The following is a 46,467-nucleotide window of genomic DNA, read 5'->3' on the forward strand; positions in this document are numbered from 1 at the left end:
ATTTGGGCCGAAGGCCGTCATGTGGTTTTTGATGTAGAGGTGAAAGGAGCCTTAAAACTTAAGCAATATTTTGGCGATGATGCCTTGGCTGTTTTTGTAAAGGTGCCTTCTATGGAAGAACTTAAAAAAAGGTTAACAGGTAGAGGTACAGAATCTGCAGAAAGTCTGTCGCAGCGTTTTTATAGAGCTGAATTTGAAATGACTTTCGAAAACAAATTTGATGTTACTTTGGTCAATGAAAACTTAGAAGAATCTTGTGCTAACGCTGAGGTTTTAGTTTCAGACTTTCTAAACAAATAGAATTTTGCGCATCGGTCTATTTTTTGGTTCATTCAACCCCATTCATATCGGTCATTTGGTAATAGCCGATGTTATGGCCGATCAAACTGATCTCGGTCAGGTGTGGTTTGTTGTAAGCCCGCAAAACCCTTTCAAAAGCTCAAAAACACTACTTCACGAATTCGACCGATTGAAGATGGTAGAGCTGGCTGTTTCTGAGAATTTTAAATTCAGGGCCTCCGATGTAGAATTCCACATGCCCAAACCTAGCTATACAGCCGACACCTTGGCTTATCTTTCTGATAAACACCCCGAACACGAGTTTGTGTTGATTATTGGTGAAGACAATTTGGTGCATTTTCACAAGTGGAAAAACTACGCAGCTATTTTAGATAATTACGGACTTTATGTTTACCCACGTCCGCAAGTTGACCGTTCTAAAATCAAAGTAGCTCACAAAAACATTAAGTATGTGGAATCGCCAATGTTAGATATTTCAGCCACATTTATTCGCGATGCCATTCGTAATGAACATTCAGTTCAATACCTTCTTCCAGAAAACGTAGCCGATTATATTCGTTTCAAGAAATTCTATCAATAGTTCTTATCCACTTGGCTGAATTTATTTTCAAGCTGAGGCGACTAATTGGCTTTTCTTCACGTCTATTAACAAAGTAGATAACGTGCCTAAGAAAAAGAGGTACTTTATTTGTAGGTCAACACAAAACTCAAACCATGTTAAAACAACAATTTTTTATAGCCTTCTTGCTGCTATTTTCATTTTCTTCATTGGCGCAGGGAATCAAGGGAACTATTAAAGACGATAATGGAGAAGCACTTCCCTTTGCCTCCATTTATGTGAAAGAAGTTGGTTCAGGTACCTCATCAAACCTTGACGGCTTCTATGAATACCGACTCCCCGCTGGAAATTATCAAGTTACTTATCAGTTTATGGGCTATGCTACCGTAATCAAGAATATAAAGGTCGGTTCTGGTTTCGAAACAGTGAATATTGTCATGAAACCGCAGGTTATCAATTTGGCTTCTGTTACGGTAGAAGCCAAAGCGGAAGATCCTTCGTATACGATTATGCGCAAGGCCATTGCCAAAGCGGAATATCACTTGTTGCAAAACGACAGTTATTCAGCAGAGGTGTATATGAAAGGAACAGGCCAAATTACCAAAGTGCCTTGGCTTTTGAGAAAAACTTTTGAGAAAGAAGGAATTGATACTTCGCAAGTGTACACGTCCGAATCGGTAAGTGAAATCTATTTTGAAAGGCCGAATACATTTAAGGAAAAGGTAATATCAGTAAGAACAACCGGTCAAGAAAGCGATAACGCCAACCCCAATGCCTACATCAACAGCAGTTTTTATTTACCAGATGTGGTAAATGCAGTTTCTCCTTTGAGCCCACGTGCCTTCTCTTATTACAAGTTTAAATATGAAGGCAGCTTTAGAGAAAGAGGCTATGAAATCAACAAAATTAGAGTAACCCCACGCTCCAAAGGCGATGACTTGTTCGAAGGAGTAATTTACATCAGAGAAGATTTCTGGAACATTCATTCCTTAGATTTAACCACCAGCTTAATGGGCTTTCAAATTAGAATCGAGCAGATTTTTGCGCCCATAAAAGGCGAAATCTGGATGCCCGTTACGCAGAAGTTTGAATTTTCGGGCTCCATTTTTGGCTTGGCCGGAAGTTATAATTACTTGGCTTCGGTCAGTGATTATACCGTAACCGAAAATGAAGATTTAGACCCTTCGGTAATTCTTATCGATGAGAAAATTGAGGCTGCTCCAGAAGAAATCAAAGCCATTAAATCGGGTAATGTAGAAGAGGGCGTAAATCAGGTATTCAAAGAAGATCAAGAAGTTTCGCGCAAGCAGTTTAAAAAACTGATGAAGGAATATGATAAGGAAGAGCGCAAAGAAGCGGGTGAGGTAGATGTAGTTTCTGATTACTATTTCAATATCGATTCCTTAGCCACCAAAAAGGATTCAGTTTATTGGGTAACCAGAAGACCCGTGCCCTTGACAAAAAAGGAAATTGTAGGTTATGAGCGCGAAGACAGCACTTACTACGCAGAAAAGGCCAAAGCTGAAGCAGATACTTTACGTTTGAAAAATGGAGAAAAATTTCAAGCTAAGGACATCTTATTTGGCAGCTATTACAAATTGGGCGATCGATTGAGGTTTGATTTTGCGGGTTTTGTACCAAGACTTCGCTTTAATACCGTGGAGGGATTGAACCTAGATTTCACAGGTACATTTTCATGGCGACAAGATACCACAACCCGTTTAAGAATTTCGCCTTTTGTACGCTATGGTTTTTCTGGAGAGCAGCTCTATGGTAAGGTAGAAAGCGTTTTTGGAATAGGTAAAAATGAACAGCGTGGTACTTTCAGGGTGCAAGGTGGAAATTACATTGAGCAATTTAACCCTACTGCGATTGATGATTTTAGCAATTCACTCTATAGCCTTTTGGCCGAAAAGAACTTTGCCAAGTACTACGAAAAAACTTACGCGAATGTCAGTTTTGCCAAGCGTTTCCGTTTCCGCTATACCGTAGGTGCTAAGCTAGAATGGGCCAGCAGAAGTGAGCTTTTCAATACCACCGATTACAGCATTATTGATGTAGAAAACCGAGAGTATAAAACCAATCAGCCCGCCAATAATGAAACCTTTGTGGGCGGTTTTGTAGACAGTAAAGCCTTAATATCCAGTTTCGCATTTACTGTAAAACCTTGGTTGAAATTCAGAAAATACAATGGACGATTGATTCCTTTAGAGAACTCTTCACCAACGTTTAGGCTTTCCTACAAAAAAGCATTCAATGATGTTTTAGGAAGCAACACACAGTTCGATCAATTGGAATTTGGTTTGAAAACTACTTTTGATTTAGGCGTAAGGGCAAAGATTGACATTGAAGGAGAAACTGGTAAATTCTTCAATACTTCTAATGTGCTCTTCACTGATTTTAAGCATTTCCAAGGTAACCGGCTTCCTTTTAGTCCCATGAGTGTTACAGGAGGGTACCGACTGCTCGACTATTACAAATACAGCACCTCTACTGAATACGCCTCTATTTTTACGCACATCAGATTTAGAAAATTTGTGTTTACGCAGTTGCCAATGCTCAGGTTAAGTGGGCTGAAAGAGAACTTGTTTGTGAACTATTTAGCCACACCAACTTCTGATAATTACACCGAATTGGGTTACACCATTGATAATATCTTTAGGGTATTGAGGGTTGAGTTTATTCAATCGTTTCAAGGTTGGAAAGCCAAAGACTTTGGTGTGCGAATAGGAGTAGCGGCTATTATTGGCAACAATAATGATTAGTAGATGATTTCACTGGAACCCTCCAAAAGCTTTTTGTCATTAAATTAATCAGGGAATGGCTGATTTAGGTATATCAACTTTTGGAGGGTTTTTCTATTATAGAATTGGTTGAGAGCAAAAATGTAAAAGGCATTATCTATGTAAAAAACCTTTTTCTAACCCACTAAACTTTGTAGTTTCGGCTCCATAAGAAAAAATCATGAAAGGATTATTAATAGCATTATTGTTGGCTGTAGGAGCAGGATCGGCTTTTGGTCAGTATCAGGAAAATGTACATTATACGGTGGTGTCTAAAACCGCTACCGCTGCCCCAACAGTAACCGAGTTTTTCTCTATGTATTGTGGTCACTGTTTTCAGTTTGAACCTATGATGCCACAGCTTAAGACAGGCTTGAAAATGGGTACAAAATTCGAAAAGTCTCATGTAGATTACATCCCGCGCGATAACCCAGCAATGCAAGCAGGAATTGTGCAAGCATTTGTAATTATGGAGAATATGGGTGCCAAGGGCGCAGAATTACTTCAGTACTTTTTCGATCAGATTCATGTTAAAATGAGAGCGGTTGACGACATGAGCACCGTGAAAAAGATGTTTGAAGAAAAGGGCGTGAGCAAGGCTGAAGTAGATAAATACTTTGCAGATAAAACCTTAGAAGCCAGAGCCAAGAAAATGGCCAAAGAGTGGGAAGCCAAAGGTATTGGTAGCGTGCCAGCCCTAGTGGTAAATGGAAAATACTTAGTGAATATGGGTAGTGTAAAAAGCCTTCCAGAATTACTGGCCGTTGTGAACTACTTGGTAGACAAAAAATAGGTTAAGTAGAAAGGCGTGCTTAACTGATTAACATCGGGTCTCTTTTGTGAAAAGGAGGCCCGATTTTATTTACTGTCCATCCACAAAAATCAGTTTGCACATTTCCGTATCATATTTCATCTTTCGAAAAACCCTACAACCATGAAGAAACTCCTTTTTCTATTATTCATTTCAATCCTTTATTCCTGTCAGCCCAAGGCTACCGATGAAGTAAGCCAGTGGGAGGCACAGGCAGAAAACGTAACCATTATTCGTGATGATTTTGGCGTGCCGCACATTTACGGTAAAACCGATGCCGATGCGGTTTTTGGCTTGCTTTACGCCCAGTGCGAAGATGATTTTGCACGTGTAGAACGTAACTACGTTTGGGCCACAGGTCGTTTGGCCGAAATGGAAGGTGAAGACGCTTTGTACAGCGATCTGCGCGCCAGACTATACATGACAGTGGAAGAGGCTAAAGCGGCTTATGACGCTTCTCCAAAATGGCTTCAAGAGCTTTGCGATGCTTATGCTGACGGAATTAATTATTACTTACATACCCACCCAGAAGTGCAGCCTAAAGTGCTTACGCGTTTCGAATCGTGGTTTCCGATGTTCTTTAGCGAAGGCTCCATTGGTGGCGATATCGAAAGTATTTCTACCCGCAGAGTGAAATCGTTTTACGAAAATGACCAGTCTTTGGCACTTACCGAATTTGGCGATGGCCTTACACATCCCGATCCTTATGAAGAACCAAAAGGATCGAACGGTTTTGCGATTGCTGGCGAACATACCGCTTCGGGCGATGCCATGCTATTGATCAATCCGCATACTTCTTTTTACTTCCGTCCCGAAGTACATGTAGTGAGCGAAGAAGGCTTGAATGCTTATGGCGCAGTAACCTGGGGACAGTTTTTTGTGTACCAAGGTTTCAATGACAGAATGGGTTGGATGCACACTTCCACTGCCGTTGATTTTATTGATGAATTTGTAGAAGAGGTTTCTGAAGTAGACGGAAAACTAAAGTACAAATACGGTGAAGAAATGCGAGATGTACAGGTTTCGGAAGTTACCTTGAAATATAAAGAGGGTAACGAAATGAAAGAAAGAACCTTCCCGATGTATCGTACCCATCATGGGCCAGTTACCCATAAGCTAGACGACAAATGGGTAGTGACTAAAATCAATTGGGACCCTGTGAACGCACTTACACAGAGTTATACCCGCACCAAACTTAAAACCAATGATGAGTTCAGAAAAATGATGGACATCAGAACCAACTCATCTAACAATACGGTCTATGCCGATGCCGATGGAAACATTGCTTATTATCACGGCAACTTCATTCCAAAAAGAGACCCTCAATTTGATTATTCTAAACCGGTAGACGGAAGTAACCCGGCCACCGACTGGCAAGGGAAACATACTGTTGACGAGGTAATTACAATTTTCAATCCTGCTAACGGTTGGATTCAGAATTGTAATTCTACACCTTTTACTGCCGCACTAGAGTTCAGCCCTAAAAAGGAAGATTACCCAGTGTATATGGCACCAGACGAGGAGAATTTCAGAGGTGTGCACGCAGTAAAAGTGTTGAAAGAAGCGAAAGATTTAACCTTAGACGGCTTAATCGAATTGGCTTATGATCCTTATTTACCTGCCTTTGAAAAATTGATTCCGGGTTTGGTAGAGGCCTATGACAAAAGCAGCAAAAAGAACACAGACCTTAAGCCTGCCATTGATGTGCTTCGTGCTTGGGACATGAAAACCTCGAAAGAATCAGTAGCCATGTCTATGGCGTATTACTATGGTTCGCTTTACAGCAGAATGGGCAAAAACCCAGAACGTTTAAGTGGAAATGAGCGTGTGGATTATTACGGAACAGGTTCTCCTTTTTCTGAAAGACTTGAGATTTTTGAAGCTTCTATAAAAGAGTTGGAAGATGATTTCGGAACGTGGAATACACCTTGGGGCGAAATCAATAGGTTCCAGCGTTTGAGTGGCGACATCGACTTGAAGTACGATGACAACAAAGAAAGTATTGCCATAGGTATGGCTTCCGCCCGATGGGGAGCTTTGGCCTCTTATGGCGCGAGTAAAAAGGCTGGTACGAATCGTATTTATGGCTCTTCGGGCAATAGCTTTGTGGCCGTGGTAGAGTTTGGCGACAAAGTAAAAGCCAAGAGCATATTGGCAGGTGGCCAAAGTGGCGATCCAGCCTCTCCGCATTTCTACGACCAAGCCCAGCGATATGCCGATGCCGAGTTTAAAGATGTAGCCTACTACAAAGAAGATGTAGAAGCCCGCGCTGCAGAAACCTACAAGCCAGGCAAAAGAAAATAGATTTGAATTTAGATGGATTAGAATAAAAGGAGTTAGAGGAATCTAGCTCCTTTTTTGTTGGTGGCTTTAGTGCCATTTCGCCCTTGTTGGAGTTTTTCCAACAAGCTGATGCGGCTTAAAATGGCCTCTTCTCACCCATAAAGGTAGAATATTTAGAGGCCATGCTTAGTACCTCTAGCTTCGTTCAAAACATCCTTGTAATTGAAATCCGAGTCTACTTTTAAAACACCTCGTAGTTTTTTGACACGTGGAGACAATTGCCCCTCTTCATATTCGACTTTTGAATGGATGATGTATTTAAAATAATTCTCCACCATTTCAGACAGACTTTCACCTTTATTGGCAGCGTGCTTCTTGGCCTGCTCTATTACTTCCTTGTTTAGTGTAAGTGTTAAATTGTTTTTCATAGTGCGTGTACTTATTTATCATTGTCAGAGGCCTGTTGGTGAAGAACACCAACAGGGGTGGGAGGATTAGTTCTTTTTCTTTTTACCCCAAGTTATTGATCCGCATCCGAAAAACAGTTCTTCGTAGTGGCTTTCTAGTCCTTCGTTAAGCAACATTGAATGAAAATTTTTTGAGTTACCGAACTTTGAAGTGTAGGTGCCCAGCATTTTGTAGTCTTGCGAGTTTCCTTGAAATAGATAGCCTACAACTGGAATAATCTTCGTCAAATAAAACATATAGAAGAATTTAAGAAAGCTATTATTAGGAACAGAGATTTCAACAAAAGAATACGATCCTTCAGGCTTCAGAATTTTATTCAATTCATGAGCAAGTTCAGTGAGTTGCTTTGTATTAAATGTTTTCAGACCAAATGATGAAACAACATGATCAGCCGAGTTTGACTCAATGTCATTTTTAAGAATATCCTGCTCTAGAATGTTTATTTGGGCACTGACACTCTTTTTATTCTTACAGGCAATGCTGTTCATGTTTGGAGAGATATCAACAGCATTTATTTCATGAACATTGAGCTTAGAATGTTTTATTGAAGGCCATAACTCTCCCATTCCACTCATTAAGTCATAAATAACCACAGGCTTTCCTGTAGGTTTAATTTTATTGATACAAGCTTTTCTCCAGCGTTCTGTAAACCCAAAAGACGATATGTAGTTGGTTAGTCCGTATGTCGAAGACATAGAGTCAAAAAGCTTACTTACGAATTCGGGGTTGTAAATTGATTCCTTCTGCATTTCAACGATTATCACCAACGCGCTGGCTAATATAGAAAAGCTTATTTCATTATTGGTTCTTAGTAGCCTTTTCGTGAAAACAGGTTGGGTATAAACCAAATAATCACCATGCTCTACAAACCAACCCTGCCTGTTTTCCTTCCTTGAGGTTACGAAAGGTTTAGAAGCTTAATCGTTGAAATTAGCAGAGTAATAAAAGCGAAGGCTTGTATTAACATGGTTACCAAATGCTTGCACCTGTCTTATCGGTTAGAAACCGACTTATCAATCCTCCCCGATACAATCGAAGAGGAGTTGGGCGCGGAAAAACCTTATCCTTGAGGCTTAGGGTAGGATGAGTTGGGAGGATTTCGTTATTTATGAAATTAGTAATGATGAAAAAATGTTTTCAAATAATTTAATTGTATTGTCAGATAAACACTCTTTTATTTTGCTAGGTTTAACATTATTGATTAGCAATAGTGAAAATGTCGCTTCAAACTCCTTTTTGCTAATCTTTCCATGTTCTTTATTTTGATTAAAAGATAATTTATATAGATTCTGCTTTTCTTGATCTGAAAAGCATTTTTCGATTGTGCAATTTTCTTTTGGAATGGTTACAATTTCTTCATCTAATTGAAAGTACTCTCTGTATTTTTCCGCAGATGTCATTCCTTCTTCATCTGAATCCAAAAACACTTTAAAGTCAGTATTCCATCCAATATTCAAAGCAATTAATTCGCGTAAATGGTTAGCGCTTGAGCCAGGATAAATTGCGTAGTCATTAATCAAATCGTCTAATACCTTACTCATAATTAAAAGCACCTTCCTATCTGAGGGGCCTTCGGTAAGAATTGCCTTTTTCCATGGTATGTCTAATGAATTTGGGATTAACTGTAATAGGTTCGCTATAGGCTGATAATAGCTTTCTTTGGTTTGATTATTCTGTAAAAAGTCTGACCATTTGGTTGCTTTTACAATGCCGTTGCTTCCTTTTTTTATTATATAGGTGTTTTTAATATTTTCAAGGGAGATCAAATATTGACTGTGTGTAGTATATATTATCGATGTCTCTTTTGTCAATCTCATGAAATCACCGATCATACTCACCTGTGCTGTAGAATGAAGGTTTGATGCAGGCTCGTCTATTAAATAAATTGGTTTCCCAGATGATTTTCTTAATTTTTTACTTCTAAACTCTGTCTTCATCAAGAACGATAAGTACCAAATTGCCCCTCTACTTCTTTCTTCAGGGGTAAAGCTTGATCCATCACTGTCAAAAACATTTAGTTGAAAGCACTTCTTTGATGAGTTATAATCTAGCTCTGCTGAATCAATACCTTTTACCCCAGAAAGTTTCTTCCAACCGCTTGTGAAAACCTTATTTAAAGTTTTATTTACTTGCTTCAAAACTATTTTTGCATCCTGTTCTCTACGATTAGATGCACTGTAGTATTTTTTGAATGAATCAATGCTATAGTCTTTGTTTGTGTTATAGAATAATCCGTCAATAATATCATACCATATTGGATCGTACGCATCACTTAATTCGTTAATGAATATTTCTTCAGGAATTCTATCTTTAAAATCTTCAAAATAAATAACAAACGGACATACATGAACTATTTCGAAGGCTAATGCTCGTGATAGTTCTGATTTAGCAAAAGGAGATTTATGCTCGAATTGATAAAAATAAGGCTGTGGGTTTCCATCCTTGAATGGTATCACCCTTGAGATTTGTACACTTTTTTCATTGTTGATAATGTTGACAAAATTTTCTAGTTCTTTTTTTTCTTGAACACTCAAGACTTGTCCGCCTAGTTTAGAAATATTCCTAAATTCTAAATTGGACTCAAGGTTTATTGTCGCTGTAATTGTTGTGGCTGTATTAGTATTGACATCGGACTTTTTTTTAAGTGTGGAATAGAATTTTGGAGCATATTTTTCGGTAGGGTCATTAAGAAAATCAAAAGTTTCAATTGCTTTAAGAATGGTGGTTTTCCCGGATTCATTTAGACCCAGTAGTAGTAGTAAATCATTTTTTTTGAATGAAATCTCGACTGTCTTTAGGCCTTTGAAATTTTTAATTGAGAATGCTTCATAATATAACTTTGGCATCTCAGACGTTTTGGAAATTTTAGATTCCTTCCTCTTTACCTTTCCAAAAATATACTCTAATACGGGTTTGTTAAATAATTCTATCATTCTTATTAATTAAGCTCAACGGCATGAATACGCTACACACGTGCCCCATACACCCCTCAATAACTTACCAAAACCTCATTATAGCAGTCTAATAATGATCGCTACACGGAAGTTTCTGTCTATGGGAAATCAATATAGAGAATTACAATTTAAGTATCATATAATCCTGAAGTGGCTAGGCTATAAATTAATCTACTAAGTAATTAGTTGTAAATAAGAAAGCGCTTACGTAAATTGGCTTTTGGTTTAAAATATCAAAGTATGAAAGCATTCATTTCACTTAGTTTTATCGGGTTATTGTTGATGGGTTCGCCCAAGGAAATCGTGATGCGGCACGATGTAGATGATTCAGAATATGTGGCCCTAGGCGCAAAGTATGGCGGTTCGGCTGTGCGGTTAAATGCCGGCTGCGGCACATTTATTCAACCCAATTGGATTCTTACCGCAGGTCATGTTTTGGAAAGCCCAAGGGTGGGGGAAGATGTCACCGTAAACGGAATAAAATACGCCATCAAAAGAAAAATAATTCACCCTGATTATAACCTCAGGGGAGCGGTAAATCATGATATTGCGCTGATAGAACTGGAAGAAAATGTACCCAATGTGGAATTGGCCATGCTTTATGAAAAGTCGGATGAAGTAGGCAAAGAAATCATTTTTGCGGGCACGGGTTGGGCTGGCACAGGCGATAAAGGAATGGTAGACGGAGCCATTATCAAAGACCGAAAACTCAGGGCCGCCCAGAACTTAATTGATGGCACCAAACCGAGTTATATCCGCTTCACTTTTGATGCCCCGGATTCAGAGAATGTACTTCCGTTAGAAGGCATCAGCGGCCCAGGCGATAGTGGAGGCCCTGCCCTTTGGTTCGATGGCGATCAGGCTTATATTATGGGTGTAAGTTCCCATCAAGATGGTCGCAATACCGGAAAGCCAGAAGGGGTATATGGCGTGTACGAATATTACACCCGAGTAAGCGAATATCTACCGTGGATCAATGAGGTAATGGAGAATTGATTCTATTTCCAATCCCCCAACCCCCTTCACCAAGGACGAGACAGACATTTGCCTACTTTACCTCCAAACCCTAAACCCTAAACATTCCTCCAATGACTAATGACTATTGACCAATACACTAACATCCGTTGTTTAGCAGCCTATAAAACCCTAATTTCCACACGTTAAATTCAACGTACCCAAGACCCAAGCTCAATGCATATCAATTCAAAATTGCCCAATGTAGGTGCTACTATTTTCGCGACCATGTCTAAAATGGCGAAAGACTATAATGCTTTGAATCTGTCGCAGGGTTTTCCTGATTTTCCGGTGTCGCCCGAATTGATTGAGGGCGTTCATCACTATATGAAGGCAGGTTTTAACCAATATCCACCCATGACGGGCATGCCCCAGTTGCGAGAAAGAATTGCTGAGAAAATTGAAAAGTCATATAAGGCTAAAGTGGATGTGGAAACTGAAATCACTTTGACTTCTGGTGCCATAGAAGCGATTAATGCGACCATTACCACCTTAGTAAGCAAGGGCGATGAGGTCATTATTATGGATCCAGCCTACGATGCTTACGAGCCAATAATTACCCTGAATGGTGGCGTCACAATTCCGGTGGCTCTGAAACAACCGAATTTTGCTATCGATTGGGAAACCGTAAGGGAGAAGGTGAATGCTAAAACGAGAATGATCATTATCAACTCTCCGCATAACCCCACAGGCGCTATGATTGATGCCAGTGACCTGTCAATTTTAGCAGAGATTACGCGAGACACCAACATCATCGTGCTTTCAGATGAGGTTTATGAGCATATCGTATTTGACGGCAGAGTACATGAATCAATTTTAAAGCATGAAGAACTGAGGCAGCGGTCGGTGGCTACGTTCTCTTTCGGAAAAACCTTTCATGCTACAGGCTGGCGGATAGGTTATATGGTGGCGCCAGATTGGATTACTGCGGAAGTAAGGAAAGTACATCAATACATGGCTTTTGCGGTGCATACGCCTAGTCAATTGGCCATTGCCGATTACTTGGAAGATGCTGACCATTACAATAACCTTGGCGCTTTTTATCAGCAGAAACGTGATATGTTTTTGGAATTGATCAAAGGTTCTCGCTTTGAATCGCTGCCGTCTAATGGTACTTATTTTCAGCTGTTGAGTTATAAAAACATTTCTGAAAAGCCAGATTTAGAAATGGCCGAATGGCTGACCAAAGAAAAAGGCATTGCCTCCATTCCAATTTCGGTATTTTATGATACCAAAGAAGACAATCGAATGCTCAGGTTCTGCTTTGCGAAAAGCGAAGAAACCTTGACCAAAGCGGCTGAAATACTCTGTGCGATTTAGAGTAATCAAATTTAAATCAAAATCGGTTTCTTTGATCTAAACTCCCCTTAACTTAGCCCTATGCAAGACCTACGAATTTCCCTTGTTCAAAGCGATATCCACTGGCACGAAATAGGTGCTAATCTGGCTACCTACGAAGAGAAAATCTGGAGCCTAAAGGGCAAAACTGATTTGGTGTTACTGCCAGAAATGTTCCAGACGGGTTTTTCAATGCAAAACACCGAGCTGGCAGAACCCATGAATTTCACAACCTTTAAATGGATGAAGCAAATGGCATTGCAGATTGATGCGGTCATTTGTGGCTCATTTATGGTGAAGGAAGAGGGCGGAGTGTTCAATCGTTTGATCTGGATGCAGCCCAATGGCGAGTGGCAGAAATATGACAAGCGCCATTTATTCCGAATGGCCGATGAGCACGATCATTTTGATTTTGGTACCGAACGCCTCATTGTAGAATGGAGAGGTTGGAAGATTTGCCCGATGGTTTGTTACGATTTACGTTTTCCGGTTTGGGCCAGAAACCGAAACTTGGAATATGATTTACTCCTTTATGTGGCCAATTGGCCAGCCGTACGTGTCAATGCTTGGGATGCCTTACTGAAAGCCAGGGCCATTGAAAACGTAAGCTATACTGTTGGACTCAATCGAGTAGGAGCGGATGGCAATGGGATTGAGTACAACGGTCATTCAGGTGTTTATTCACCCAAAGGCGAAACCTTGGCTTTCTCTGGTTCCGAAGTTCCGAGAGAAGAGATTATTACACTGACCTTAAACCGAGAAGAGCTGGATAGTTTCCGAACCAAATTCCCCGCACACCTAGATGCTGACGATTTCGAAATCAAAAAGACGAAAACTTAGCGATTTAAGAAATCGCGAATTTGGAATGTTGATTCTTCCTTGCTCTGAAAGCTTGAGACCTCCTTCTTCATCATTTTCGCCATTTTCTCAAACATTGCATGCTCTCCCTGGATCAGAATAAAAGGGGTAATGGTTTTGTCCCGAAGCACTTTTTCAATCAAGGGAGCACAAGCACCAAGCTTCTCGTTTTCATCGGAATCTAAGAATAAAACGACCTTTTCAGCTTCTTTCAGAAACGAAACCCCTTGGCTGATGACAAAAGGTTCGGAGTGAGAATCGGCTTCGAAAATCAGCGCTTCAGGAAATTCTGCTTTCATCATTTCCACCCAGTTATTCCTGAACTGAATTTGGGCAATGGGCTTTATTTGAAGGTGAATGAATAAGGTCATTTCTGAATTAAAATGCGTTGCACAGTCGGTTTATTGGTTACGTTTGAAACCCGAACAATGTATACACCAGCAGCCAGTGGTTCTGTGTTTATTTCTTTTGAAAGTCCAGCCGAGATCGGCAGGTTAGAGAAAATCATTTCACCTTTTATCGTGTACATTTCTGCCTGGGCATTGGCATCCGTTCTAATGTAAAAGCTGCTAGTTGTGGGATTCGGAAAAAGCGTGAGTTGAATGGCATTCGATTCTGATCCAGTTTCAGCCGTGCTCTCATTTTTCAGCACGTACATGCCTCCTCGATTATTTCCAATAAGCAAGGTAGGCTTGCCGTCACCAAAAAGATCGGCAGCGGCCAACCACGAAATTTCACTGATGGCGGTAGGTGTTTGCTCATTCAGTAATTCGTTTTTAAGAATGTTTTGGGTAATAGAATTTGGAACAAAATCGGCATTGATCGAGCCAGAAAAAATACTGATTTGACCTGAGATGTCAGTTTTTATTAACTCTGGATTTCCACTATTATCTAAGTCAGCAATAAGTATGTTGGGGTTTAAGGCTTCAAAATTGGAGCTAATACCAGCGTAGTTTTGAATAGCATCTTCAAAAATGAAGTTGCCTTTGTTCAAGTAGAGGTTAACAGCACCAAATCGAGTAGCGTGGAGCAAATCTAAATTTCCATTATGGTTAATATCATAGAAGTGAACATTGTCATTTTCACCAACGGAAATTGCAATGTCTTGAGGGTTGCCAAAAGAGAAATTGCCTTGATTCAGTCGGTATTGAAGTTTAGTTTCACTACTTGCTGTAGTTGATTGATAAATTAGGTCTAGTTGCCCATCTCTATTTGCATCTGCAAACTGAATTTTAATATTTCTTAAGTTCTGAGATTTCAAGCCAAGAAAATCGTTGTTTGTTAACTCAAAAGCTGGGGTAAACTTTCCACCCGTATTTTCAAATAGGAAAACAGAAGCCGCAAAACCATTTTGAGTGATCTGGCCTCTGTTCCCGATAAAGAGGTCAAAATCGCCATCAGCATCATAGTCAGCAAAAGCTGGATAAATATTTTCGCCTAAATCGAGCATTTCGTTTTGCAAGAATGGCACTGAGTTTCCTGTAAAGCTGGGTTGAAGATTGGTACCTAAATTTGAGTAAGCTTTAGAAGTATTGCTAAAATCTACAGTGTTCAGAATGTTGCCATCTGCATTGCTCGAAATCAGTAAATCTTTGTTGCCATCAAAATTAATATCTGCAAGAAAAGCATTTGGGAATATTTGAAAGCCAGCGGGATTGGGAGCTGGGTAGCTACTAAAAGAAGTCATTAAGGCGTTTTGGGCATCGCCAACATTTTCCATGTAATAGAGCGTTTGGCAGAATTCGTCAGAGGTGATTAGGTCTAAATCACCATCTCCATCAGCGTCAAATAATAGAATGGTTTTTCCTCCTGCATGTTCCAATTCGGTTGGGCTGAAAATGTCATTACTAGTATTGGCTGATCCACCAAGATTACATGAGGTGTTATTAAAAGCGAAATTATTGCACTCGCATTCCGCAAAGTCGCCCCACTTCCTAGTGTCGCGCGTAAAAGTAAGGTCATCGCAATTATTGTTAATCTCCATACTTGTATTCCTATAGTAATCAATAGTGCTAGCGGTAGTAAATCGGTAGGTGAGAATGTCTAAATCACCATCGCCATCTACATCGGCAATGCCTGGAATGTCGGAAGCATTTACTTGAATATTGATGCCAGCATCGAAGTGTAAAAAGTCAACGGCTTGTTCCCACTCTGGTAGGCTTCCTGAACTGATATTTTTGAAAACGGTAATTCCTTGGGGCACAGAGGTGAAAATATCCATTTTGCCATCACAGTTGTAATCGGCTAAAATGAGCCAATGATGAATTTCAGTAGGGAAGAGTTTTTGATAATCTGGAGCCCAAACAAATTCGTTATTCTTGGCCAAATAGGTGGTTAGCTCGCCCGACATTCTGTGATAAACAATGAGGTCTTCAATTCCATCTCCGTCTAAATCCATTTTCTGAAATTGAGCAGAATTGATTCCTCCTTCCCAAGCGCGGTTTAATGTTTCTCCATTTATGGTTAGAGGAATGTTGTTTTCATAGCGAAATGAAAACTGTGCAAACAGATTTAAGCTGAGGAATAATAAAATTGCCGAAAAGAGAAACTTCATAACAAGGTTAAGCAAAGTTAAAGATTTCAACGATTGCTAATGTAGGAACGGCATAGCTCGTTAATCTGTATTATCTTGTCGTGCAATTTGACTGACAAAGATTTCAAAACCTATGAACATTGCTTCGCTTTACGAAAAATTTAAGGACTCTACTGGTGTCTGCACCGATACACGGAAGATAGAAGATGGCAATCTCTTTTTCGCGCTGAAGGGTCCCAACTTCAACGCAAATAAATTGGCCGAGCAAGCGCTAGAATTGGGAGCATCCTTTGCGGTAATTGATGACGCAGCATATGGCAATGATCCTCGTTGTATATTGGTTGACGATGGTTTGGAAGCGCTTCAGGCTTTGGCTAACTACCATAGAAAGCAGTTGAAAATCCCAGTGATTGGTATTACTGGCTCTAACGGAAAAACAACTACTAAAGAGCTTACAAGGAATGTATTAGCTACTGGCTATAAGGTTTCTGCCACTATTGGTAATCTCAATAATCATATAGGTGTGCCCCTTACTTTATTGAGTATTGGGCCTGATATTGAAATTGCTATTGTAGAAATGGGTGCAAACCATGTGGGAGAAATTGCTGCACTTTGCAAAATTGCTGAACCAACTCACGGTTTGATTACCAATATTGGTAAGGCGCATTTAGAGGGTTTCGGAGGTTTTGAAGGGGTGATCAGAGGAAAGACTGAAATGTACCATTGGCTGATTGAAAATGGAGGAACCATCTTTGTGAATTCTCAGAATGAAATCCTTTCTAACATAGCCGAGCGGAGAATTGAAGCCCCTGTTTATTACCCTGCTAAAGGTGATTATTTAGAGTTGAACTTAATCGAGGCCAAACCGAATATTGTTTTCGAAGATGCTGAAGGCGAACGAACCACTACTACGTTAAGTGGTGCTTATAACTTTGAAAATATTGCCACTGCACTTTGTGTGGGGAAATACTTTAAAGTAGATATGGCTAAAGCTAAAAATGCAGTGGCCACTTACAGGCCAGATAATAATAGGTCTCAAATTTTAGAAAAGGGAAGTAATACCATTATCATGGATGCCTATAATGCTAACCCCACCTCGATGAAGGCAGCCTTGGAGAACTTGAATCTACTGAGTGCTAATCACAAAATGGCCATATTGGGTGACATGCTTGAGTTAGGTGAAACTAGCGAAGCAGAGCATTTTGCTATTGGTGCGTTGAGTTCGGAATTGGGAATAGACGAGGTGATTTTTTGTGGGCCTCATATGAAAGCGGCTAAAGAAGCAAACCCTAAAGCATTATACTTTGAAACGAAAACAGATTTGAATAATCACTTGTCGGCCAATACAATTGCAGGCAGAACGATTCTTTTAAAAGGGTCTAGAGGGATGGGACTGGAATCGTTATTAGACTTTATAGGGTAAAAAAAGAGAGGAACGGCACCACCCGTTCCTCAACCTCAACCTAAGAAACTTAGTGACAAATAGCTTAACCATCTAATACTGCCACTATGTTAACATTCAACGTTTAAACACTAAGGTGTCTGAACGTTTCTACTCATTATCTTCACTTTCTTTTCTTCAATTTTGTAGGTAAGTCCCATAGGGTTACAAACCAATTGAAGAGCTTCATTTAAGTTTTTATTATTGAAATAGCCTGTATAAGTTCTGTCTTGAAGTGCATTTGCATCTACATCAAACTTAATATCATACTGTCTTTCTAACTCTTCAAATACATTCTTGAGTAGTATACTTTCAAAGTAGAAATCCCCCATTCTCCAGTTACCAATGTAAGAAAGAGGAATAGTTAAAACTTCTTCTATCTGACCTTCTTTGGCTGTTAATTTCGAGCCTGGTGTAATTATTTCAAATTTGCCGCTAGGCTTAATAGTTACTTTTACTTCCCCTGTTTTACAGGTTACTTCAAGAATATTATTTCTTTCTTTTACATTAAAGCTTGTGCCCAGTACGGCTACATTGCCTAGCTGAGTTTCAACAGTAAAGTCACTTCCTTTTTTCACTTCGAAAAAGGCTTCCCCACTTAACTCTAGAGTTCGTTCCTGTTGCCATTGCCTTTCCGAGAATGAAATTTTTGAGCCCGCGTTCAAATAAACAATTGAACTATCGGGCAGGTAAACGGTTTGCACCTCCGCAAGAGAGGTTGCTATAATTGTTTGATTGGTACTTGTTGATGACTGTTTGAAAATGAAAAACGCACCTATAGCTAAGATTAAAGAAGCCGCAATGCCCACCCAATACGATCTGTATAATGGAACAACTTTTTTCGACTTCTTCGCAGTAATCTTTTTTTCTAACTCAGCCCAAGCTTGAGCTTTAGTGTTATTGCTAGGTACATCAAAACCACCAGTTTTACTCAACGACTTGAGTAAAAGCGAGTCTGAAACATTTAAATGAGCTTTCTGAAGAAATTCCTCGGAAGAAATTTCACCATTCAGCCATTTAGACTCATGTTGATTGGTGTTTTGGTTTTGGTGCATTTGGTGTTATTACACACGTAAAGACACATACCCTACCTTAAGGTCTAGAAAATTAAAAGAAAAGATTAAGGAATATTGAGGGGGTGAAATCGAGCAGCACGATGTCGCGATACAATTGGGTTGGTTCTTCCCCATTATCAATTGCACGCTCAATTGCATTAATGTTCAATCTTCGGCTCTGGATGTTACGATGGTTGTATACATTAAAAATAGAAATACCGAACTCTCCTCTTACTTCTTCATTTTCAAATTTTAATGCTGCAGAAATGTCTAGTCTATGGTAGGTGGGCAGTCGCTCTACCGTTTTATTTAGGTTAAGAATCTCATAATTAACCACAGTGCCACTGTTATCTCGAATAAAATTAAGTTCAGGTTTAAAGAAGGGTTTTCCACTTCCGTATAGGAATGTGGCCGAAACATTAAATTTCTTAAACTCTAAAACGTGAACAAATTTTGCCTCATTCCGCTGATCTAATCTGGATGGAAGACGTTGACCACCGTTGATTTGAGAATAGATGCTACTTGATTTACTGTGGGTATATGACAGCCAACCATGGTATGGGCCGATTTTTTTCTGAATCAATACATCAACTCCACGTATTTTATCTTCACCTGCTGATTCCGCTACTAACGGCTGTGTATCATTAGGCATCCCAGGGTTTACTACGTGAGAAACCGTAAGCTCTACCAAGCCAGAAACGTCTTTACGATAATATTCCATATCTATCATAAAGCCATTTTTTGAATAGTTGAATCCACCAATTAGGTGCTCAGAACTCAACGCACCAAATAGGGTATTACATGCTAAATTCCATCCGTCTTGAAGGTTAGAGCGAGGGTCGTCATATAGCACCTGCCTAGCCAATTGATAATATTGACCATTCGATAGTTTGAGTTTTAATGAAGGGGTGAGTTGGTAGCTCATACCCAATCGTCTGCCGAAATAGTTTTTATTGGTAAGGCCTGTAGTATTATGCCTGAAGCCAACATTTAGTCGAAGTTTTTTAGTAACCCTGAATTCATCGGAGGCATAAAATGCAAGAATACTTCCCGACTGTTTCCGATCTTCCATAGGTAGCTGTACTTGCCCATCAATGGTTACATCATTAATTGCAGTAATAGAGGATAGATTGAGTCCAAAATCAATATTGTGTCTCTCTTTTAGTTTTAATTCATTCTTGTAATTGATTTGTAAATCAGCTACTTCGTTAAGGCGGTTTGCACTGTAATCTCTGGTGATTTGACCGTTTTCATCTCGGTCTTCACTATGGAAAAGGTAATCGAAATTATGGCCAGAATAAGCCAGTTGAAAGCTTGAGTAATAGTTTTTGTTCCAATTGCGTGACCAAATTGCACCCACCCCAAGGTTTCCCCACTGGGCGTTCTCTTCAGTGTTTTCCGTCATGAATGTGTTGCCAGAATTTGTGATTTGATCAAAATCAGTGTCCAGCTCATCCCTTCCCCAATACATAGAGAAACTAGCGATATCTCTACTTGATATGTTATAAGTAGATTTTAAGTTGAAATCATAAAAATGGAAATTGGGTCTTAGAGAATTGCCACTCGCTTGATCGTTCAACTGATTTGAACCCTCTCTGTAGTTTTTGTAAAGCTTCTTGAATAAGCTGCTTCTAATAATATCGGTATAGGCCCTGCGAGTACTGAAATGAATAGCTCCTTTACCTTCGTTCAATGGAGCGTTTACACTCATTCTAGCGCTTAGTAAATTTATTCCAAAAGAGTATTCTGGTTTATTGAAGTTTCCTGATTTGCCTGTTATATCTACTACGCCAGAAATTCTACCACCATACTTAGGTCCAAAACCGCCTTTGTATACCTGAATATCTCGTACGGCATCTGGGTTAATGGCACTGAATACTCCGAAAAAATGATCGAGACGATAAATTGTGAAACCATCTAAGAGAACAAGGTTTTGGCTGGAAGGACTATTTCTGATACTAAGTGCAGAAGATGTTTCGTCTGTTCCGCTAATTCCTGGTAGTAATTGGAGTGATCTAAAAATGTCTAATTCTCCTAAACTAGGTAATGAAGTTAGACTATTTGGGTCAATGGAGATTTGGCTAATTTCTTCTCCATACTGAATTGTGTTGTCAGTTCTAAGATCCACCACAGTAAATTCGGATAAATCTACCGTGTTTTCTGCCATAGAAATACGAATGGTCTTTTTGGATTTGTTTGGATCTAGCTTTACCGTGCTTTTTTTGTAGCCTAAATAAGTTACCTCAAGTGTAGATGTATCTGTGGGTACCTGACTTAAAGAAAATATACCGTCTTTGTTTGATATCGTACCTTTGTTTTCTCCAGCAACCCTGATTAAGGCATTAGGAAGCATCTCTCCGGTTTGGGCATCTAGTACAATTCCAAAAACAGTAAGATCAAATAGGCTTGGGGTTTTAAGGTCAATATCGACTTGGCCGGGGGTAAGAATTATTTTACCATTTAACACTTGGTAGTCAATTCCCTTGGAAGGTAATATCTCATCTAAAAAGGCAGTAATTGATTTATCGTTGTAGCTGCCGTTTATTGTTATTCCAGTAACTAAGGCATCGTCATAGGCTATTTTAACATCATACTTATTTTTCAATATGCGTATAACCTTCGATAGCGAGGTGTTATTAAAGTTTTCAGAGATAGAAATATTAGGAAGCTCTTGCGAGTATAGCAAGCTACTAATGAGTAAAGTGAAGAGAAGGCAGATTAGTTTTCGCACTACTTATTGTACCGTTACCTCTTTATTATTGATTTTAAAATCTAAGCCCATAGGTATGAAAACCAATTGTAAGGCCTCTTTTAGATTGGTTCGGCTAAAGAATCCACTATAATACCTTTCTGTAATATCTGCTTTCATATTTATTTCAATATTGAACTGACGCTCCATTTCTTCGATAACATTTTTTAGAGGTGCGGTGTCAAAGTAGAAGTCGCCTGTTCTCCAAGCTGCTGTTTTGTCAAGATTAAAATCGCTTAGAACTAGTTTGTTTTCCTTAAGCATTACTTTTTGCCCTGGTCTAAGTTCAACTTGCTGATTTTTTGAAGTAACTAATACGAGGCCAGTGGAGCATTCTACGCTAAAATCTTTTCCTCGAGAGAATACATTAAAGCTTGTGCCCAGTACTTGAACAGTGCCATTATTGGTTTCTACAATAAACTCTGCTCCTTTTGTTACCTGGAAGAAGGCTTCTCCGTCAAGTTTGACAATTCTTTTATTATACCAAGTTTGAGAATTATAAGAAGAAGTAGATGATGAGTTAAGCGTAACACTAGACCCTGAAGGTAAAACTATGTTTTCAACCATACCGAGCTCAGCTCTGTTTCTAACAATCTCATCATGCCCTAATGGGTTGTAAATTGTAAGATAGGCGGCTATAAGCATTGCAGCAATTCCAGAAACCCAAGCTACCCATTGACCCACTCTTTCTTTTTGAGAAATCAGTATGCGACTATTATCTTCTTTTTGCTCTTCAATTTTGCTCAATAGCTCATCCCAAGCCTGATTTTCAGACTTTCCTACAGGCACAGCAAGATTTGAAGAAAGGGCAATGGCCTTTTCTAATTCTTCGTGTTCATGGTCAAATGCTTTGGTGTAAAACCAATCCTCAATAGGGTCGTTGTGCTTCACTTATTCAATATAGTTAAATTTTGTGATTCACTTTATCTCGAAGAAAAGATAGTGCTCCATGCATTCGCTTTTCAACTGCTTTAACACTCAATTCTAATCGGTCGGCAATTTCTTTGTAGGTTAATTCGTCAATTCGGTTCATTAAAAAAACATCACGTTGCTTTTCAGGCATAGACGCAATTATGTTTTCGAGTTGCTCTTTAAACTCTTTTTCTTCTAAGGCGTACTGGGGGGACTGCTCATTAAACTGGTCTTTGTTTTTCTCCGCAAATGTAAAAACCACTTTATCGTGGCGGAATTTGTTGAGCAACATGTTGCTAGCAATGGTATAGAGATAGCTTTTTACCGTTTCTTGATTTATCTCCTCTCGCTTGTCCCAGAGTTTCATGAAGACGTCTTGAGTCAAGTCTTCAGCCAAATCAACATCTCCCGATTTATAATAAAGGAAGTTCTTGATAGGAGTGTAATAGAGGTCGAATATTTGTTTGAACTCTACAAGCGTCATTTTAGGAGCATTCTGATTTAAGACCCGTGCGAAGTTAATCAAAATATGTGTTTTAAGGTGTTTAAGCTGCTTTTTTGATAGGGTGAAAAATAAATCAATTTTATTTCGCCCTACTATTTGCAATAATGAAAACCAGTATTACCTTTGCATTCCCAATCAGGAAGGGCGCTTAGCTCAGTTGGTTCAGAGCACCTCGTTTACACCGAGGGGGTCGGGGGTTCGAATCCCTCAGCGCCCACAAAAGACAGTCAGGAATGGCTGTCTTTTTTTGTGCTTATGCATTTTGTTTACATTCTATATACTCCGTCAAAAGATCGCTATTATGTAGGCGAAAGCGCTTTTGTGTCAGGTCGTTTGGATCAACACAACGAAGGGCTTTACAAAGGTGCTGCTACAAAGCTCGCATCAGACTGGGAGTTATTTTTGGAAATTGAATGCTCCGATCGAAGTCAGGCCTTGAAGATTGAACGCTTCATTAAAAAACAGAAAAGAACGTAACTGGATTCTTGTCTAGCTTCATTTTGATTGTACTCCAAAATAGTTCGCGTGTTAATGATCTCCTGTTTGGCTCTTAAATAGAAAAGCCTGTGAAGATATTCTTCACAGGCTTTTCTTAGTTTATTCAGGTCGGCCTAATGAATAAGGCAGACAATTTGAAAGTTGATCAATGATTAACGATCGTAAGTCATGTCATCTGTTCTATCAACAGGAACTCTTTGGTCACGGTTAGCAAGAATCCAAGCGGTATAGAATACCAACTGACCTCTTTGAGCCATTACATCAAATTCGATTTTGTCAACTGTATCAGTTGGTCTGTGGTAATCTGCATGAACTCCGTTAAAATAGAAAATGATCGGAATACCTTTTTTAGCAAAGTTGTAGTGATCTGATCTGTAGTAGAAACGGTTAGTGTCAGCTGGATCGTCAAATCTATAATCTAAGTTAAGGCCAGTGTAAGTAATGTTAGCATACTCAGAAATTACTTTTAGATGGCTAGAAAGTTTTTCAGAACCAATTGCATAAACGTAATTTCTATCGTTTTCATGCTCAGGGTCTACACGGCCAATCATATCAATGTTTAAGTTTGTAACCGTATTCTCAAGAGGGAAAATTGGGTTGTCAGCATAATAAGCTGATCCTAAAAGACCTTTTTCTTCACCAGTTACATTTAAGAAAAGAATACTTCTGCGTGGTCTGTTTCCTTCTTTGGCAGCCTGAGCAAAAGCTTCAGCAAGTTCCATTACACCAGTGGTTCCACTACCGTCATCATCAGCGCCATTATTGATTACTGTGCCATCTTCATTTTGACCAATGTGGTCGTAGTGAGAAGAAATCACAATGATTTCATCTTTAAGGTCAGTTCCTTCTAAGAAGGCAGCCATGTTTTCTGTAGAGATTTCAGCAAGTTTTTCTTTTACTTGAAAGCTTACGCTTTTCTCTTTGATTGAAGAAGGAGAAGTTGCAGCGGCATCTAGCTTAGCAGTAGTTGTACCTAATAAATCAGCAGCCATTTCCTTAGTAATGTTGAAAACAATACTTTCATTACCAGTGTTTTCTTTGTCCCAACGAAGTCTTCCTTTCATTCTGAAAGCAGCCTGACGAGGTAATGTTTGCATAAATTGCTCATCGTTAGCACTGGCTACAAAAATAGCTTTTACACCAGCTTCGATTAAGCTTCTTTGAACTTCTCTTGAGCTTCCTGTTACAATAACACCTTTGTCTTTAATGTCCATTCCAGAAATGGCAGAACCATCACCAATATAGACAGTAGGTAGTTTAATCTCTTTATCCATGTTGGCATTCCCAGAGAAAATGAAGTCTTTACCATTCATTTTCTTTTTGCCCTTTACTTTTAAGTAAACGTCAGACCAATCTGACTGGTACATGCTGAATTTTTGACGGTAGGTGCCATTTACAGGCCCTGTTAAACCAATTTTTTTGTAGAAATCTTCTAAGAATTTTGAAGCCAATTTCTGACCCTCTGTACCTGTTTCTCTACCCATAAATTCATCAGAAGCCAAAACGCTAAGCTTCGCCTTCATGTCTTGTGGAGTGATTGTATTCCCGTACTTCATGGCTGTTTTATCTTGAGCCATTAAGCCTTGTGAAAACAAACAAACCACCACCGAAAGTGTTAATAATCTCCTCATTGGAATGTATTGTTTAATGTTGCAGTTTTATTAATTCACCAAAGCTAAAAAAATATTTAAAAGTACGGCTTAACTGTTACTCAAATGGTATTCTTTTTTAGCCGCCAACTAAGGATTTTCACACATAGTCTCTTACATTTGTGCTTCTTTTCAAAAGCGAGATTTTACACCTTATTGGAATACTGGATATGACTAAGATTGATTTAAGGAAAACCCAAAAATTTGAAGATCGACATAATGGTCCTGATCAACATGATGTGGCAGAAATGCTTAAGGTAATTGGATTACCAAGTGTTGAAGCTTTGATTGATGAAACAGTACCTGCGGGAATAAGAATGAAGGAATCATTGAACCTTCCTCTTCCTAAATCGGAGTTCCAATTTTTGAAAGATTTGAGGCAAATTGCAAGTCACAATCAATTGTTCAAATCATACATTGGAATGGGTTATTATGATACCATTGTTCCAGGTGTAATTCAGAGAAATGTACTCGAAAACCCAGGATGGTATACTGCCTATACTCCATATCAAGCAGAAATTGCGCAAGGTAGACTAGAGGCCTTGATCAACTTCCAGACGATGGTGATGGACCTTACAGGAATGGCAATTGCAAATGCTTCATTACTAGATGAAGCAACAGCTGCTGCCGAAGCCATGTTCATGTTTTCTGGGTTGAAGAAGAAGGAAAAGAAAAATGCGAATACTTTCTTTGTTGACGAAAATACTTTCCCGCAAACCATAGATCTTTTAAAAACACGTTCGATTCCTGTAGGGATCAATTTGGTGATTGGTAAGATCGAAGAGCTTGATTTAACCAACGAAGACTTATACGGTGTTCTTTACCAATATCCAGCAGGTGACGGTAGCGTTAGAGATTTCAGGTCTTTTATAGCAACTGCCCAAGCTAATAATGTATTTGTTACTGCTGCTGCAGACTTGATGTCTTTAGCACTTCTTACTCCTCCGGGAGAAATGGGAGCTGATGCAGTGGTGGGTACTACTCAGAGATTTGGTGTGCCAATGGGTTATGGTGGGCCACATGCAGCTTACTTTGCCACTAAAGACGAATATAAACGTCAGATTCCGGGTAGAATTATTGGAGTTTCTATCGATAGCCAAGGCAACAAGGCTTATAGAATGGCGCTTCAAACTCGTGAGCAGCATATTAGAAGAGAGAAAGCAACGTCTAACATCTGTACCGCTCAGGTTTTACTTGGGGTAATGGCCGGAATGTACGGTGTTTACCATGGTTCTAAAGGCATTAAACATATTGCCCTTAAAATTCATGGCTTCGCGAAGCTATTAGATAAAGGTTTGAATTCTTTAGAGTTCAAGCAATTGAATGAAGTGTATTTCGACACTTTAAGAATTGAAGCAGAATCTTCTGTTTCGGATAAAATCAGAACCATTGCCGAAGTTAACGAAATCAACTTCAGGTATTTCGAAAATGGAGACATTGGTATTTCTGTAGATGAAACTACAAGAGTAGACGATATTCAGTTGATCCTCGATGTATTTGCAGAGGCAAGCGGTCAGGTAGTTAAGTTTGATTTGGATGCTGAGGCAGCCAACTTGGAAGTTGAACTTCCTAAAGAATTAGATCGAACTTCTGATTTCATGACACATCCAGTGTTTAATCAGTATCATTCTGAGCACGAAATGCTTAGGTATATTAAAAAACTTGAGAACAAAGATTTGTCATTGGTGCATTCCATGATTTCTCTCGGTTCTTGTACAATGAAATTGAATGCTACAGCCGAAATGGTACCAGTAACTTGGCCAGAATTTGGTGGTATTCACCCTTTTGCTCCTTTAGACCAAACTAAAGGATACCAAATGCTCTTCAACGATTTAGTGGATTGGCTATCTGAAATCACTGGTTTTGACGATGTTTCTTTGCAGCCAAACTCTGGTGCGCAAGGAGAGTACGCTGGCCTTATGGTGATTAGAGCTTACCACGAGAGCAGAGGTGATATGCAGCGTAATGTGGCCATTATCCCTACTTCGGCACATGGTACCAACCCAGCATCTGCGGTGATGGCGGGTATGAAAGTAGTATTGGTAGCTTGCGATGAGCGTGGAAACATTGATGTAGAAGACCTTAAACTAAAGGTAGAACAAAACAGCAACGAGCTTTCTTGCTTAATGGTAACTTACCCTTCAACCCACGGTGTGTTTGAAGAAAGTATCAAAGACATTTGTCAGATAATCCATGACAATGGCGGACAGGTTTATATGGATGGTGCCAATATGAATGCTCAGGTAGGTTTAACCAGCCCTGGCCTTATTGGTGCAGATGTTTGTCATTTAAACTTGCATAAGACCTTCTGTATTCCTCATGGTGGTGGTGGGCCTGGTATGGGGCCAATCGGAGTAAGATCACATCTTGCACCGTTCTTGCCGGGTAGTCCAGTTGTAGAAAGTGGTGGAGAACATGCAATTACTGCGGTTTCTGCAGCACCTTGGGGTAGCGCTAGTATTTTGACAATCTCTTACGCTTACATTGCTATGATGGGTGCAGAGGGGTTAACAAATGCTACTAAGTTGGCTATTCTGAATGCCAACTATATTAAGACAATTCTTGAAAAGGAGTTTAAGATTTTATACGCTGGTTCTAAAGGACGTTGCGCACACGAAATGATTGTGGATTGCCGTGACTTTAAAGCCAGTAAAATTGAAGTAGGCGATATTGCTAAGCGTTTGATGGATTATGGTTTCCATGCGCCAACGGTATCTTTCCCAGTAGCGGGTACTTTAATGATCGAGCCAACAGAGTCTGAATCGAAAGTAGAACTAGATCGTTTCTGTGAAGCCATGTTGAGCATTCGTCAGGAAATCAGAGAAGTAATGGACGGAATTGCTGATGAGAGTGATAACGTTCTTATCAACTCACCACATACTCAAGCCATGGTGTTAGAAGGTCAGTGGGAAAGACCTTACTCACGTGAAAAAGCAGTTTATCCTGCTGAATATGTGAAAGAAGCCAAGTTCTGGCCGACTGTAGCTCGTATTGATTCTGCCTATGGTGATAGAAACTTGATGTGTAGCTGTATTCCCGTTTCCGATTACGCTCCAGAAGAAGCTGAGGTATAAACCAGCTTTGACTTAAAATACAAACGCCTCGTTACTGAAAAGTAGCGAGGCGTTTTTTTTATGCTTGCTGAAGTGATTGATCGCTTCGTTGATACTTGCTGTAGAATTGATAGGGTAAGTACAATGCTGCGAATAGTGCGAAAGAAATTATTAGGAAGGTTTCAGCGTATTCGAATTTCTCTGATGATGCTACTAAATTTTCCCTGTAAAATTGGTTCGTTATTTCGCTTAATTTTTTTCGGTTAACCTCATCTTCATTTTGATTTAAAAGGTAGTGCTCAACTTGCATCGCTTCCACTTTAAGTTGAGAACGTTTAGAACCAAGCAATGACTGACTGAAAAAAAGGATAGATAAACAGAGACATACAGCACTTGCGTAGCCTCCAATAAATGCGAGTTTTTTGATCATGGTGTTATATTTTTTGGTGGTTAAAAATTTTAAGTCGTTTTCAATTTGAATGGCGTAATCAGGCATTACTTTTTCCTTGGCAGTTGAGAAAGCAGAGGTAAAGTCTATTCGTCCATGTTCTATAAGTAATTCTACTTCGCAAGAAAGGTGGTCTACTAAATCATCGATTAGCTCGGTATTCGTAAAGCCTTGCTGGAGCAAATAGCTTCTGATTTGCTGTGTTTGGCCAGCATTAATCATGATACAGCTGGTTTTTGTTTTCCAAAAAGTAAGGATAGTGTAGACTGAAAGTCAGATAACTCTTGCATGGTGGGAGCCACTAATCCTGTTCCCTTCTTTGTGAGTGAGTAATACTTTCTGGTTCTATTGCCTACTAATACCGATTCAGTAGTAAGGAAACCTTCCTTCGTTAATGCATGAAGCGTAGGGTAGAGCGAACCTTCTTTAATTAAGATTCTGCCCTCCGTTTTCTCTTTTACCTTTTGCACAATCTCATAACCATACATTCTTTCTTCTTCAGAAAGCAGCTTTAGAATAATGGGTTTGAGTATACCTTTTAATAATTCTCGTGAATACATAGAACAATAATACATCATATTATGATGTATTCAAAAAATCTCTAATAATTTTTCGGAAGAGGGTAGCTATACTGACTAAACGAGCCTCCAATCCTTGTATATTAGCGACCATTCGAATAAATTTTGAGCAGAACTACATATTCAAATCAATTTTTACGTAGTTATGTTTTTGAAGCTTAGAATAACAAACCCGCTTTGACGATATACACCGCTTTAACATTTGCCAATCCAGCAGTACTGTGGGGACTTTTAGCGTTGGCTATCCCCGTAATCATTCATCTCTTCAATTTCAGAAGGGTGAAACGCGTGCAGTTTTCTAATATCGCCTTGCTGAAAAAGGTGAAGGAAGAAAGCTCTTCTAAACGTAAACCAGTAGAGCTGCTGATTTTACTTTCAAGGCTCTTGTTTCTTGCCTTCTTAATTCTTGCCTTCGCGCAGCCTATTTTCAAGGACAACGCCAATGATCAGGAATTGTCTGATGAAGTGCTGATCTATCTCGATAACTCATTGAGCATGGATATGCCAGTAAGCTCGCAGCAAAGTGCATTCGATCGAGCTTACTCTTTGTCCACAGGTGTGGTGGACGCTTATCCTGAATCAGCCAAGTTTAAATTTCTCGAAAACGGTTATGGCAATTCCTTAAACACCAGTTATACGGCTTCTACTATTAAAGATAGGTTTACAGAATTAGAATTATCTGGAGTTGGGAGAAGCATGGATGAGATTCAGTCGCGAATTGCAGCCAGTGGTTTTCGTGGAGATGTATATCTGATTTCGGATTTCCAGAAGAGCAGGGAAAATGAACTAGGGAACATTGCTAGCGACAGTCTCCGTAACTACTATTTAATGCCAATTGAAGGCGAGAATAACAGCAACCTTTATTTTGATACTGCCTATTTAGAAAATAGTTTTCTGCTTGGCGCCATGAAAAACAACCTTAAAGTAGTGTTGAAAAATGAAGGTGCCGAAGATTTTGAAGATGTGAATGTTAGGTTGTTTTTTGACGACCAACTGTCCAGTACCGCTTTGGTGAATGTACCTGCCAATGGAATTAAAGAACATATTTTCGAGGTAGATCAATCCGCCACTGGCCTCAATAAAGCAAAGGTCACCCTTGACGACTCCAAAGTTCTATTCGACAACGAATACTTTTTAACCCTGAATAATATTGAAAGGGTGATTGTGCATGAAGTGAAGGGGCCTGGCTCTAATGACTTCATAGAACAGCTTTATGCAGATAATGAGTTGTTCAATTATCAGGCTTTCAACGCCAATAACATTGACAATAATGAATTACTGCAAAGTGATATTATTATTCTGAATCAACTTTCAGACTTCTCAAATCAATTAATTTCGGCACTAAAAACCTTCCTAGAAAAGAATGGAACGGTATTGATTATTCCATCTGCCGAAAGCAACTTTCAGACTTTCTCTCAATTGGGACTTACCATAAGGTTTGACTCTGATGAACGTTTGGGCTTGGGGCAACCTAATTTCCAAAACCCATTTTTTGATGGTGTTTTCGAAAACACAAAAGAGGCCATCGCCATGCCAGAAGCATCCATCACCTATCGATTGATCAATAGTGAATTGGGTGTGTTGAATTTTAAGAATGGTAGAGAATTTCTTTCTAAGGCAGAATTGCCTTTAGGAAACGCCTATGTTTTTTCAAGTGACTTCAGTGCAGAGGCTACAAGCTTTCCGAGCCATTCTCTTTTTGTGCCCGTCATGTATAAATTGGCTTTGGGCAGTAAAGTCAATCTTTCCAAGCTCTATTATCTAACAGACGAGCAAACCATGGTCTATCCTCTAGAAGAAAGTTTAACGGCAAACGACATTGTAACTTTATCGGATGGAGAGAATAAGATTACACCTGACCAACGGATTTCGGGAAAAAGTTTAATTATGGAAATCCCTAAGGATGAACTAAAAGCTGGTCATTACAACATCTTGAAGGGAGAAACGGAATTGGGTACCATTGCTTTCAATCAATCAAAAGCAGAATCCTCGGTAGATCGCCATTCTATTGACGAATTAGAAACCATAGCACAGGCCAAAAACATCAATCTAATCCAGGCAGAAGATGGGATAGAAGTAAATCGCGAATTGACAGCTGGAATTAAGGGAATCAACCTTTGGAAATATGCTTTAATGCTTGGGCTTCTTTTTCTTTTTGCGGAAGTAATTTTAATCCGATATTTGTGATATGGAAATTTTAATCCGTGCTGCCAAGGTAATCGATCCTTCCTCTCCGCATCATAATTCGACCAAAGACATCCTTATTCAAGATGGTGTCATTAAAAAAATTGAAAACCAGATTAGCTTTGATGGAACTGTAATTGAACATGAAAACCTGATGGTTTCACCAGGTTGGTTCGATATACGGGCTCATTTTACTGATCCGGGAAAAGAACACAAAGAAGATTTAGAGTCGGGCTCTGCCGCTGCTGCCGCTGGTGGTTTTACCGATGTATTGCTGCTGCCCAACACCGACCCGGTGACTTCTAATAAAAATAGCATTAGCTATTACCTAAAGTGGAACAAGTCTGCCGATGTGAATTTACACCCTGCTGCTGCGGTAACATTGGGTTGTCAAGGCAAAGAGCTTACAGAAATGATCGACTTGCATACTGCTGGTGCAGTTGCTTTTACAGATGGTACTGAACCGATTTGGCATACAGACATTCTTTTAAAAAGCTTACAATACCTCCAAACTTTTGATGGTGTATTGATCAATCGACCAGAAGATAGAATGCTCACCGCTTTTGGAACTATGCACGAAGGCCAAGTAAGTACGGTTTTGGGAATGAAGGGAATGCCTGAATTGGCAGAAGAAGTAATGATTGACAGGGATTTAGAATTGCTAAAATACGCAGGAGGAAAAATCCACTTTAGTTTGATTTCTTCAGCCGGAGCAGTAGAAAGAATAAAAAAGGCCAAGGCCGAAGGCTTAAAAGTAACAGCCGATGTTGGTATTCACCATTTGATTTTTACAGATGAAAGCCTAATGGATTACGATACTAGTTTTAAGGTAAACCCTCCTTTCAGAACTGAAAAAGATAGACTGGCTTTGATCAAAGGTTTGGAAGACGGAACAATAGATGCTATTGTAAGTGATCATCAACCTCACGATCAAGAAAGTAAGCAGTTAGAATTTGATTTGGCCGATTTTGGAATTATTGGACTGCAAACATTTTATCCAGCCTTGCTTAAAGCATTGGGTAAGAGAACGGAAGAATGTATTGAACGGATTACCGCAACGCCAAGAAAAATATTAGGGCTTAAGGAAAACTCTGTTGTAGAAGGAGGAGATTGTTTGACGCTCTTTTCACCCCAAATAACATGGAGTTACAACGGAAAAACAAATAAGTCTAAATCAGTAGCCTCTCCATTCTTCAATCAAGAAATGACAGGGAAAGTAATTGGCATTATCAATAACGGAAGGTTTATTTCTAATGATTAAAGTTAATCCAAAACTTACTCGTTTATCTTTCAAGTATGGTGCCGTAACAGCCTTGTTCGTCATTATCGCTTTTTTAGTGTTTTATTTCATGGGGTTACAACCTTGGCGAAACCTTTTATCCTTCTTGCTGGATATTCTCATTATTGTTGTCTTCCTTTTTTTAGCATTAAAGGATTACAAGGACAATGTAGGTAGAGGAGAGTTTAGGTTCTATCATGGAATGACCATTGGGTTTATAGTATATGTTACAGCTGCTGCAATTTTTGCGCTGTTCTATTTTGTTTTTATCTATTGGGGTAGTCCAGATTTCCTAAACGAATATATTATTACAGCACAAGCAGATTTGGTGAGCAGAAAGGATATGATTGTTACAGCTTTGAGCGAAGAAAGCTATTTAGAGCAATACGAAATGATTTCCAACACCACTCGAGGAGTACTTGTGTTTGATGTTTTCATCAAAAAATTACTCATTGGCTTAGTAGTGACCCCAGTCTTTAGTATTATGTTAAGGTCTAGTCGAGCTTGATATGGTTCGTTAATCCTGAAAATAATTCGCTTAAGTAAATTGAATCATAACATTCATTAAATCTCTTTTACTTCCTAAAAATTATTAATTTCAATCCATCAACCTTAAAATTAGAAATTATGGAAGAACAAGTAACAGGTCGCCAGATAGGTATCAAGTACGGAGTTATCTTCGGTCTTATTAGCACCCTATACACTTTAGCCATGGCCATGGCGCGAATACAGCTGCCTTTTGTGGGTATGTTTATTCAATGGGCTATTGTTATTGGAGTTTTTGTTTTTGCTTGTAAAGAGTACAAGGCAAACAATGGTAACATCATGTCATTCGGAAAGGGCTTTGGACTCATCATGGTGGCATCACTTATTGGTGGTTTAATTCGTTCGGTAGCTAGTTATGTTTACTTTATTGTAGACCCTGCCTATTTAGACTTTATGAAGGAAGCACAGCAAAGTAGCCCTTTTGGTCCTCCGCCAGATCAAGGTAATGCCGCGGGCATGGAGGGAGTAATGTCGTTTGTTACAAGTCCAGAGTTTTTAGCGATTATGTCTTTTGTAATGGCTATTTTCGCAGGGTTAATCTTTGGTTTGATCGTATCTGCCATAATGAAAAACGAAGAAGACGAATTTTAGAAAGAATTGATACAAATTTCAGTAGTAATACCGCTTTATAACGAAGAAGAGTCGTTGCCTGAACTAGTGAATTGGATAAGCCGTGTCATGATTGAACACGGCTTATCTTATGAACTGGTCATGATAGACGATGGCAGCAATGATGGCTCCTGGGAGCAAATCCAACAGATGTCAGTAGATTTTCCTATTAAGGGATTGAAGTTCAATCGTAACTATGGAAAATCGGCAGCATTAAATGTTGGGTTTAAGCATGCTGAAGGTGAAGTGGTAATTACTATGGATGCTGATTTACAAGATAGTCCAGATGAAATACCAAGCTTGTATGCTATGATCAAGGAAGGTTATCATTTAGTATCAGGCTGGAAAAAAACTCGTCACGACCCTATCTCTAAAACCATACCTTCTAAATTTTTTAATCGAATAACCAGAATTTTATCAGGCATTAAACTTCATGACTTCAATTGTGGACTAAAGGCCTACGATCAGAAGCTGGTGAAAACCCTAGAGGTTTATGGCGAAATGCATCGCTACATTCCAGTAATCGCTAAGCGCAATGGCTTTACTAAGATTGGAGAGAAAGTAGTAGAACACAGAGCTAGAAAATACGGTACTACCAAGTTTGGTTTAGAGCGCTTTATCAACGGATTTCTTGATCTGATTTCGATTTCCTTTGTGTCGCGATACAAGAAAAGGCCAATGCATTTTTTCGGCACTTTAGGTACACTTTCATTTCTTATCGGATTTGTTTTCGTTGGTTGGATCTCATGGCAGAAAATTCATGCAATTTATATTTCCAAGAGTAATGTGTATAGAGATGTGGTAGATCAGCCACTATTCTTTTTGGCCATTGCGGCAATTATTATTGGTGTTCAGTTATTTTTGGCTGGTTTTTTAGGGGAAATGATGACCATGAATTCCCAAAACAAAAACGACTATATACTCGAAGACCATGTTGGTTTAAAGAAGAAATGAGGTTCTTTTCTGTAGTTATTCCTGTTTACAATCGGCCCGATGAAGTAGATGAACTTCTCAAGTCCTTAACACTTCAAACCCACACTCATTTTGAAGTAATTATAGTGGAGGATGGTTCTACAGAAAAATGTGATCAGGTAGTTGAATCTTATCAAAACCAACTTTCCATTCAATATTTCTTTAAGGAGAATTCAGGCCAAGGCTTTTCAAGAAATTACGGTTTCGAAAGAGCTAAGGGAGACTACTTTGTGGTTTTCGATTCAGACTGCCTTATTCCTGAAGATTACTTTGAGAAGGTAAATCAGTTTTTAGATCACACTCCACTTGATGCTTTTGGTGGCCCAGATAAGGCTCACCCTTCTTTTTCACCATTGCAGAAAGCCATTAGTTACTCTATGACTTCTCCTTTCACAACAGGTGGAATTAGAGGAAACAAGAATCATGCAGGCACTTTTCATCCTAGAAGTTTCAATATGGGTATTTCGAAGGAAGTGTTTGAAACTACGAAAGGCTACAAAATCACCCGAATGGGGGAAGATATTGAGTTTAGTATTAGAGTAATTGAAGCTGGGTTTAAAACAGGTTTAATTCCTGATGCCTTTGTTTTTCATAAAAGAAGAACCAGTTTCGCTCACTTTTATAAGCAGCTACACTTTTTTGGCAGAGCACGAATTAACGTAAATCGGTTCTTTCCAGGAGAGCTAAAAGCAATACACGCATTACCAGCCGTTTTTGTGCTTGGGTTGTTTATTTGGTTGACTACTGTTTTCTATTCTACATTTCTATTTACCCTTGGCGGTGCACTTCTCACCTTGTTTACTTTTGGGATTTTTGTTCACTCTTCAATACTCAATAAAAGTATTGATGTAGGGTTACTTAGCGTAACAGCAGCTTTTACCCAGCTTACGGGTTATGGTATGGGTATGATTTCAGAACTTTTTAAGCCTAGAGGCAATCAGCCTTTTTCACAGAAATAAATAATTTCATTGGCCGGAAGCGCGTATTTTCTTACCGTTTCCTTTGGTAACTCCATTACATAATGATCTTCGGTAACTTTAAAACCAGCCCTTTCCAATCGTTTACCATAATCTAAACCAAACAAACGGACATGATCGTTTTGCCAATAAACCCGCTCACGTTCTTTAGGATCAGTAATTGTAGGATCTTCTAGCGTTTCTTGTCTACTATAATCTTGTGGAGACTGAATAATGGCCCATCCGCCTGGTTTTAATACCCTGTAAATTTCGCTCATGGCTTTAATGTCATCATCCACATGCTCCATTACATGGTTGCAAAAAACAACATCAAACGTATTTGCCTCAAAAGGTATGTCGTGAACATCCATTTTTACATCGGCCAAAGGAGATTCTAAGTCGGCTGAAGTGTAATCGATATTGGGCATAGCTTTGAATTTATCTATGAAACAAAGCTCTGGAGCAATATGAAGAAGTTTCTGTGGAGCACTGAAAAATTGGGTTTTGTCCTTTAAGTACAGCCACATTAAACGGTGCCTTTCGAGCGAGAGTGAGTCTGGGCAAAGCGCGTTTTCTCTAGGGTTTAACCTTCCGTAAGGGAGGAATTTACGGTAGCTAATTTCACAGATTGGGCAAGTTACATTCTTACCTCTCATAAAGAGACTAACAACCTTTAGTAGGTGATGGCTAAATAGCTGAAGGTATTTTCTAGGTACCTTTCTGATGACAAAACTGATAAATCTTTTCATTTCAACGATTTCCGCAAAGATAGAAGATAAGATTAAACCCCACCCTTGCCACTGACAGGAACATGATGTTGTCTGAACAGAATATCTACCGTTATTATAAATGGATCGATTTGAGATTAAACTAAATGGATGTTAAGATCATCTAAGACCAGAAGAAGGCGTTAGTAAAACTAAGGAGGCTTCTCTCTATTGAATAATCGTAATTACGTGATTTTTAACGAGATTGGTTCTTTTTTCTTTTACGTTAGTGGCTGCATATTTCTATATATGGAATTGCGGAGAAATCTAATAGCCCTAGTTTTGCACATATTTAAACAATTATAAAAAGAGTCATGAGAAAAAAACTCATCATTATCGGTCTAGTCGTAGTGGCTGCTATCGTAGTTACCCTTACCGTATTCAAAACGGATACCGCTGAAGACGCAGTATCGTTATTCGCGACTGCTGAAAAAGGCGAATTTACAGTTGAGGTAACCACCACAGGCGAACTTTCTGCTGAAAAGTCTACAAAAATTATGGGACCAACCGCTGCCAGAGATTTCAATATTCGAAATATGACAGTAACAAAGTTGGTAGAAGAAGGAACTCAGGTAAAACAAGGCGATTATGTTGCCGACTTAGATAAGAGTGAGCTTTTCGAAAAAATTCAGACAGAAAAAGATCAGCTTGATGCTCAAGTAGCAGAGTATGAATATGCTAAAATTGATACTGCTCTAACTTTAGGTAGCGAGAGAGATAAGTTGATAAATCTAGACTATTCAATTGAAGAGAAGCAATTGCAAATAGAGCAGTCGCAATATGAGCCACCAGCAACAAAAAAGAAATATCAAAATGAGTTAGAAAAACTCTTTAGAGATAAAGAGCGTGCTTTGGATAACTACAAATTAAAGGTAGAGCAAGCTAAATCTAAGATGATTGATGAGACTGTTGATTTGAATAGAAGAAGAAACAGATATAACAGTGGTTTAAAACTATTAGAAGACTTCACTATTTATGCTCCTCAAGATGGTATGGTAATTTATACAAAAGGATTTGGAGGAGAGCGTATTGTTGAAGGTTCTCAACTTAATGGCTGGAGTCCAGAAGTAGCTGAGCTTCCAGATTTATCAAGCATGATTTCTACTACTTACATTAATGAAGTAGATATTAGAAAGGTAAAGCTAGGACAGCCTGTTGATATTGGCTTGGATGCATTTCCTGATAAAAGACTTACTGGTAAAGTAACAAGAGTGGCCAGAGTTGGACAGCAAAACCCAAATTCAGATGCTAAGGTGTTTGAGGTAATTGTAAGAGTAAATGAAAGTGATAAAGAATTGAGACCGTCAATGACAACAAGTAATATCATTGTAACTCAAAAACTTTCTGATGTTGTTCATATTCCGTTGGAGTGTCTGCATGTTTACAATGATTCTATCAACTATGTGATTAAGAAAAATGGTTCACTTCAAGAAGTAAAAGTAGGACTCACCAACAGTAATGAAGCAGTTATTGAGATGGGAGTCGAAGAAGGGGATGTATTGTACTTAAGTAAGCCTGAAGGAACGGATGGTAAAGAGCCAAACTTAATTCCTGAATTGAATGGTACCAGAATGGAGAAGTATGAACTTAATCCTAACGAAAATAAATTAGAAGACGATAGCAAGTGGGTAATGCCTGACGGAACTCCAATGAGCCCTGAAGTGATTCAGAGATTGAAAGATCAAGGAATTACCGACCCATCTCAAATGATGAGAGGTGGCAGATCAGGACAAAGACCAGCTGGTAGCGGTGCTGCTGGTGGAGCTACTAGAGGCGGACGTGCAGGTCAACCAAATCAGTAAGTCGAGCTATGAATAAGCAGAGTTTATTATCTAATTTCTATATAGCACTGGAAGCAGTGCTTGCCAATCAGTTGCGCTCTTTGCTCACTGCTTTGGGAATCATTTTCGGGGTAGCTGCGGTAATCGCCATGCTTGCCATTGGAAATGGAGCTCAAAAGGAGATTTTAGAGCAGATCGAATTGGTAGGGGTGAACAATATTATTGTTCAGCCAGTAGTAGAGCAAACAGAGCAACGAATAGGAGAGACCGATGATAATGATAAAAAGAAATTCTCTCCAGGCTTGAAATTGCTAGATGTTGAGAGTATTCGTGAAGGTATTCCAGGTGTAGCAAGACTTAGCCCTGAAATTCTACTAGAAACTTATATCATAAAGAATGGAATCAGAAGATCTTCAAAACTAGTAGGTGTAGAGCCGAGCTACTTTGAGGTTGCTAATTTTGAGTTAGATGGAGGGGAGGTTTTTAATGAAAATCAATTAAGAGTAGGTGCTCCGGTTTGTATTATAGGGAAGGGAATTCAAAGCAAATTTTTTCCTCAAGAAAACCCAATTGGTAAGAAGATAAAAGTAGGTTCTCAGTGGTTAGAGGTAATAGGCATACTTAAAGAGAGGTTTATTTCTGAAAAGGCCATAACCAACCTAGGGATTCGTGATTATAATATGGACGTATATACTCCAATTCAGACAGTTTTGGTGAGGTACGTAAACCGTGATTTAGTGACTGGCTCTGGTTTAAAGAAGAGTTTTGGTGGAGTTAGTATGTTTGGAGGAGGACGAGGAATGACTATCGTTTCATCAAGTTCATCAGATGAATCTAGCGACTCTGCTCCTAAAAACTATCATCAAATAGATCGCTTAGTAGTTCAGGTAAATGAATCTGCTAAATTGAGCTCTACTGCAGAAGTCCTCTCTAGAATGCTTGAAAGAAGGCATTATGGGGTGATTGATTATGAAATTACCATTCCAGAGTTATTATTAAAACAACAACAGCGAACTCAGAATATTTTTAATATCGTGTTAGCCGCTATTGCCGCCATCTCACTTTTGGTAGGAGGTATTGGAATTATGAATATCATGTTGGCTTCGGTAATGGAAAGGATCAAAGAAATTGGCTTGAGACTTTCTATTGGAGCAAAATCTTCTGATATTGTTTCACAATTTTTATTTGAAGCTGTGTTAATTTCAGTAACGGGTGGTATTATTGGTGTGATCTTGGGTATTACTTTAGCCTTTGCAGTATCATCATTAGCAGACTTTCCAACAGAAATCAGCTTTGCTTCAATTGCAATATCCTTTGGTGTTGCTGCTACTGTAGGACTTATTTTTGGAATTACTCCTGCTAGAAGAGCCGCAAGTCAAGATCCTATTACATCATTAAGACACGAATAAGATTCTAAAAACATTATGAAGAAGGTCATTTTATTATTATTACTATTTATTGGTCTGGCTCAAGTATCCTTTTCCCAAGAAAAAAGAGTGTTAACTCTTGAAGAGGTCATTCAGTTGGCTAGACAAAACTCAAGAAGTGCGAAACAGGCCGAAACCCAAAGAACCTTAGGCTTTTGGAGTTACAATGTTTATAAATCTGGATTAAAACCTCAGTTGTTAGTAAGAGGTACTTTACCAAGTTATCAGGATAGAACTATTCCTACTACCCAGCCAGATGGAACAGTCGTTTTTAATACGGTAAATCAAAATAACTCAAACTTAAGTCTAGGTCTTGAGCAAGTCTTACCATGGACAAATACAACGGTGTCTTTTGATACTAGATTGGCTCGTTTCGATGATTATGATAGAAACACAACTCGTTATCAAGGCGACCCTATTGGTATTTCAATAGAACAGCCGCTTTTTGCAGTAAACCCTTTTAAGTGGGATAAGCAGATAGAGCCGTTGAGGTATGAGCAGTCAAAAAGATCGTATGTACAAGACATGGAGCAGGCTTCTCAGATAGCTGTTAATTTATTCTTCAGGTTGCTCGTACAACAAAGGAATTTGCAGATTGCATTGCAAAATGAGCAAGCGAATGATACTGTATATAGAGTAGAGCAAGGTAGATATAATATAGGAACATCAACGGAGGATCAGTTACTTCAAACAGAACTTGAACTATTGACATCAAAAAGTGAGGCTCAACAAGCTCAATTAGATGTTCAGTCGCTTTCTTTGGAATTAAGAAACTTTATTGGTTTAACTGAAAATGTTGATCTAGAGCTAGTAGCTCCTATGGATGTTGCTGTGTTTGATATTGATTATGAAACGGCTTTGCAGTACGCGAAGGAGAACAGAGCCGAGTATTTGGATTTCAGACTTCAAAGGTTGAATGCTGAAAGATCAGTGGCAGATGCAAGAGCAAGGCGGTTTAATGTTTCTATAACAGGTTCCTATGGTTACAACAGTGCACAGACTAATGATTTAGGTGGTGTTTATGAGTCAAGCAATACTGCTGCTGGGTCTCAATTTAGATTGGACTTTAATATACCTATTCTTGATGGAGGAAGGAATAAAGCCCGTATGAATGTAGCAAGAGAACAACAGAAGCTGACAGAGTTCAATGTGGATCAAAATATGATTACGTTTGAGCAGGAGATTTCTAATGCTGTAAGGAATTTTAAGCAAATAATAGAACAAATTGCATTGGCCAAGAAAAGTGAGGAAGTTGCTTTGAAACGTTTTGAAATCACTAATGGAAGGTACTTGGCTGGTAAAGTGGATATTCTAACGCTAGCCAATGCTAGAACAAGTAAAGATGGAGCTATAAGAAGTTATGTTTCTGCTTTACAACAGTATTGGGATGCTTATTATGAGCTAAGAACATTGACTTTGTATGACTTTAAGAACGATGTTCTTTTGTACAACGAACTATTGGAATACGACCCGAAAACAGATTCAGTAATCGAGAAAGCTAAGCAATAAAAAAAAGCCCCGTAAGGGGCTTTTTACTTATAAACCTGTATAATTAAATGGACTGATTTGCATCAGTTCATTTTTTATTTCTGTAGAGACTTCCAAAGTTTGAATAAACTCTTTCATCACTTCAGCAGTGATCTTTTGATTAGTTCTGGTCAATCCTTTTAATGCTTCATAAGGTTTTGGATAACCTTCTCTTCTAAGTATAGTTTGGATGGCCTCAGCCACAACTGCCCAGTTATCTTCCAAGTCCGCATCAATGGCTGCTTGGTTTAATTCAAGCTTCTTAATTCCCTTTTCAAGCGATTTTAAAGCAATAAGTGTATGGCCTAAAGGCACTCCAATGTTTCGTAATACCGTAGAATCAGTTAAATCTCTCTGTAGCCTAGAGATTGGTAGTTTAGCAGAAAGGTGCTCGAAGATCGCATTGGCGATTCCTAAGTTTCCTTCGGCATTTTCGAAATCAATCGGATTCACCTTGTGTGGCATGGCAGAAGAACCTACTTCTCCCGCCTTTATTTTTTGTTTGAAGTAATTCATGGATACGTACTGCCAAACGTCACGAGAGAAATCGATCAAAATGGTGTTGATCCTCTTCATATTATCGAAAAGGGCTGCAATATGATCGTAATGCTCAATCTGGGTAGTTGGATGGCTGCGTTGTAAGCCAAGTGATTCTTTTACAAACTCATTTCCGAAATCAATCCAGTCGATGGCTGGATAGGCCACGTGATGCGCGTTAAAATTACCAGTCGCGCCACCAAATTTGGCCGCAAACGGAATGTCACCCAACAAAATCATTTGTTCTTCTATTCGACTGCTGAACACCTGCATTTCCTTTCCTAATCTAGTTGGAGAAGCTGGTTGGCCGTGTGTTTTGGCCAGCATAGAAATGTTTTTCCATGTTTCAGCCATTTCGTTAATGGTGTTTTTCACTTCCAAAACTGAAGGTTCAATTACCTCGTGCATTGCCCTTTTTAATGATAAAGGAATGGCAGTATTATTAATGTCTTGAGAAGTTAAACCAAAATGAATGAACTCGATGTGGTCTGCAAGACCAAGTGCTTGAAACTTGTCTTTCAGGAAGTACTCAACCGCCTTAACATCATGGTTTGTAGTTTTCTCAATCTCCTTAATACTTAGAGCATCAGCTTCGGTAAAATTGGCGTAAATAGACCGTAAGGATTCAAATAGATTTGAATCTACACCTTTGAGCTGAGGAAGCGGAATTTCGCATAACGCGATAAAATATTCGACTTCAACCTCTACCCTATATTTAATTAAAGCAAATTCAGAAAAATATTCAGTAAGTGCATTCGTAACCCTTCTGTAGCGACCGTCAATCGGTGAAATGGCTGTGAGTGTATTCAAATCCATGTTTTCGGTTTAAAAAGAAAGGGCAAAGATACTAAAATGTACCGGCTTGAGCGCTCATTTTTGTAACACTTCTCCCATTTCTGTATCTAATTTGGCGTAACAATTCATAGTTCGAAGGATGATGATTACTTTTGCGTTCTTTTAAACTACTTTCTACGCATTGGTGTTGGTACACTGACGGTTTCTTAAAAATAGAATTTAAAGCATGGCATTCGGATTATTCAAAAAAAAGCAAGCAGAAAAAAGTGAAATTCCTTCGGTTAAAGCAGGGCATTTAAACTTAAAGGTAAAGGAGGTAGTAAAGGAGACTGCTGATGCTATTAGTATTTATTTTGAACAACCAACTTCTGGTTCCATATCATATAAGTCGGGTCAGTTTTTCACCCTTATTGCAGAGATTAATGGAAAGATGGAAAGAAGAGCCTATTCGCTTTGCACTTCTCCATTTGTCGATCCCCACCCTGCCGTAACAGTGAAAAGAGTAGAGGGCGGCTTAATGTCGAACCATTTGGGAGACAACTTGAAGGCTGGTGATGTAATGGAGGTTTTGGAGCCCATTGGAAACTTCACTACTACTTTTGACTCCAATGACGAAAGACATATTGTTCTTTTTGGTGGCGGAAGTGGAATTACACCTTTAATGTCGATTGCTAAATCAGCGTTGAATCAAGAGCCTAAATCAAAGATTTCTCTTATTTATGCCAACAGGGATTCTGATTCAATTATTTTCAAATCTGCCTTGGAGCAAATGGAAGCTGATAATCCAGAGCAATTCAAGGTAGTACATGTGTTAGGCGAAGCACCTCCTGAATGGAAAGGTTACAAAGGCTTGCTCACTCAAGATATTATTAAAGAAGCGCTCGAAATGTTGCCTAAAATGGAAGAAGGGCAAACGGAATTCTTTATGTGTGGTCCAGGCCCAATGATGGATATTGTTGAGTCATCATTGTCAAACCTAAACATTCCAAAGGCGCAAGTTCATAAAGAAAGTTTCACTTCCGATGCAGGAAAAAAGAAGGAAAGCGCAACCGTAAGCAATGAAATTATTGCGCGTGAAGTAACCGTTATCTATGACGGTGAAGAATTTAAATACACCGTTGAACCTGGAGAAACCATTTTAGAAAAGGGCTTAGATGAAGATATTGATTTGCCTTTTTCTTGCCAGAGTGGATTATGTACGGCTTGCCGAGGAAAATGTATTTCTGGAAAGGTAAAAATGGATGAAGATGAAGGCCTTTCTGAAGCTGAATTGAACGAAGGTTATGTCCTCCCTTGTGTAAGTCATCCACTCACAGATGATGTCATCATCGAGATTGGCTAACAGAAAATCTGAATTTTTCAGAACTTTTAGTAGAGGTTGAAGGTCTTATATAATGTGGTTTTAGATTGATACTCTAATCTGCATTTCCGACATTCATAAAACTAATATTGTAGCCCAGCTACTATGATATGAGCATTTCTACTAATCAGACTGAACCTCAAATTTCAATCCTCGAAAACTATCTGAAAGTTAGGACTTTAACGAACGAGTTATGTGCGCCTTTACAACCAGAAGATTTTGTAGTACAGCCTGTAGTGGACGTGAGTCCGCCTAAATGGCATTTGGCGCATACCACATGGTTTTTTGAAAACTTTGTACTCAAGCCAAATATGGCTGACTACCGGGTTTTTGATAAGGATTATCACTTTCTGTTTAATAGTTACTACGAAACAGAAGGAGATCGTTGGATTAGGTCAGAAAGAGGTGTGCTTTCTCGCCCTTGGGTGAAGGAAATAATGGCTTATCGTACTTATGTGGACGATCACATGAGGGCGTACTTATCTGATGAAGTAATTTCAAACAATACACTGGAAGTACTAACTATTGGGCTGCATCACGAGCAGCAACACCAAGAATTGTTAGTGTATGACCTCAAGCACATCCTAGGAATCAATCCGCTTTTTCCGAGCTACAAATCATTTAGGGGAGAAGTTAGTGACACCAACCTTGAGGAAGAATTTCTTACGGTAGACGAAGGTGTTTACACCATAGGCTATCAAGGAAAGGAGTTTTCTTTTGACAATGAAAAGGGCGTTCATCAGGTTTTTCTTCATCGTTACCGAATTCAAGATCGGCTGATCACCAATGGTGAGTTTATGGAATTTATCGAGGCGGGTGGCTATCAAGATTTTAATCATTGGTTAATGGAAGGTTTTGAATGGGTGAAGAAGCAAAATATACGAGCACCTTTCTATTGGTTCAAACAAGACGGAGCTTGGAAGCACTATACCTTAGCAGGTTTAGAAGATATTAACCCTGATGAACCAGTAAGTCATGTGAGTTTTTATGAAGCAGATGCCTTTGCCAAATGGAAGGGGAAACGATTACCCACTGAGTTTGAATGGGAAGTAGCTTGTAAAATGCACGAACCAGAAATTCCAGAATCAGCCAACTTTGTAGACAATCGTAACTTCAGGCCTATACCCCGGCAAGGAGAAAATACACAATTTTATGGAGATGTCTGGGAATGGACAAATAGTGCATATTTAGCCTACCCATATTACCAAAAGCCAGAAGGGGCACTGGGAGAGTATAATGGCAAATTCATGATCAATACCATGGTACTCAGGGGTGGTTCTTATGCTACTAGTCGTAATCATATCCGCCCAACTTACCGAAACTTTTTTCATCCGCACTTACGTTGGCAGTTCACAGGAATCCGACTAGCAGAAAACTTCTAATCAATGAGCGAAACTACCGTTGCACTTTCAACCTTTGCAAAAGACATCCACTTGGGGCTTACTTCAAATCCTAAATGCCTTTCTTCTAAATATTTTTATGATGAAACGGGTGATCAGCTTTTTCAAACCATTATGGGGCTAGGAGAATATTACCTAACCCGTTGTGAGTTCGAAATATTTGATAAACAAAAAGAAGAGATTCTTAAAAGCTTTTTGGGTTCAGATAGTAGTTTTAATTTGGTTGAACTAGGAGCAGGTGACGGGACAAAAACCAAGGTGCTGCTAAAACACTTTGTTAATGAAGGGGTGGATTTCTCTTATTCACCAATTGACATTTCTCAACATGTACTAGAGGTACTTTCTAGTGACCTTGAAAAATCAATTCCCAAACTAAAAGTGAATGCAATTCAAGGAGATTATTTTGATGCTTTGGCAAAGCTAAATGAGAATAATTTCCAGAAGGAAGTCGTGCTTTTTCTAGGGTCGAATATTGGAAATTTTTCAAACGGCTCGGCACTTAAATTTTTAAAAAGGTTAGGCGATAATTTAGGATCAGGTGATATGCTATTCATCGGTTTCGATTTGATGAAAAACCCTAACGTGATTTTGAGTGCCTATAATGACAAGTTAGGAGTGACCAAAGAGTTCAATATTAATTTGCTCCGAAGAATAAATAACGAGCTTGGGGCTAACTTTGATTTAGAAGGCTATGAGCACTTCCCAACATACGATCCAATTTCAGGAGAAACGAAAAGCCATCTGGTAAGTAATAAGGAGCAAGAAGTTTTTATTGAAGCCACAGGGGAAACTTATTCGTTTGATGCCTGGGAAGCAATTCATACTGAAGTATCGCAAAAATATTCCCCTAAAATGATCTATCAATTTGCTGAGCAGGCTGGGTTTAAGGTGGTGAAAAACTTTAAAGACGAAAGCGAATTCTATGTAGACTCCCTTTGGGAGAAAATCTAAAGCGGTTTAAACTGCTCAAAAGCCTGATTACAATTGTGACAGAAATGTAAGGAACGACAAAGCGCGGGGCCAAAAGGCGTTTTCATTTCTGTATTTGTGCTATCGCAGTTAGGGCATTTGGAGTGCTCAAGCAAATCAATATCAACAATCAAATTATGTTTTGGAGGAGGAGCAAGGCCAAATTTCTTTAGAGCAGCTCGTCCCTTTTCAGAAATCATGTTTGAGTTCCACTGGGTTTCAAAAGAAAGGTGGACATCAAGGTTTTCAATTCCATTTTTCTGAAGTGTTTCTTCAACATCCCTTTTCATATAATCCATAGCAGGGCAACCCGAGAAGGTAGGCGTCATGTTTACTTTGACTTTTCCAGAATCTTCAATTTCAATTCCCGTAATTACTCCCAAATCGTTGAGCGAAAGCACAGGGATTTCAGGATCCATGACTTCATCCAGCCATGTTCTAATCTCTTCCACTGAAATGTCCTTCGTATTGCTCATTGTGTTTTTACAACCTTATAGACGATCAAAAGTTCCTCCAAATGACAAATGACAAATGACAAATGACAAATGACAAATGACAAATGACAAATG

General features: G+C 39.1%; 38 protein-coding genes and 1 tRNA gene (1 of these 39 cut by a window edge). 24 read left to right on the plus strand and 15 right to left on the minus strand.

Features of this window, described 5'->3' with window-relative positions:
- The 5 genes from gmk to AAC026_RS16630 all read left to right on the plus strand — a co-directional run.
- Positions 1-300: the 3' portion of a guanylate kinase gene (gene gmk / locus AAC026_RS16610; RefSeq protein WP_339700378.1), read on the plus strand. The gene continues 273 nt to the left of window position 1, outside the view; the window shows 300 of its 573 coding nt (coding positions 274-573); its start codon lies beyond the left edge, outside the window; its stop codon occupies positions 298-300.
- A 4-nt stretch (positions 301-304) separates the two neighbouring features.
- On the plus strand, positions 305-880 hold the full coding sequence (gene nadD / locus AAC026_RS16615; protein WP_339700381.1) for a nicotinate (nicotinamide) nucleotide adenylyltransferase: 576 nt from the start codon (positions 305-307) through the stop codon (positions 878-880).
- Between the two features lie 134 nt (positions 881-1,014).
- A complete protein-coding gene (locus tag AAC026_RS16620) occupies positions 1,015-3,624 on the plus strand; it encodes a DUF5686 and carboxypeptidase regulatory-like domain-containing protein (protein WP_339700384.1) in 2,610 nt (869 codons plus the stop codon).
- Between the two features lie 199 nt (positions 3,625-3,823).
- Entirely contained in the window at positions 3,824-4,435 is a 612-nt protein-coding gene (locus tag AAC026_RS16625) for a thiol:disulfide interchange protein DsbA/DsbL (protein WP_339700387.1), read from the plus strand.
- Between the two features lie 141 nt (positions 4,436-4,576).
- Complete coding sequence (locus AAC026_RS16630) at positions 4,577-6,757, plus strand: acylase (protein ID WP_339700390.1); 2,181 nt, start codon at positions 4,577-4,579, stop codon at positions 6,755-6,757.
- A gap of 152 nt (positions 6,758-6,909) precedes the next feature.
- Here AAC026_RS16630 and AAC026_RS16635 read toward each other — a convergent pair whose 3' ends face one another.
- The 3 genes from AAC026_RS16635 to AAC026_RS16645 all read right to left on the minus strand — a co-directional run bounded on the left by AAC026_RS16635 (position 6,910) and on the right by AAC026_RS16645 (position 10,137).
- On the minus strand, positions 6,910-7,164 hold the full coding sequence (locus tag AAC026_RS16635) for a DUF6364 family protein (RefSeq protein ID WP_339700392.1): 255 nt from the start codon (positions 7,162-7,164) through the stop codon (positions 6,910-6,912).
- A gap of 66 nt (positions 7,165-7,230) precedes the next feature.
- Positions 7,231-7,953 (minus strand): class I SAM-dependent methyltransferase, encoded by a 723-nt coding sequence (locus AAC026_RS16640; RefSeq protein WP_339700395.1) that lies wholly within the window; start codon positions 7,951-7,953, stop codon positions 7,231-7,233.
- A 357-nt stretch (positions 7,954-8,310) separates the two neighbouring features.
- A complete protein-coding gene (locus tag AAC026_RS16645; protein ID WP_339700398.1) occupies positions 8,311-10,137 on the minus strand; it encodes an AAA family ATPase in 1,827 nt (608 codons plus the stop codon).
- 261 nt (positions 10,138-10,398) lie between these two features.
- On the opposite strand from AAC026_RS16645, the gene AAC026_RS16650 reads away from it, so the two are divergent.
- The 3 genes from AAC026_RS16650 (at position 10,399) to AAC026_RS16660 (ending at position 13,350) form a co-directional block, all read left to right on the plus strand.
- Complete coding sequence (locus AAC026_RS16650) at positions 10,399-11,154, plus strand: trypsin-like serine protease (protein ID WP_339700401.1); 756 nt, start codon at positions 10,399-10,401, stop codon at positions 11,152-11,154.
- 195 nt (positions 11,155-11,349) lie between these two features.
- A complete protein-coding gene (locus AAC026_RS16655; protein WP_339700404.1) occupies positions 11,350-12,492 on the plus strand; it encodes a methionine aminotransferase in 1,143 nt (380 codons plus the stop codon).
- A 60-nt stretch (positions 12,493-12,552) separates the two neighbouring features.
- Positions 12,553-13,350, plus strand: coding sequence for an amidohydrolase (locus AAC026_RS16660; RefSeq protein ID WP_339700407.1), 798 nt, complete (start codon positions 12,553-12,555; stop codon positions 13,348-13,350).
- On the opposite strand, the gene AAC026_RS16665 is transcribed toward AAC026_RS16660, so the two are convergent.
- Both AAC026_RS16665 and AAC026_RS16670 read right to left on the minus strand, forming a co-directional pair.
- Positions 13,347-13,739 (minus strand): hypothetical protein, encoded by a 393-nt coding sequence (locus AAC026_RS16665; RefSeq protein ID WP_339700410.1) that lies wholly within the window; start codon positions 13,737-13,739, stop codon positions 13,347-13,349. The two genes, AAC026_RS16660 and AAC026_RS16665, sit on opposite strands and share 4 nt — an antisense overlap.
- Entirely contained in the window at positions 13,736-15,922 is a 2,187-nt protein-coding gene (locus tag AAC026_RS16670) for an FG-GAP-like repeat-containing protein (protein WP_339700413.1), read from the minus strand. Before AAC026_RS16670 ends, AAC026_RS16665 begins: the two co-directional genes overlap by 4 nt.
- 112 nt (positions 15,923-16,034) lie before the next feature.
- Between AAC026_RS16670 and murF the strand changes: the two genes are divergently transcribed.
- Positions 16,035-17,324: a UDP-N-acetylmuramoyl-tripeptide--D-alanyl-D-alanine ligase gene (gene murF, locus AAC026_RS16675; RefSeq protein ID WP_339700416.1), complete on the plus strand. Its 1,290-nt coding sequence runs from the start codon at positions 16,035-16,037 to the stop codon at positions 17,322-17,324.
- 110 nt (positions 17,325-17,434) lie between these two features.
- Here the strand turns inward: murF and AAC026_RS16680 are convergent, their stop codons facing one another.
- From AAC026_RS16680 to AAC026_RS16695, 4 genes are read right to left on the minus strand one after another with little or no spacing between them, the layout of a single operon-like run.
- Positions 17,435-18,397, minus strand: a complete 963-nt coding sequence (locus tag AAC026_RS16680; RefSeq protein WP_339700419.1) for a FecR domain-containing protein — start codon at positions 18,395-18,397, stop codon at positions 17,435-17,437.
- Between the two features lie 52 nt (positions 18,398-18,449).
- Positions 18,450-21,128, minus strand: coding sequence for a TonB-dependent receptor (locus AAC026_RS16685; protein ID WP_339700422.1), 2,679 nt, complete (start codon positions 21,126-21,128; stop codon positions 18,450-18,452).
- Positions 21,129-21,131: 3 nt separating this feature from the next.
- The gene (locus AAC026_RS16690; RefSeq protein ID WP_339700425.1) at positions 21,132-22,037 is read right to left on the minus strand and encodes a FecR domain-containing protein; all 906 of its coding nucleotides are present in this window, start codon (positions 22,035-22,037) and stop codon (positions 21,132-21,134) included.
- A gap of 13 nt (positions 22,038-22,050) precedes the next feature.
- On the minus strand, positions 22,051-22,542 hold the full coding sequence (locus AAC026_RS16695) for an RNA polymerase sigma-70 factor (RefSeq protein WP_339700428.1): 492 nt from the start codon (positions 22,540-22,542) through the stop codon (positions 22,051-22,053).
- A gap of 163 nt (positions 22,543-22,705) precedes the next feature.
- On the opposite strand from AAC026_RS16695, the gene AAC026_RS16700 reads away from it, so the two are divergent.
- Positions 22,706-22,780, plus strand: a tRNA-Val gene (locus tag AAC026_RS16700).
- Positions 22,781-22,818: 38 nt separating this feature from the next.
- Positions 22,819-23,040 (plus strand): GIY-YIG nuclease family protein, encoded by a 222-nt coding sequence (locus AAC026_RS16705; protein WP_339700431.1) that lies wholly within the window; start codon positions 22,819-22,821, stop codon positions 23,038-23,040.
- A gap of 173 nt (positions 23,041-23,213) precedes the next feature.
- Here AAC026_RS16705 and AAC026_RS16710 read toward each other — a convergent pair whose 3' ends face one another.
- The gene (locus AAC026_RS16710; RefSeq protein WP_339607914.1) at positions 23,214-24,692 is read right to left on the minus strand and encodes a M28 family peptidase; all 1,479 of its coding nucleotides are present in this window, start codon (positions 24,690-24,692) and stop codon (positions 23,214-23,216) included.
- A 188-nt stretch (positions 24,693-24,880) separates the two neighbouring features.
- On the opposite strand from AAC026_RS16710, the gene gcvP reads away from it, so the two are divergent.
- On the plus strand, positions 24,881-27,784 hold the full coding sequence (gene gcvP / locus AAC026_RS16715) for an aminomethyl-transferring glycine dehydrogenase (protein ID WP_339700434.1): 2,904 nt from the start codon (positions 24,881-24,883) through the stop codon (positions 27,782-27,784).
- A gap of 58 nt (positions 27,785-27,842) precedes the next feature.
- On the opposite strand, the gene AAC026_RS16720 is transcribed toward gcvP, so the two are convergent.
- Positions 27,843-28,433 carry a hypothetical protein gene (locus AAC026_RS16720; protein ID WP_339700437.1) on the minus strand — a complete coding sequence of 197 codons (591 nt, stop codon included), beginning with the start codon at positions 28,431-28,433 and terminating at the stop codon, positions 27,843-27,845.
- Complete coding sequence (locus tag AAC026_RS16725; RefSeq protein WP_053223653.1) at positions 28,430-28,771, minus strand: PadR family transcriptional regulator; 342 nt, start codon at positions 28,769-28,771, stop codon at positions 28,430-28,432. The genes AAC026_RS16720 and AAC026_RS16725 overlap by 4 nt, the downstream gene beginning before the upstream one ends.
- Before the next feature lie 195 nt (positions 28,772-28,966).
- Here AAC026_RS16725 and AAC026_RS16730 point away from each other — a divergent pair, with 195 nt between their 5' ends.
- The 6 genes from AAC026_RS16730 (at position 28,967) to AAC026_RS16755 (ending at position 35,338) form a co-directional block, all read left to right on the plus strand.
- Positions 28,967-30,976 carry a BatA domain-containing protein gene (locus AAC026_RS16730; protein WP_339700440.1) on the plus strand — a complete coding sequence of 670 codons (2,010 nt, stop codon included), beginning with the start codon at positions 28,967-28,969 and terminating at the stop codon, positions 30,974-30,976.
- Between the two features lies 1 nt (position 30,977).
- Positions 30,978-32,234: a dihydroorotase gene (locus AAC026_RS16735; RefSeq protein WP_339700442.1), complete on the plus strand. Its 1,257-nt coding sequence runs from the start codon at positions 30,978-30,980 to the stop codon at positions 32,232-32,234.
- Positions 32,227-32,760 carry a DUF4199 domain-containing protein gene (locus AAC026_RS16740; protein ID WP_339700445.1) on the plus strand — a complete coding sequence of 178 codons (534 nt, stop codon included), beginning with the start codon at positions 32,227-32,229 and terminating at the stop codon, positions 32,758-32,760. The genes AAC026_RS16735 and AAC026_RS16740 overlap by 8 nt, the downstream gene beginning before the upstream one ends.
- A gap of 119 nt (positions 32,761-32,879) precedes the next feature.
- Positions 32,880-33,389, plus strand: a complete 510-nt coding sequence (locus tag AAC026_RS16745) for a DUF4199 domain-containing protein (RefSeq protein ID WP_339607908.1) — start codon at positions 32,880-32,882, stop codon at positions 33,387-33,389.
- A 6-nt stretch (positions 33,390-33,395) separates the two neighbouring features.
- Positions 33,396-34,361, plus strand: coding sequence for a glycosyltransferase family 2 protein (locus AAC026_RS16750; RefSeq protein ID WP_339607907.1), 966 nt, complete (start codon positions 33,396-33,398; stop codon positions 34,359-34,361).
- Complete coding sequence (locus AAC026_RS16755) at positions 34,358-35,338, plus strand: glycosyltransferase (RefSeq protein WP_339700448.1); 981 nt, start codon at positions 34,358-34,360, stop codon at positions 35,336-35,338. The genes AAC026_RS16750 and AAC026_RS16755 overlap by 4 nt, the downstream gene beginning before the upstream one ends.
- On the opposite strand, the gene AAC026_RS16760 is transcribed toward AAC026_RS16755, so the two are convergent.
- Positions 35,317-36,084 (minus strand): methyltransferase domain-containing protein, encoded by a 768-nt coding sequence (locus tag AAC026_RS16760; protein WP_339607905.1) that lies wholly within the window; start codon positions 36,082-36,084, stop codon positions 35,317-35,319. The genes AAC026_RS16755 and AAC026_RS16760 overlap by 22 nt on opposite strands.
- Positions 36,085-36,416: 332 nt before the next feature.
- Between AAC026_RS16760 and AAC026_RS16765 the strand changes: the two genes are divergently transcribed.
- The 3 genes from AAC026_RS16765 to AAC026_RS16775 are packed head-to-tail and all read left to right on the plus strand — an operon-like array spanning position 36,417 to position 40,819.
- On the plus strand, positions 36,417-37,904 hold the full coding sequence (locus AAC026_RS16765) for an efflux RND transporter periplasmic adaptor subunit (RefSeq protein ID WP_339700451.1): 1,488 nt from the start codon (positions 36,417-36,419) through the stop codon (positions 37,902-37,904).
- A gap of 8 nt (positions 37,905-37,912) precedes the next feature.
- A complete protein-coding gene (locus AAC026_RS16770) occupies positions 37,913-39,292 on the plus strand; it encodes an ABC transporter permease (RefSeq protein ID WP_339607903.1) in 1,380 nt (459 codons plus the stop codon).
- 15 nt (positions 39,293-39,307) lie between these two features.
- Complete coding sequence (locus tag AAC026_RS16775; RefSeq protein ID WP_339700454.1) at positions 39,308-40,819, plus strand: TolC family protein; 1,512 nt, start codon at positions 39,308-39,310, stop codon at positions 40,817-40,819.
- A 27-nt stretch (positions 40,820-40,846) separates the two neighbouring features.
- Here AAC026_RS16775 and purB read toward each other — a convergent pair whose 3' ends face one another.
- Complete coding sequence (gene purB, locus AAC026_RS16780) at positions 40,847-42,190, minus strand: adenylosuccinate lyase (RefSeq protein ID WP_339700457.1); 1,344 nt, start codon at positions 42,188-42,190, stop codon at positions 40,847-40,849.
- Positions 42,191-42,395: 205 nt separating this feature from the next.
- On the opposite strand from purB, the gene AAC026_RS16785 reads away from it, so the two are divergent.
- The 3 genes from AAC026_RS16785 to egtD all read left to right on the plus strand — a co-directional run bounded on the left by AAC026_RS16785 (position 42,396) and on the right by egtD (position 45,880).
- Entirely contained in the window at positions 42,396-43,511 is a 1,116-nt protein-coding gene (locus AAC026_RS16785; protein WP_339700459.1) for a ferredoxin--NADP reductase, read from the plus strand.
- A gap of 128 nt (positions 43,512-43,639) precedes the next feature.
- Positions 43,640-44,911 (plus strand): ergothioneine biosynthesis protein EgtB, encoded by a 1,272-nt coding sequence (egtB, locus tag AAC026_RS16790; RefSeq protein ID WP_339700461.1) that lies wholly within the window; start codon positions 43,640-43,642, stop codon positions 44,909-44,911.
- Positions 44,912-44,914: 3 nt separating this feature from the next.
- Positions 44,915-45,880: an L-histidine N(alpha)-methyltransferase gene (gene egtD, locus AAC026_RS16795; protein ID WP_339700464.1), complete on the plus strand. Its 966-nt coding sequence runs from the start codon at positions 44,915-44,917 to the stop codon at positions 45,878-45,880.
- On the opposite strand, the gene paaD is transcribed toward egtD, so the two are convergent.
- On the minus strand, positions 45,877-46,374 hold the full coding sequence (gene paaD, locus AAC026_RS16800; protein ID WP_339700467.1) for a 1,2-phenylacetyl-CoA epoxidase subunit PaaD: 498 nt from the start codon (positions 46,372-46,374) through the stop codon (positions 45,877-45,879). The two genes, egtD and paaD, sit on opposite strands and share 4 nt — an antisense overlap.
- Between the last annotated feature and the right edge of the window lie 93 nt (positions 46,375-46,467).

Origin of the sequence: uncultured Roseivirga sp., from assembly GCF_963973945.1 — a bacterium.
Classification (GTDB): domain Bacteria; phylum Bacteroidota; class Bacteroidia; order Cytophagales; family Cyclobacteriaceae; genus Roseivirga.

Excerpts from the sequence above, each read along its gene's own strand:
- AAC026_RS16695 (WP_339700428.1), bottom strand. The coding sequence starts at position 22,542 with ATGACGCTTGTAGAGTTCAAACAAATATTCGACCTCTATTACACTCCT.
- AAC026_RS16770 (WP_339607903.1), top strand. The coding sequence starts at position 37,913 with ATGAATAAGCAGAGTTTATTATCTAATTTCTATATAGCACTGGAAGCA.
- AAC026_RS16680 (WP_339700419.1), bottom strand. The coding sequence starts at position 18,397 with ATGCACCAAAACCAAAACACCAATCAACATGAGTCTAAATGGCTGAAT.
- AAC026_RS16625 (WP_339700387.1), top strand. The coding sequence starts at position 3,824 with ATGAAAGGATTATTAATAGCATTATTGTTGGCTGTAGGAGCAGGATCG.
- AAC026_RS16785 (WP_339700459.1), top strand. The coding sequence starts at position 42,396 with ATGGCATTCGGATTATTCAAAAAAAAGCAAGCAGAAAAAAGTGAAATT.
- AAC026_RS16740 (WP_339700445.1), top strand. The coding sequence starts at position 32,227 with ATGATTAAAGTTAATCCAAAACTTACTCGTTTATCTTTCAAGTATGGT.
- AAC026_RS16640 (WP_339700395.1), bottom strand. The coding sequence starts at position 7,953 with ATGCAGAAGGAATCAATTTACAACCCCGAATTCGTAAGTAAGCTTTTT.
- AAC026_RS16660 (WP_339700407.1), top strand. The coding sequence starts at position 12,553 with ATGCAAGACCTACGAATTTCCCTTGTTCAAAGCGATATCCACTGGCAC.
- AAC026_RS16655 (WP_339700404.1), top strand. The coding sequence starts at position 11,350 with ATGCATATCAATTCAAAATTGCCCAATGTAGGTGCTACTATTTTCGCG.
- AAC026_RS16775 (WP_339700454.1), top strand. The coding sequence starts at position 39,308 with ATGAAGAAGGTCATTTTATTATTATTACTATTTATTGGTCTGGCTCAA.
- AAC026_RS16705 (WP_339700431.1), top strand. The coding sequence starts at position 22,819 with ATGCATTTTGTTTACATTCTATATACTCCGTCAAAAGATCGCTATTAT.
- egtB (WP_339700461.1), top strand. The coding sequence starts at position 43,640 with ATGAGCATTTCTACTAATCAGACTGAACCTCAAATTTCAATCCTCGAA.
- AAC026_RS16765 (WP_339700451.1), top strand. The coding sequence starts at position 36,417 with ATGAGAAAAAAACTCATCATTATCGGTCTAGTCGTAGTGGCTGCTATC.
- AAC026_RS16725 (WP_053223653.1), bottom strand. The coding sequence starts at position 28,771 with ATGTATTCACGAGAATTATTAAAAGGTATACTCAAACCCATTATTCTA.
- AAC026_RS16630 (WP_339700390.1), top strand. The coding sequence starts at position 4,577 with ATGAAGAAACTCCTTTTTCTATTATTCATTTCAATCCTTTATTCCTGT.
- AAC026_RS16620 (WP_339700384.1), top strand. The coding sequence starts at position 1,015 with ATGTTAAAACAACAATTTTTTATAGCCTTCTTGCTGCTATTTTCATTT.
- purB (WP_339700457.1), bottom strand. The coding sequence starts at position 42,190 with ATGGATTTGAATACACTCACAGCCATTTCACCGATTGACGGTCGCTAC.
- paaD (WP_339700467.1), bottom strand. The coding sequence starts at position 46,374 with ATGAGCAATACGAAGGACATTTCAGTGGAAGAGATTAGAACATGGCTG.
- AAC026_RS16710 (WP_339607914.1), bottom strand. The coding sequence starts at position 24,692 with ATGAGGAGATTATTAACACTTTCGGTGGTGGTTTGTTTGTTTTCACAA.
- AAC026_RS16645 (WP_339700398.1), bottom strand. The coding sequence starts at position 10,137 with ATGATAGAATTATTTAACAAACCCGTATTAGAGTATATTTTTGGAAAG.
- egtD (WP_339700464.1), top strand. The coding sequence starts at position 44,915 with ATGAGCGAAACTACCGTTGCACTTTCAACCTTTGCAAAAGACATCCAC.
- gcvP (WP_339700434.1), top strand. The coding sequence starts at position 24,881 with ATGACTAAGATTGATTTAAGGAAAACCCAAAAATTTGAAGATCGACAT.
- AAC026_RS16665 (WP_339700410.1), bottom strand. The coding sequence starts at position 13,739 with ATGACCTTATTCATTCACCTTCAAATAAAGCCCATTGCCCAAATTCAG.
- AAC026_RS16650 (WP_339700401.1), top strand. The coding sequence starts at position 10,399 with ATGAAAGCATTCATTTCACTTAGTTTTATCGGGTTATTGTTGATGGGT.
- AAC026_RS16735 (WP_339700442.1), top strand. The coding sequence starts at position 30,978 with ATGGAAATTTTAATCCGTGCTGCCAAGGTAATCGATCCTTCCTCTCCG.
- AAC026_RS16760 (WP_339607905.1), bottom strand. The coding sequence starts at position 36,084 with ATGAAAAGATTTATCAGTTTTGTCATCAGAAAGGTACCTAGAAAATAC.
- AAC026_RS16670 (WP_339700413.1), bottom strand. The coding sequence starts at position 15,922 with ATGAAGTTTCTCTTTTCGGCAATTTTATTATTCCTCAGCTTAAATCTG.
- AAC026_RS16635 (WP_339700392.1), bottom strand. The coding sequence starts at position 7,164 with ATGAAAAACAATTTAACACTTACACTAAACAAGGAAGTAATAGAGCAG.
- murF (WP_339700416.1), top strand. The coding sequence starts at position 16,035 with ATGAACATTGCTTCGCTTTACGAAAAATTTAAGGACTCTACTGGTGTC.
- AAC026_RS16745 (WP_339607908.1), top strand. The coding sequence starts at position 32,880 with ATGGAAGAACAAGTAACAGGTCGCCAGATAGGTATCAAGTACGGAGTT.
- AAC026_RS16720 (WP_339700437.1), bottom strand. The coding sequence starts at position 28,433 with ATGATTAATGCTGGCCAAACACAGCAAATCAGAAGCTATTTGCTCCAG.
- AAC026_RS16755 (WP_339700448.1), top strand. The coding sequence starts at position 34,358 with ATGAGGTTCTTTTCTGTAGTTATTCCTGTTTACAATCGGCCCGATGAA.